This is a genomic window from Brevundimonas sp. GW821-FHT09G01, from assembly GCF_059416065.1.
The window spans coordinates 54,679-109,334 of record NZ_JBWKOL010000007.1; the positions used below are offsets into that span (position 1 = coordinate 54,679).

At 68.8% G+C, this 54,656-nt stretch carries 51 protein-coding genes and 1 riboswitch (2 of these 52 only partly in view); of the genes, 27 read left to right on the plus strand and 24 right to left on the minus strand.

Annotated features, from left to right (window positions below):
* Window positions 1-221 carry the 3' portion of a CsbD family protein gene (locus tag AC07NB_RS13620; protein ID WP_291840743.1) on the plus strand. It extends 88 nt beyond the left edge of the window, so only the last 221 of its 309 coding nucleotides appear in the window; its start codon lies off the left edge, out of view; it ends in the stop codon at window positions 219-221.
* A gap of 15 nt (window positions 222-236) precedes the next feature.
* Here the strand turns inward: AC07NB_RS13620 and AC07NB_RS13625 are convergent, their stop codons facing one another.
* The 5 genes from AC07NB_RS13625 to AC07NB_RS13645 all read right to left on the minus strand — a co-directional run bounded on the left by AC07NB_RS13625 (window position 237) and on the right by AC07NB_RS13645 (window position 5,028).
* Window positions 237-815, minus strand: coding sequence for a DUF4287 domain-containing protein (locus tag AC07NB_RS13625; protein ID WP_494571941.1), 579 nt, complete (start codon window positions 813-815; stop codon window positions 237-239).
* 1 nt (window position 816) lies between these two features.
* Entirely contained in the window at window positions 817-1,662 is an 846-nt protein-coding gene (locus AC07NB_RS13630; RefSeq protein ID WP_494571942.1) for a hypothetical protein, read from the minus strand.
* A gap of 118 nt (window positions 1,663-1,780) precedes the next feature.
* Entirely contained in the window at window positions 1,781-4,093 is a 2,313-nt protein-coding gene (gene clpA, locus AC07NB_RS13635; RefSeq protein ID WP_494571943.1) for an ATP-dependent Clp protease ATP-binding subunit ClpA, read from the minus strand.
* Between the two features lie 11 nt (window positions 4,094-4,104).
* Window positions 4,105-4,437, minus strand: a complete 333-nt coding sequence (gene clpS, locus AC07NB_RS13640; RefSeq protein WP_291840144.1) for an ATP-dependent Clp protease adapter ClpS — start codon at window positions 4,435-4,437, stop codon at window positions 4,105-4,107.
* A gap of 312 nt (window positions 4,438-4,749) precedes the next feature.
* Entirely contained in the window at window positions 4,750-5,028 is a 279-nt protein-coding gene (locus AC07NB_RS13645; protein WP_494572586.1) for a hypothetical protein, read from the minus strand.
* A gap of 166 nt (window positions 5,029-5,194) precedes the next feature.
* On the opposite strand from AC07NB_RS13645, the gene AC07NB_RS13650 reads away from it, so the two are divergent.
* Complete coding sequence (locus AC07NB_RS13650) at window positions 5,195-5,692, plus strand: nuclear transport factor 2 family protein (RefSeq protein WP_494571945.1); 498 nt, start codon at window positions 5,195-5,197, stop codon at window positions 5,690-5,692.
* A gap of 81 nt (window positions 5,693-5,773) precedes the next feature.
* A complete protein-coding gene (locus AC07NB_RS13655; RefSeq protein ID WP_494571946.1) occupies window positions 5,774-6,385 on the plus strand; it encodes a GyrI-like domain-containing protein in 612 nt (203 codons plus the stop codon).
* Window positions 6,386-6,466: 81 nt separating this feature from the next.
* Here AC07NB_RS13655 and AC07NB_RS13660 read toward each other — a convergent pair whose 3' ends face one another.
* The gene (locus tag AC07NB_RS13660; RefSeq protein WP_291840132.1) at window positions 6,467-6,958 is read right to left on the minus strand and encodes a phasin family protein; all 492 of its coding nucleotides are present in this window, start codon (window positions 6,956-6,958) and stop codon (window positions 6,467-6,469) included.
* A gap of 316 nt (window positions 6,959-7,274) precedes the next feature.
* On the opposite strand from AC07NB_RS13660, the gene AC07NB_RS13665 reads away from it, so the two are divergent.
* From AC07NB_RS13665 to rplI, 5 genes are all read left to right on the plus strand, one after another.
* On the plus strand, window positions 7,275-8,663 hold the full coding sequence (locus AC07NB_RS13665; protein ID WP_494571947.1) for a serine hydrolase: 1,389 nt from the start codon (window positions 7,275-7,277) through the stop codon (window positions 8,661-8,663).
* Between the two features lie 83 nt (window positions 8,664-8,746).
* Window positions 8,747-9,727, plus strand: a complete 981-nt coding sequence (locus AC07NB_RS13670; RefSeq protein ID WP_492312843.1) for a sensor domain-containing diguanylate cyclase — start codon at window positions 8,747-8,749, stop codon at window positions 9,725-9,727.
* 179 nt (window positions 9,728-9,906) lie between these two features.
* Entirely contained in the window at window positions 9,907-10,299 is a 393-nt protein-coding gene (gene rpsF / locus AC07NB_RS13675) for a 30S ribosomal protein S6 (protein WP_492312842.1), read from the plus strand.
* Window positions 10,300-10,311: 12 nt separating this feature from the next.
* Complete coding sequence (gene rpsR / locus AC07NB_RS13680; protein ID WP_492312841.1) at window positions 10,312-10,587, plus strand: 30S ribosomal protein S18; 276 nt, start codon at window positions 10,312-10,314, stop codon at window positions 10,585-10,587.
* Window position 10,588: 1 nt separating this feature from the next.
* Window positions 10,589-11,173 carry a 50S ribosomal protein L9 gene (gene rplI, locus AC07NB_RS13685; RefSeq protein ID WP_492312840.1) on the plus strand — a complete coding sequence of 195 codons (585 nt, stop codon included), beginning with the start codon at window positions 10,589-10,591 and terminating at the stop codon, window positions 11,171-11,173.
* A 138-nt stretch (window positions 11,174-11,311) separates the two neighbouring features.
* Here the strand turns inward: rplI and AC07NB_RS13690 are convergent, their stop codons facing one another.
* A complete protein-coding gene (locus tag AC07NB_RS13690) occupies window positions 11,312-12,745 on the minus strand; it encodes a hypothetical protein (protein ID WP_494571948.1) in 1,434 nt (477 codons plus the stop codon).
* A gap of 25 nt (window positions 12,746-12,770) precedes the next feature.
* A riboswitch (SAM riboswitch) is annotated at window positions 12,771-12,881 on the plus strand.
* 293 nt (window positions 12,882-13,174) lie between these two features.
* On the opposite strand from AC07NB_RS13690, the gene AC07NB_RS13695 reads away from it, so the two are divergent.
* From AC07NB_RS13695 to AC07NB_RS13715, 5 genes are all read left to right on the plus strand, one after another.
* The gene (locus tag AC07NB_RS13695) at window positions 13,175-15,652 is read left to right on the plus strand and encodes a TonB-dependent receptor plug domain-containing protein (protein ID WP_494571949.1); all 2,478 of its coding nucleotides are present in this window, start codon (window positions 13,175-13,177) and stop codon (window positions 15,650-15,652) included.
* Window positions 15,653-15,745: 93 nt separating this feature from the next.
* Window positions 15,746-16,120 carry a hypothetical protein gene (locus AC07NB_RS13700; protein ID WP_494571950.1) on the plus strand — a complete coding sequence of 125 codons (375 nt, stop codon included), beginning with the start codon at window positions 15,746-15,748 and terminating at the stop codon, window positions 16,118-16,120.
* A 243-nt stretch (window positions 16,121-16,363) separates the two neighbouring features.
* Entirely contained in the window at window positions 16,364-17,848 is a 1,485-nt protein-coding gene (locus tag AC07NB_RS13705; RefSeq protein ID WP_494571951.1) for a replicative DNA helicase, read from the plus strand.
* Window positions 17,849-17,978: 130 nt separating this feature from the next.
* Window positions 17,979-19,109: a hypothetical protein gene (locus AC07NB_RS13710; RefSeq protein WP_494571952.1), complete on the plus strand. Its 1,131-nt coding sequence runs from the start codon at window positions 17,979-17,981 to the stop codon at window positions 19,107-19,109.
* A complete protein-coding gene (locus AC07NB_RS13715; RefSeq protein ID WP_494571953.1) occupies window positions 19,106-19,498 on the plus strand; it encodes a hypothetical protein in 393 nt (130 codons plus the stop codon). The genes AC07NB_RS13710 and AC07NB_RS13715 overlap by 4 nt, the downstream gene beginning before the upstream one ends.
* Here the strand turns inward: AC07NB_RS13715 and AC07NB_RS13720 are convergent, their stop codons facing one another.
* The 8 genes from AC07NB_RS13720 to AC07NB_RS13755 all read right to left on the minus strand — a co-directional run bounded on the left by AC07NB_RS13720 (window position 19,499) and on the right by AC07NB_RS13755 (window position 33,572).
* Entirely contained in the window at window positions 19,499-22,711 is a 3,213-nt protein-coding gene (locus AC07NB_RS13720; protein WP_494571954.1) for a discoidin domain-containing protein, read from the minus strand.
* Window positions 22,712-22,866: 155 nt separating this feature from the next.
* Entirely contained in the window at window positions 22,867-23,682 is an 816-nt protein-coding gene (locus AC07NB_RS13725) for a carbohydrate ABC transporter permease (RefSeq protein ID WP_494571955.1), read from the minus strand.
* Window positions 23,679-24,605, minus strand: coding sequence for a carbohydrate ABC transporter permease (locus AC07NB_RS13730; protein ID WP_492312831.1), 927 nt, complete (start codon window positions 24,603-24,605; stop codon window positions 23,679-23,681). The genes AC07NB_RS13725 and AC07NB_RS13730 overlap by 4 nt, the downstream gene beginning before the upstream one ends.
* Entirely contained in the window at window positions 24,602-25,876 is a 1,275-nt protein-coding gene (locus tag AC07NB_RS13735) for a sugar ABC transporter substrate-binding protein (protein WP_494571956.1), read from the minus strand. Before AC07NB_RS13735 ends, AC07NB_RS13730 begins: the two co-directional genes overlap by 4 nt.
* Window positions 25,873-27,309: a glucoamylase family protein gene (locus AC07NB_RS13740; RefSeq protein WP_494571957.1), complete on the minus strand. Its 1,437-nt coding sequence runs from the start codon at window positions 27,307-27,309 to the stop codon at window positions 25,873-25,875. The genes AC07NB_RS13735 and AC07NB_RS13740 overlap by 4 nt, the downstream gene beginning before the upstream one ends.
* Window positions 27,310-27,400: 91 nt before the next feature.
* A complete protein-coding gene (locus AC07NB_RS13745; RefSeq protein WP_494571958.1) occupies window positions 27,401-30,451 on the minus strand; it encodes a TonB-dependent receptor in 3,051 nt (1,016 codons plus the stop codon).
* The gene (locus tag AC07NB_RS13750; RefSeq protein ID WP_291836216.1) at window positions 30,451-31,512 is read right to left on the minus strand and encodes a LacI family DNA-binding transcriptional regulator; all 1,062 of its coding nucleotides are present in this window, start codon (window positions 31,510-31,512) and stop codon (window positions 30,451-30,453) included. The genes AC07NB_RS13745 and AC07NB_RS13750 overlap by 1 nt, the downstream gene beginning before the upstream one ends.
* A 566-nt stretch (window positions 31,513-32,078) precedes the next feature.
* The gene (locus tag AC07NB_RS13755) at window positions 32,079-33,572 is read right to left on the minus strand and encodes a carboxylesterase/lipase family protein (RefSeq protein WP_494571959.1); all 1,494 of its coding nucleotides are present in this window, start codon (window positions 33,570-33,572) and stop codon (window positions 32,079-32,081) included.
* 159 nt (window positions 33,573-33,731) lie between these two features.
* On the opposite strand from AC07NB_RS13755, the gene AC07NB_RS13760 reads away from it, so the two are divergent.
* Both AC07NB_RS13760 and AC07NB_RS13765 read left to right on the plus strand, forming a co-directional pair.
* On the plus strand, window positions 33,732-35,237 hold the full coding sequence (locus AC07NB_RS13760; protein ID WP_494571960.1) for a sensor histidine kinase: 1,506 nt from the start codon (window positions 33,732-33,734) through the stop codon (window positions 35,235-35,237).
* Window positions 35,234-35,611: a response regulator gene (locus AC07NB_RS13765; protein WP_494571961.1), complete on the plus strand. Its 378-nt coding sequence runs from the start codon at window positions 35,234-35,236 to the stop codon at window positions 35,609-35,611. Before AC07NB_RS13760 ends, AC07NB_RS13765 begins: the two co-directional genes overlap by 4 nt.
* Window positions 35,612-35,688: 77 nt before the next feature.
* Here the strand turns inward: AC07NB_RS13765 and AC07NB_RS13770 are convergent, their stop codons facing one another.
* From AC07NB_RS13770 to AC07NB_RS13780, 3 genes are read right to left on the minus strand one after another with little or no spacing between them, the layout of a single operon-like run.
* A complete protein-coding gene (locus tag AC07NB_RS13770) occupies window positions 35,689-37,296 on the minus strand; it encodes a phytoene desaturase family protein (protein ID WP_494572025.1) in 1,608 nt (535 codons plus the stop codon).
* A 24-nt stretch (window positions 37,297-37,320) separates the two neighbouring features.
* On the minus strand, window positions 37,321-38,037 hold the full coding sequence (locus AC07NB_RS13775) for a class I SAM-dependent methyltransferase (RefSeq protein ID WP_494571962.1): 717 nt from the start codon (window positions 38,035-38,037) through the stop codon (window positions 37,321-37,323).
* A complete protein-coding gene (locus AC07NB_RS13780) occupies window positions 38,034-38,930 on the minus strand; it encodes an AraC family transcriptional regulator (RefSeq protein WP_494571963.1) in 897 nt (298 codons plus the stop codon). The genes AC07NB_RS13775 and AC07NB_RS13780 overlap by 4 nt, the downstream gene beginning before the upstream one ends.
* A gap of 142 nt (window positions 38,931-39,072) precedes the next feature.
* Between AC07NB_RS13780 and AC07NB_RS13785 the strand changes: the two genes are divergently transcribed.
* On the plus strand, window positions 39,073-39,969 hold the full coding sequence (locus AC07NB_RS13785; RefSeq protein WP_494571964.1) for an oxidoreductase: 897 nt from the start codon (window positions 39,073-39,075) through the stop codon (window positions 39,967-39,969).
* Between the two features lie 72 nt (window positions 39,970-40,041).
* Here AC07NB_RS13785 and AC07NB_RS13790 read toward each other — a convergent pair whose 3' ends face one another.
* From AC07NB_RS13790 to AC07NB_RS13800, 3 genes are all read right to left on the minus strand, one after another.
* Window positions 40,042-40,914: a DUF817 domain-containing protein gene (locus AC07NB_RS13790; protein WP_492312816.1), complete on the minus strand. Its 873-nt coding sequence runs from the start codon at window positions 40,912-40,914 to the stop codon at window positions 40,042-40,044.
* A 218-nt stretch (window positions 40,915-41,132) separates the two neighbouring features.
* Window positions 41,133-41,594, minus strand: coding sequence for a preQ(1) synthase (gene queF / locus AC07NB_RS13795; protein ID WP_291840491.1), 462 nt, complete (start codon window positions 41,592-41,594; stop codon window positions 41,133-41,135).
* A 31-nt stretch (window positions 41,595-41,625) separates the two neighbouring features.
* The gene (locus AC07NB_RS13800) at window positions 41,626-42,777 is read right to left on the minus strand and encodes a M24 family metallopeptidase (protein WP_494571965.1); all 1,152 of its coding nucleotides are present in this window, start codon (window positions 42,775-42,777) and stop codon (window positions 41,626-41,628) included.
* Between the two features lie 316 nt (window positions 42,778-43,093).
* Here AC07NB_RS13800 and AC07NB_RS13805 point away from each other — a divergent pair, with 316 nt between their 5' ends.
* From AC07NB_RS13805 to AC07NB_RS13840, 8 genes are all read left to right on the plus strand, one after another.
* Window positions 43,094-43,387 (plus strand): TonB family protein, encoded by a 294-nt coding sequence (locus AC07NB_RS13805; protein WP_494571966.1) that lies wholly within the window; start codon window positions 43,094-43,096, stop codon window positions 43,385-43,387.
* Between the two features lie 153 nt (window positions 43,388-43,540).
* Window positions 43,541-44,473 carry an NAD(P)H-dependent flavin oxidoreductase gene (locus AC07NB_RS13810; RefSeq protein WP_492312813.1) on the plus strand — a complete coding sequence of 311 codons (933 nt, stop codon included), beginning with the start codon at window positions 43,541-43,543 and terminating at the stop codon, window positions 44,471-44,473.
* Between the two features lie 34 nt (window positions 44,474-44,507).
* Window positions 44,508-45,230 carry a TorF family putative porin gene (locus tag AC07NB_RS13815; RefSeq protein WP_494571967.1) on the plus strand — a complete coding sequence of 241 codons (723 nt, stop codon included), beginning with the start codon at window positions 44,508-44,510 and terminating at the stop codon, window positions 45,228-45,230.
* A gap of 31 nt (window positions 45,231-45,261) precedes the next feature.
* On the plus strand, window positions 45,262-45,474 hold the full coding sequence (locus AC07NB_RS13820; RefSeq protein WP_291839575.1) for a hypothetical protein: 213 nt from the start codon (window positions 45,262-45,264) through the stop codon (window positions 45,472-45,474).
* 163 nt (window positions 45,475-45,637) lie between these two features.
* Entirely contained in the window at window positions 45,638-45,850 is a 213-nt protein-coding gene (locus tag AC07NB_RS13825; protein WP_291839573.1) for a cold-shock protein, read from the plus strand.
* Window positions 45,851-46,141: 291 nt separating this feature from the next.
* Window positions 46,142-46,354, plus strand: a complete 213-nt coding sequence (locus tag AC07NB_RS13830) for a cold-shock protein (protein WP_492312812.1) — start codon at window positions 46,142-46,144, stop codon at window positions 46,352-46,354.
* A 75-nt stretch (window positions 46,355-46,429) separates the two neighbouring features.
* A complete protein-coding gene (locus AC07NB_RS13835) occupies window positions 46,430-46,690 on the plus strand; it encodes a hypothetical protein (RefSeq protein ID WP_291839567.1) in 261 nt (86 codons plus the stop codon).
* A gap of 79 nt (window positions 46,691-46,769) precedes the next feature.
* The gene (locus AC07NB_RS13840; RefSeq protein WP_494571968.1) at window positions 46,770-47,294 is read left to right on the plus strand and encodes a hypothetical protein; all 525 of its coding nucleotides are present in this window, start codon (window positions 46,770-46,772) and stop codon (window positions 47,292-47,294) included.
* 4 nt (window positions 47,295-47,298) lie between these two features.
* Here AC07NB_RS13840 and AC07NB_RS13845 read toward each other — a convergent pair whose 3' ends face one another.
* The 3 genes from AC07NB_RS13845 to AC07NB_RS13855 form a co-directional block, all read right to left on the minus strand.
* A complete protein-coding gene (locus AC07NB_RS13845; RefSeq protein WP_494571969.1) occupies window positions 47,299-48,462 on the minus strand; it encodes a cystathionine gamma-synthase in 1,164 nt (387 codons plus the stop codon).
* Window positions 48,459-49,247, minus strand: coding sequence for an alpha/beta hydrolase family protein (locus AC07NB_RS13850; RefSeq protein WP_492340533.1), 789 nt, complete (start codon window positions 49,245-49,247; stop codon window positions 48,459-48,461). Before AC07NB_RS13850 ends, AC07NB_RS13845 begins: the two co-directional genes overlap by 4 nt.
* A 108-nt stretch (window positions 49,248-49,355) precedes the next feature.
* Window positions 49,356-50,759: a pyridoxal-phosphate dependent enzyme gene (locus AC07NB_RS13855; protein WP_494571970.1), complete on the minus strand. Its 1,404-nt coding sequence runs from the start codon at window positions 50,757-50,759 to the stop codon at window positions 49,356-49,358.
* A gap of 112 nt (window positions 50,760-50,871) precedes the next feature.
* On the opposite strand from AC07NB_RS13855, the gene rnr reads away from it, so the two are divergent.
* From rnr to AC07NB_RS13870, 3 genes are all read left to right on the plus strand, one after another.
* Window positions 50,872-53,187, plus strand: coding sequence for a ribonuclease R (gene rnr / locus AC07NB_RS13860; RefSeq protein WP_494571971.1), 2,316 nt, complete (start codon window positions 50,872-50,874; stop codon window positions 53,185-53,187).
* A gap of 72 nt (window positions 53,188-53,259) precedes the next feature.
* Window positions 53,260-54,249: a DUF4424 family protein gene (locus AC07NB_RS13865; protein WP_494571972.1), complete on the plus strand. Its 990-nt coding sequence runs from the start codon at window positions 53,260-53,262 to the stop codon at window positions 54,247-54,249.
* On the plus strand, window positions 54,233-54,656 hold the 5' portion of the coding sequence (locus tag AC07NB_RS13870; protein WP_494571973.1) for an NUDIX hydrolase. 293 nt of this gene lie beyond the right edge of the window; the window shows 424 of its 717 coding nt (coding positions 1-424); its start codon is at window positions 54,233-54,235; the stop codon falls past the right edge of the window. The genes AC07NB_RS13865 and AC07NB_RS13870 overlap by 17 nt, the downstream gene beginning before the upstream one ends.

Sequence of the window (54,656 nt, forward strand, 5' to 3'; positions counted from 1 at the left end):
TGCAGATCGACGGCGCCCTGAACGAGGCGAAGGGCAAGGCCCTGGACGCCTACGGCCGCGTCATCGACGGCCTGGACGGCCTCGTCGAAAAGGCCCCGACCCAGTACCAGGACAAGGCGCGCCAGGGCCTCGACTTCGCCCGCCGGAAACCCCTGCTGACCACCGGCATCGTCGCCGGCGTGCTGGTCCTGCTGGGCAGCCTGGGCGGCCGCCGCCGCTAAAGGTCTTTCCTCCCCCTAACCGTTGTCGGCCGCCTGTGCGAACAGGCGGCCGATGTCGTCATTGACCGCGCCGGGCCCGTCCAGCTCGACGACGGCGCTCAGGCGTTCGGACCAGCTCTCCCGGCGCACGGCCTCGCCCAGGCGCGGCGACAGAGCGGGATCGAGCTTGAGGCCCAGCAGGGCCTTGCCGCCCTTGATCGGACGGATGGCGGCGAACTGCACCGCGCGCGAGAAGCTGGTGTAGCCCTTGCGCTGGCCGGAGATGACGCCCTCGACCCCGGCGACCTTCCGCTCCAGCGCCTCGAGGATGGCCAGCGAGCGTGGCTCGGCCCACAGGGCGGCGCGCAGGGCTTCAGCGTCGTCCCAGCCCATCTGATCCGACGGACGGGCCGCACTGAGGATGTGGGCCGCGTGGTTGGCGCCGATCCCGTGGGTCGCCTTCAGCCAAGCCGCCTGGGCCTTGGGCCGGGTCTCGGGACAGCCCTTCAGGATGTCGACCCAGACCGCCACCGGACGGCCGGTCTGCGTCTCGAAATTGGCCTCGACCGTGGCGAACCACTTCTTCTGACGCTCGGTCAGCACCGCATCGCCCATCTCAGCCTCCTGACAGCCAGCCGGCGAGGTTCGTCATGTACTGGCGGGTCTGACGCGAGGCGTCGGGATCGCGGATCATGGCGTCGCCGGGCGCCTCGCTGACGAAGCTGGGACAGCCCAGGCGCGGGTCCCAGTTGTAGTCGGCGAAGTGGTGGAAGGTGCTCTGGGCCAGCCCCCTGCCCTTGCCGTTCCCGCCCTCGAACGCCACGGCGATGTTGAAGGGGCGGCCCGTGACCTTGCTGGCGCCCGTGGCGATCACCCGCGCCTCGGCCACGCCGTCGGGCGCGCCGACCCCGCCCTCGTGCGGGTGGGCCGGCAGCCGGTCCAGCACCCCGCCGCCAACGTCGCGCAGCAGCGGATGGACCTCGCCGACCGGGCGGATCGCCTGCCAGTCGCCGTTGGCGCCCGAGTGGTAGTTGGGGAAGTCGATATAGCCGGTCTCGACATCGTCGCGGGCGTTCCGCGCCGGATCGGGATCCAGACTGCTGGAGTGGAAATAGTGGGCGTCGCCGACCCCGCCCAGGGTGCAGACGCTGGAGCCCAGGTCCATGTGGTCGCGGGTGATCATCAGCCCGCCGCCCCGCGCCCGGAAGGCGGCGATGGCGGCGCACTCCTCGGCGTTCAGCCCATCGCCGACATCCACCGCGAACAGCCACAGCTGGTCATAGTCGCTGTCGGCCAGCCCGCCGATGACGGGGTCGGTCTGGCCGCCCGGCGCGGCGCGATCCCGGGCCGTCACCTCCACGCCCTCCAGCGAGGCGAGATGATCCGCCAACCGTGAGAACCGGCCGACGTGCCAGTCGTCCTCGACATTCTGGATCGTGGTCTGGAGCAGGATTCTGGGCATGGCGTTGTCTCCCCTTCTTCCAGTGAACCGCCGGACGGCGGTCTACGCAATCGCCTGACGGACGAAGGGCCGCCGGTCCTGCGACCGACGGCCCTCCCTATTCAGTCCGCGACGGACCTCAGTCCGCCGCTTCGTCTTCCTTCACCTTGGCCGCGGCGCCGGTGGCGGGCGTCACGTCGAAGACGATCTTGCCGTCCTTCAGCTCGACCTTCACATGCCCGCCGCGGGTCAGGCGGCCGAACAGGATGTCGTCGGCCAGCGGCTTCTTGATGTGCTCCTGGATCGTCCGGGCCAGGGGCCGGGCGCCGTAGAGTTCGTCGAAGCCGTTCTTGGCCAGCCAGTCGGCGGCTTCGTCGGTCAGCTCGATGGTGATGTTCCGATCGCCCAGCTGGTGTTCCAGCTGCATGATGAATTTGGACACCACCGACTTGATCGTCTCGGAGTCCAGCGCCTTGAACGCCACGATGGCGTCCAGACGGTTGCGGAACTCCGGCGCGAACAGGCGCTGGATGGCCTTTTCGTCCTCGCCCTCGACCTTGCCCCGGCCGAAGCCGATGGAGGCGCGGGCGTTGTCGGCGGCCCCGGCGTTGGTGGTCATGATCAGGATGGTGTTCCTGAAGTCGACCTTCTTGCCGACCGCGTCGGTCAGCATGCCGTTGTCCATCACCTGCAGCAGGATGTTGTAGACGTCCGGGTGGGCCTTCTCGATCTCGTCCAGCAGGACCACCGAGTGCGGATGCTGATCGACGGCGTCGGTCAGCAGGCCGCCCTGGTCATGGCCGACATAGCCCGGAGGGGCGCCGATCAGCCGCGAGACGGTGTGCCGCTCCATGTATTCGGACATGTCGAAGCGCTGCATCTCGATACCCAGGGTGGAGGCGAGCTGCTTGGCGACCTCGGTCTTGCCGACGCCGGTGGGGCCGGAGAACAGGAAGGCGCCGATGGGCTTTTGCGGATCGCGCAGACCCGCGCGGGCCAGCTTCATGGCCGCCGAGACCTGTTCGATCGCCGCTTCCTGGCCGAAGACCACGCGGTTCAGGTCGGTCTGAAGCTCACGCAGGCTCTCGGTGTCGGACTTGGACACCGACTTGGCCGGGATGCGCGCCATCTTGGCGATGACGGCCTCGACCTCCTTCTGGCCGATGACCTTCTTCCGCTTCGACTCGGGCAGCAGCATCTGCGACGCCCCCGCCTCGTCGATCACGTCGATGGCTTTGTCCGGCAGCTTGCGGTCGGTCATGTAGCGGGCCGACAGCTCCACCGCCGTCCGGATGGCGGCGTCGGTGTAGCGCAGCTTGTGGTGGCCTTCGTAGGAGGTCTTCAGCCCCTTCAGGATCTTGATCGTGTCGTCGATGGTGGGTTCGTTGACGTCGATCTTCTGGAAGCGGCGGGCCAGCGCCCGGTCCTTCTCGAAATGCTGGCGGTACTCCTTGTAGGTGGTCGAGCCCATGCAGCGCAGGCTGCCCGAGGCGAGCGCCGGCTTCAGCAGGTTGGACGCATCCATCGCCCCGCCGCTGGTCGCGCCGGCGCCGATGACGGTGTGGATCTCGTCAATGAAGAGCACGGCGTTGTCGTGCGTCTCCAGCTCCTTGACCACCTGCTTCAGGCGTTCCTCGAAGTCGCCGCGGTAGCGGGTGCCGGCAAGCAGCGCGCCCATGTCGAGCGAGTAGATGGTGGCGCCCTCCAGGACGTCGGGGACCTCATGGTTGACGATCTTGCGGGCCAGACCTTCGGCGATGGCGGTCTTGCCGACGCCGGGATCGCCGACCAGCAGCGGGTTGTTCTTGGTCCGTCGGCACAGGATCTGGATCGCGCGATCAACCTCGGCGTGGCGGCCGATCAGGGGATCGATCTTGCCCTTGCGGGCCTTCTCGTTGAGATCGACGCAATAGGCCTCCAGCGCCTCTCCGCCGGTCTTGGCGGCGGCGGCGTCCTCGGCGTCCTCGGGGCTGGCGCCGCCGGTCTTGGCCGGACGGGTTTCACCCGCGCCCGCCTTCTTGGCGATGCCGTGGGCGATGAAGTTGACCGCGTCGTACCGCGTCATGTCCTGCTCCTGCAGGAAGTAGGCGGCGTGGCTTTCGCGCTCGCTGAAGATGGCCACCAGCACGTTCGCGCCGGTGACTTCCTCGCGGCCCGAGGACTGGACATGGATCACCGCGCGCTGGATCACGCGCTGGAAGCCGGCGGTCGGCTTGGCGTCGTCGCCGTCCGAGGTCGCCAGGGCGGCCAGGTCGGTGTCGACGTACAGGGTCAGGGCGGTCTTCAGCGCCGTCAGATCGACGTTGCAGGCCGTCATCACATTGGCCGCGTCGGGATCATCCACGAGGGCCAGCAGGAGATGCTCGAGCGTGGCGTATTCATGCCGGCGCTCGTTGGCGTAGTGCACCGCGCGGTGCAGGGTCTCTTCGAGAGGACGGGAAAACGAAGGCATGGAGGTTCCTCTCAGTCCTTTTCCATCGTGCATTGAAGCGGGTGCTGGTGGCGGCGGGCGGTCTCGATCACCTGGGCGACCTTGGTTTCGGCCACCTCATAGGTGAAGACACCGCAGACCCCGACGCCATGCTGGTGCACATGCAGCATGATGCGGGTCGCGTCCTCGCGGCTCTTCTGGAAGAACCGCTCCAGCACGTAGATAACGAACTCCATCGGCGTGTAGTCGTCGTTCAGGATCAGCACCCGATAGAGCGAGGGCTTCTGAAGTTTCGGCCTTGTTTCGGTGATCGTCGCGGAGCCGGAGCCCTCGCCCTGATCGCCGATCTTGCGTGACGGCGGCATTCGTTGTCCGGTTTTGGGGGAGTCGGAAGGACAGATAGGAAGTGTCCGCCGCTTTTGTAGATGCGGCAAGTCACAGCTTACGTGAGAGAGGCGCCGAACCGCTCACCTCTCCATTCGCGAAGGCGGATGGGGAGGACGGGTCGGCGCGTCAGCGGCGACTTGGTGGGGGCGACTCAGTCGGGGCGACGGCGGCCACTCCCCTACCCCCCTGCGCCGCCCCCTCCTGATCGCCGGCGCGATCTGTCCTGCCCATCGCCTTGAAGGGGCGATGGGCAGGTGAGCGGTGCGCCAATTTCAGCCTTCGGAGCCGCTTCATCGTCGCCTTCGCCCCTCGCGGAAGGTCCGGCGGCGGTCGGGATCGGGCGCGGCGGTCGGGACGACCGGCTCCGAAACTTTTTCCGGCGGTCCAGAAAAAATCGAGTGCGAAGAGTGCGGATCGTCGCGCAACCGTCCGGCCTTCAGGCGGGCGGCAAAACGCAGGGCGCGCAGGGCTTTGGTGACGACGCGGCCCCAGTCGCGGGCGGCGCGGGGGCGGCCCTGACGACGGGCTGCCGCCGCCTGGACCACGGCGAAGCGATGGATCGCCGGCATGTCCGCAGAGCCGTCATCGAGGAGAAACGCGCCGATCATGCCCGACAGGATGACACGGCCATGCGTCAGGATCGGACGTAGGGGCGAATGACCGAAGATTCACGGGACCTTGCGGCCCGTGCGCGCGATGCTCCCCCTCGGCCGGATGCGCCGTCGCGGAGGTTCCATGTCCCCACTCATCGCCCTGGCCATCGCGGCCCTGCTGCAGACGCCGCCGCCGGTGGAGATCCCGCAGGGCCCAGCCCTGACCGAGGCCGTGACGGCCAGCGACGCGGCCTTCTTCGAACTGTTCTTCGAGGGCTGCGATCCGGACCGGCTGGCGGCCATGGTGACCGACGATTTCGAGTTCTTCGACGACCGCGGCGGGCTGATGGTCACGACCGGCGCGGCCTTCGTGGACCAGTACCGCACCCGATGCGAGGCCCGGCGCGCGCCCGGCGGCTGGAGGACCCGCCGCGAGGTCGTACCGGGCACGCTGCATATCTACCGGATGAACGCCTACGGCGCCGTCGAGACGGGCGAGCACCTGTTCTACGAGGCCCAGGGCGACAACCCCGAGGTGCTCGCCGGACGCGCCAAATTCAGCCAGATCTGGAAGCTGGAGGACGGCCGCTGGAAACTGGCCCGGGTGTTCAGCTACGACCACGGCCCAGCGTCGGAATAGGCGCGCGCCGCCTGCCCTGCTGACGTGAACGGGGCCGCGCCCGTGGGATAGTTTCGGCGAACCCGAACGCAGGAGCGGCGAATGGACAAACTCGACCTGAAGAAGGCCCGGAAGGACCTGTTCAGCGCCCCGCTCAATCGTTTCACGCTCATCGAGGCGCCTCCGGTCGCCTATCTCATGGTGGACGGCCACGGCGATCCGAATGCGGCGCCGGAGTACAGGCGCGCGGTCGAGAGCCTGTACGCGACGGCCTATGCGGCCAAGTTCATGTGCAAGGCCGAGGGGCGCGACTTCGTCGTGCCGCCGCTCGAGGGTCTCTGGTCCGCGCCGAGCCCCGAAAGCTTCACGGCGCGGCGCAAGCATGAGTGGAACTGGACGATGATGATCATGGTCCCCGACGACCTCGATCAGTCGATGTTTCAGCAGGCCGCCGCCCGCAGCAGGCACAAGGGGATCGAGCTTGCCGCCACGCTGCGGCTCGAGACGCTGTGCGAGGGCCTCTGCCTCCAGGCCCTGCATGTCGGGAGCTACGATGATGAAGGCGCGCTGCTGGCCAGGCTGCACGACGAGATCATGCCCCAAGGCGGCTACGAGTTCGCCGGACGGCATCACGAGGTCTATCTCAGCGACCCGCGAAAGACCCCGGCGGCGAAGCTCAGGACGCTGCTGCGTCAGCCGGTGCGAAAGGCTTGAGGGTCGGCTCGAACGGACGCGAAAAAGGCCCCGGCGTTTCCACCGGGGCCTTCCGTACGCTTACTTAAAAAGCAGAGCGCCTTAGCGGGCGGCCTGGAACTTTTCGACCGAGGCGGTGACGCGCTCGTTGATCGGCTTGAAGCTGTCCTTGACCGAGGCGGTCAGCACGTCCGTCGCCTTGGTGACTTCAGCCAGGTAGGCTTCGGTCGCCGTCTTGGCCCAGGCGGTCTGCAGCTCGAGCAGTTCCTGGATCGAACGGGCGGCGGTCAGCGACTGGGCGGCGGCGACGCCGTCTTCCCAGGACTTCTTGCCGTAGGCCAGCGAGGCGGCCGACAGGGTCTCGGCGCCCTTCTGGGCGGCGGTGGCCGAGGCGACGATGGCTTCGAGGTTCTTCTTGCCTTCGGCGTTCAGCTCGGCGAGGCCCGCGGCCGACTTGTCGGCGGCTTCGCGGAAGGCCTTGGCGCCGGCGGCCTGGATCTTCTCGGCTTGAGCCGTCGCGGTCTGGGCCGAAGCCTTGACGTTGGCGGTGGCGGTTTCAACGGTCTTCTTCACGGTTTCGGCGCTGTCGGCCATGGAAGTCTCTCCTGAACCTTGGGCGGCGGGGGCCGCTGATTATTTTTCTCGCGTCGGGGGAGCCGTCGCGACGAGGCTCATATGGTGCAAGTGCGAAGAAGGGTCAAGGGAGATTGTGCACTGCACAAAACTTTCATGAACCGGCGTTCCCGCTACGGTTCACAAAGTTGTTGACGGCCTGTTTACCCTCATGAAACCCCCCGCGCCCATGTTAGCCTCATGTCAGCGTCACGCCGGGGGGCCGTCGTCGCGCTACACTAGTGAGGCTTGCCGCTTGCCGTTGACTGCATTGCTCCGCCGGGGATGGCTCTCGCTGATGCTGGTCGTCGCGATCGCGATGACGCCCGCCGCCACGCCCCTCGTCGCCCAATCCGCCGACAATGCGCGCTACGCCGCCATCGTGGTGGACGCCCAGTCGGGCGAGGTGCTGTTCGCGCGCCATGCCGACAGCCGCCGCTACCCGGCCTCCATCACCAAGGTGATGACCCTGTATCTGACGTTCGAGGCGCTGGCCGAGGGCCGGGTCAAGCCGGACGACGTCCTGACCGTTTCGCCCCACGCCGCCAGCCAGCCGCCGTCCAAGCTGGGCCTCGCCGCCGGCCAGACCATCACCCTGGACGACGCCATGAAGGCCACGGCGGTGCGCAGCGCCAACGACATGGCCGTGGCCATCGCCGAGCATATCGGCGGCTCGGAAGCCCGCTTCACCGCCCAGATGACCCTGAAGGCGCAGGAGCTGGGCATGACCCAGACGCGCTATGTCAACGCCAACGGCCTGCCGGACGCGCGCCAGCTGACCTCGGCCCGCGACCTGGCCATCCTGGCCCGCGCCATCATGCGCGACTATCCGCAGTACTATCGGTATTTCGGCCTGCACGACTGGGCCTATAACGGGCGCGACTACCGCAACACCAACGGCCTGCTCCATTCCGGCAACGGCTATGACGGCATGAAGACCGGCTACACCAACGCCTCGGGCTACAACCTGGCGGCCTCGTCGGTGCGCGACGGCCGCCGGCTGATCACCGTCGTCCTGGGCGGCCGCTCGACGGCCAGCCGCAACGCCCACGTCGCGGCCCTGATGGACACCGGCTTCGAGGTCGAGCGCGCCCGCTCGAACGGCCAGGTCATCCAGGTGGCCCAGACCTTCTTCGAACAGCGCGGCTTCGGCGTCGGGCCCGAGGCCACGGGCCCGGTCCAGTACGCCTCGGTCGGCGCCTCGGAGGACGGCGAGGACAGCGGGGTCGCCTACACCGCCCTGGCCGCCGCGCCGCCGCAGCCGACCCGCGTCACCCCCGCCCCGTCCGAGCGCACGCCGGAACGCGCGCCCGCGCCCATTCAGCGCGCCGAGGCCCGTCCGGCCGATGTGACCACCATCCTGAACGGCGGCGTGCCCGTCGCCTCCCCGCCCGCGCGCACCCCGCCCCGCGCCCCGGCCCGCCCGGCGCGCGAACCGGCCCGCGAGCCCGCCGGCCGCTGGGCCGTGCAGGTCGGCGCCTTCCGTGACGAGGCCGTGGCCCGCGACTGGCTGACCGAGGTCAACCGCCGCTTCCGCGCCCAGTTCACCAGCGCCGAACGCACGGTGCAGAACGCCTCGGGCTGGTACCGGTCGCGCTTCACCGGCATGACCGAAACGGGCGCCCAGGCCGCCTGCGCCGCCCTGGCCGAACGCCGGGTCACCTGCATGGTCGTCCGCCCGGACTAAAGGGCCCCGGCGTTTACCATCCGTGTAAGGCGCGGATTAAGCCGCCGGCGCGATCCTTCTCCCGAGGGGGAGTTGGAGGCGTGATGTTTCCGTCCTGGGTTCCCCATGGACTGTTCCGGTTGTTCCGCCGGTCCGACGCGGCCCACAACGACCTGCGCAGCCTCGTCGAGAACAGCCGCGACGTCCTGTGCCGACTCGGCCCCGACCTGCGCATCCGCTACTGCTCTCCGTCCTGCGAAACCGTGCTGGGCTGGACCCCCAAGGCGCTGATCGGCCAGCTGCCCTCGACCTTCGTGATGACGGAGGACCGCGCCGTCATCGCCGACGCCGTCGTCAGGGTGGAGCGCGGCGAGGAGCCGGAGCCGACCACGGTCCGCGTGCTGCGCCCCGACGGCGACATGGTCTGGGTCGAGACCACCACCCGCACCCTGCGCGGCGCCGACGGCCGGCCCACCGAATTCATCCTGGTCATGCGCGACGTCACCGAGCGCCAGGCCCTTCGCCTGCGGCTGGAGCAGGAGGCGGTGACCGATCCGCTCACCGGACTGGCCAACCGCCGGGCCTTCGACAGCGCGGTCGAGCGCGAATGGGCGCGGGCGGTCCGCGACGAGTCCGAGATGTCGCTGATCCTGCTGGACGTCGACTGCTTCAAGGCCTTCAACGACCGCTACGGCCATGCCGCGGGCGACGACGCCCTGCGCCGGGTCGCCGCCGCCATGCAGGGCGTGGTCCGCCGCCCGGGCGACCTAGCCGTGCGCTACGGCGGCGAGGAGATGGCGGTCATCCTGCCCCGCACCCCGGCCGCGGGCGCGGCCCGCGTCGCCCGCACCCTGCGCGAGGCCATCGAGGCGCTGGGCGTGCCGCATGCGGACAGCGCGTTCGGCGTCCTGACCGCCAGCGTCGGGGCGGCCACGGCCGAGGCGGCGGTGGGGCGGACCATCTCCATGCCCGAGGGCCTGCTGATCGGCGCCGACGGCGCGCTGTACAGGGCCAAGGCCAACGGGCGGAACCGGGTCGAGACGGTGGTCCTGCTGGCCCCCAAGGGCGATCGCCGGGCCGCGTGAGCCGCACCGCCTTGCCGCACCGCCGCTTTTCCCCTATACGCCCCGCCTTTCCAGGACCTCGGTCCCGGTGCGGAATTCCAAAGGGTTCGGGAAGTCATCCCGGCCGCCGCCTCGGGAACCATCGTGGAACGGACTTACCCGGTCCGCTCGCGCCGATGTCCACAAGGGAGACTAACCGCATGGCTCTTTACGAGCACACGGTCATGACGCGCCAGGATATCTCGGCGCAGCAGGCCGAAGCGCTGAACGACACCATCAAGGCTCTGATCGAGGAAAACGGCGGTTCCGTCGCCAAGATCGAGTACTGGGGTCTGCGCAACCTGACCTACCGCGTGAAGAAGAACCGCAAGGCTCACTACTCGCTGCTCGCCGTCGACGCCCCTCCGGCCGCCATGGCCGAAGTCGAGCGTCAGCTGTCGATCAACGAAGACGTGCTGCGCTGGCTGACCGTCCGCGTCGAGGAACTCGACCTGGAACTGTCGCCGCTGCTGGCCCGTCGTGAACGTGAGCGTGAACGCGAACGTGAGCGTGGTCCCCGCGACGACGCCCCCGCCGCCGAAGCGACCTTCTAAGGAGTTCGGAACATGACCGACACCACCGCCCCCTCCCCGGGCGCGCCGGCCGGCTCCGGCCCGGCCCGTCGCCCGTTCTTCCGCCGCCGCAAGGTGTGCCCGTTCTCCGGCCCGAACGCGCCGAAGATCGACTACAAGGACGTCAAGCTGCTGCAACGCTACATCAGCGAACGCGGCAAGATCGTCCCGTCGCGCATTACGGCCGTTTCCCAGAAGAAGCAACGCGAGCTGGCCAAGGCCATCAAGCGCGCGCGCTACCTGGCCCTCCTGCCCTACGTGGTGAAGTAAGATGAAGGTCGTTCTGCTGGAACGCGTCGATAACCTCGGCGCCATCGGCGACGTCGTCACTGTCAAGGACGGCTTCGCCCGCAACTTCCTTCTGCCGCGCGACAAGGCCCGCCGGGCCACCGCCGCGAACCTGAAGGCGTTCGAACTCGACCGCGCCGCCATCGAGGCCCGCAACGAGAAGAACAAGACCGACGCACAGAAGGTCGCCGACAAGATCGACGGCCAGACCTACGTCATGATCCGTCAGGCCGGCGAAACCGGTCAGTTGTACGGATCGGTCGCCGGTCGCGACGTCGTCGAAGCCGTTCAGGCTGAAGGCGGCAAGATCGAGCGCTCGCAAGTCGTGCTGAACGTTCCGATCAAGACGCTGGGCGTCCACGAAGTGCTGGTTCGCCTGCACGCCGAGGTCCAGGCCACCGTCAAGATCAACATCGCCCGTTCGGCCGACGAAGCCGAGCGTCAAGCCAAGGGCGAGGACGTGATCAAGTCGGCCTACGACGAAGACCGTGAAGCCGCAGCCGAACAGGCCGCGGACATGGTCGCCGGCGGCGCCGGCCAACAGGACGGTCTCGGCTCCGAAGCCTGAGTTCAGTCCTGATACTGAAAAGACACGGCGGCGCAGGAGCGATCCTGCGCCGCCGAACTTTTTTCGGGCGGGAGACGACGCGGGCGCAGTTGCAGGCCAGGGCGCGCTTCCCCCGTTCCGGACGATCCCTCTGCGGGGTCAGCGCGACCGGGGCTCTTCCCGCATCATCGCCGTGTAGAGCTTCAATGCGGCCCTGTCGCCGCGCTTCGCCCCCTGGAAGAGGATCTTGTAGGCCGCCGTCATGGCCGCGGTCAGGCCGCCCGTCGCGATGGCGGTCAAGGGCGCCGGATCCACCAGGGCTGACGAGGCGCCGCTCAGAACGAACGCCAGCGAGGGGTCTGTGAGGTTGGACAGGAAGGAAGACTTCCGGACCCTTTCCCGAAGCCCCGCGGCGCTCGCGCGCAACTCCTCCCGCACGATCGTCTGGGCCGCCGCGTCCGAGAGAACCTGGTCGCGACCCGCCAGCCGGACCGCACGAAGCGCGCGCGAAAGATCATCGCGCCAGATCGCGAAGGCCTCTTCTTCAGCGTGTATGCGCGCCAGGTCCTGATCGTCGATGCGCGAGACATCCATCAGGTAGTCGTTGAACAGGGTTCCAACCCACTGATGGGTCACGTCGAGCGTCTTCGCGCTTTGCCGGAACTTCAGAGCCAGATAGTCGACCATGGCGGGGTGGGTGCAGACCAGCTCCGTCCCGGCTTCCCCGGCGATGCAGAGGTCGATGTTCACGTTGTTGATCGGGAAATAGTACCGGAAGTCCTCGACGGCGTTCTCGTTCATATCGAGAAGCCCGATACCGAGGGGTCTCTTGGCGAATGGATCATACCTTTGGACGGTGTCTATGAGGTCCTGATCGTACCAATCTTTCCCTGTCTGAGTGTCTTCGAATCCATCCTGATGCGGATAGTAGGCGAAGGCGAAGGCATCGCCGTCAAACGCGTAACCGGCGGATAATTCCAGAGCCTTCGAATAGGGAATTACATTGATCAGATCAGCGTCGAACAAGGGTTGCATGCCCAAAAGCTGGCGCAGCTCCCAGTCCAGGCCGGAATAGTTGTGCTCATCTTCCCGATGTTGGTTCGGATCGTAGGTCCGGATCGTGACGTCCACTGTCTTGTGGTACAGCAGCAGCCTTCTGATGAAGGTCGGATCCAGCTTGTCGTAGTCCGCGTAGGACTGATATTCGCCGGAGAAGGTGCGCGACGCTTCGAGAAAGCCGGCGCCCGGTTCGCCGCCACGGGGCGCCCAGGCGCGATCGACCTCCAGCAGTTCATAACCCAGCTCGCGACGCTGCTCTTTCGGCAAGGCCTCGAGCGCCGCGATCATCGCCTCGGGACGATCCTCGCGAAGGAAGTTCCGGTAGGCGATGAGGCGATCCATGGCGATGAGCCCCGGGCGGGTGAGAGCGCCGAGGGTCGCCAAGTCTCCGGACAAACGCAACTCTCGGTGGTCGCGGCCGGCGTCAGAAAAACCCGGAAACAGAGGAAGCGCGGCCTCGAGTGCCAAAAAGACACGGCGGCGTAGGGGAAACTCTGTGTCGCCGAACTTTTTTCCGGCCGCCGCTTGACGCATTTATGACGCATCGCAATATCGCAACTGCTCATCGAGACCGGCTGAGGGATAGGCCCTTTGACGTCGGGGCAACCTGCGGACCTCCGTAAGGTGCCAACTCCTTCGGGACCCCTCCCCGGGTCACGGCAGATGAGAGCCCGGCCACAGCCGGACTCCCTCCATCTGTCACCGCAGGCGTTCCCGACAGAGCAGGAGACGATCATGCGCGCCTTCCAGGCTCACCTCCCGACCGTCCACGCCCCCGGCCTCGTTGCGCCGCGCGACCTCATGCGCTGCGCGGGTCCGATGCGATGTCGCCGTTCGCTGTAATCGGCTGACCACCCGGTTTCACACCGGATCTGAACACCCAGAACGCAAGCCCGGCCCCCCGGCGATCGCTGCGCGCGACGCCGACCGGAGACCTGCGCCTCATCGAGAAGAGAGCCTCCCATGACCCCCTCCCCCCGTTTCCGCCTGACCCTGTTCGCCGCCGCCTCGGCCACCGCCCTGCTGGCGGGCGCCGCCCAAGCCCAGACTGCTTCCCAGACCGCTCCCCAGAGTTCACCGCCGCAGACCGAAGCCACCCAGATCGACGATGTCGTCGTCACCGGCACCCGGGTGGTCGGCCGCTCGCGCCTGGACACCGTCGCGCCGGTGGACGTCGTCACCGCCGAGACCCTGCAGCAGCGCGGCTCGACCGAGCTGGCGACCCAGCTGTCGGCCAGCGTCCCGGCGCTGAACTTCCCCCGCCCGTCCGCCACGGACGGCACCGACTCCATCCGGCCCGCCACCCTGCGGGGCCAGGGGCCGGACCAGACCCTGGTGCTGGTCAACGGCGTCCGGCGGCACGCCACCGCCCTGGTCAACACCAACGGCTCGGTGGGCCGGGGTTCGGCCGCCGTCGACCTGAACGCCATCCCCAGTTCCGCCATCGAGCGGATCGAGGTGCTGCGCGACGGCGCCGCGGCCCAGTATGGATCCGACGCCATCGCCGGGGTCCTGAACCTGCGTCTGCGGGAAGCCTCCAGCGGCGGCGGCGCGACCGTCACCTACGGAAGCTATCTGACCGACTACAGCGGCTACTACGGCCGGAACGACGACATCTCGGACGGCGAGAGCCTGACCGTTTCGGGCTGGCAAGGGTTCGGGCTGGGCTCGGACGGCTTCATCACCGCCTCGATCGAGTATCGCGACCGCGAACGCACCAACCGCAGCGACATCGACCCGCGCTACGCCCCGGCCCGCGTTCGCGGCGGCCAGGGCGATCCGGAGTCCGAGGACCTGGCCATCTATCTGAACGCCGGCAAGCCGCTGGCGGCGGGCTGGGAGGCCTACGGCTGGGCGGGCTACCAGACGCGCGACGCCTCGGCCGCCGCCTTCTACCGCACGCCCGACGACAACGCCCAGAACCCCGCCTATCCGGGGCCGGGCCGGATCTATCCGGACGGCTACCTGCCCTACATCCTGACCGACAGCACCGACTGGACCGCCGCCGCCGGCGTGCGCGGCCAGGCCGGCGGCTTCGACGTGGACATCAACGTGGGCTACGGCCGCAACGAGATCGAGTTCGGGGTCGAGAACACCCTGAACCCGTCGCTGGGGCCGACCTCGCCCACGAGCTTCGACGCGGGCTCCCTGACCTATGACCAGCTGGTGCTCGGCATCGACGCCGCGCGCCAGTACGAGGTGGGGCTATACGGCCCGCTGAACGTCGCCTTCGGCCTGGAGGCGCGTCAGGAAAGCTATCAGATCGGCGCGGGCGAGCCGGGCTCCTACCAGCGTGGGACCTTCCTCAACGTCGGCGGCACGGACCTGAGCTGGGGCTCGCGCGGCTTCACCGGCTTCACCCCCGCCAATGAGGTGGACGAGGACCGGCACAACGTCGGCGTCTACATCGACCTGGAAGGCGAGGTGTTCGAGAACTTCACCGTCTCGGCGGCCGCCCGTTACGAGGACTATTCCGACTTCGGCGACAACGTCTCGGGCAAGCTGGCGGCGCGCTACGACTTCACGCCCAGCTTCGCCGTCCGCGGCGCGGTCTCGACCGGCTTCCGGGCGCCCAGCCTGCAGCAGCAGTACTTCACCCAGACGGCCATCCTCTACATCTCCAACGTCCCGTACGAGACCGGCACCTTCCCATCGGTGAGCCCGGTGGGACTGGCGCTGGGCGGCACGCCGCTGGAGGCCGAGACCTCGACCAACTATTCGCTGGGCGTCGTCTACCGGAAGGGCGCGTTCGAACTGACGGCCGACGCCTACCGCATCGACGTGGATGACCGCATCGTCCTGTCGGAGACCCTGACCGGCAGCGCCACGGCGGCGGTCGGCACCAACGCCCGGGCCATCTTCGACCTGCTGCAGCCCTACGGCGCCTCCGCCGCCCGCTTCTTCATCAACGGGGTGAACACCGAGACGACCGGCCTGGACGTGGTCGCGCGCTACCGGATCGACGAGGGCTTCGGCCGGCTGGACTTCACGCTGGCGGCCAACGTCAACGACTTCAAGGTGACCAAGACCCCGACCACGGCCTCGGGCATCCTGCCCACGCCCGTCTCCCTGTTCGCGCGCCAGGCCACCCTGCGGTTCGAGGAAGGCACGCCGCCGTGGAAGGTCGTGGCCCAGACCGACTGGAGCAAGGACAAGTTCGGCGGGACGATCCGCGTCACCGGCTTCGGCGACGTGCTGGCCCCCGGCGCGACGGCGGCGACCGACCTGCAGCTGGGCGAATCCCTCGTCGTCGATCTGGAGGCCCGTTACAGCCTGACCGACCGGGTCACCCTGGCCGTCGGCGCCGACAACGCCTTCGATGAGTACGCCGAACAAATCCTGCCGGCGAACAACACCTCGGGGGCCTTCCCCTTCTCCAACTTCTCGCCGTTCGGCTTCAACGGGCGCTTCGTCTACGCCCGCGTCGCCCTGAACTGGTGACGGCGGCGGCGCGGACGGTTCGCCGTCCGCGCCATCGACCGTTGTTTGGCCGCAAATTCCACGGCAAGCTAGACCGTTCGGAGGGAGCGGTTCATGCGGGCATTCGTCGTCGCGGCCTTGGCCGCCTGTCTGGTCGTCGGTTCGGCCTCGGCCCAGGCCGCCATGACGCTGGACTCCTTCGTCACCCGCGCCAATCGCATCCCGCTGAATGCAACGGCCGCGCTGCACCCCGACGCCTACCGGCTGAGGAGCGAGGGCGAGCGGGCGCTTCGCGCGGTGTTGAACGAGATCGTGTCCGCCCGGGCCGACAGCCGCACGCCGCCCGCCTGTCCGCCCTCGCGGATCAACGTCGACGTCAGTGAGGTGCTCGCCTATCTGAACGGCATCCCCCAGGCTCGCCGTCAGCGCATGAGCGTCACGGACGGCGTCCGGTCCTGGATGGGGTCGCGCTATCCCTGCCCGGGCTAGAGCGAAATCGGTTGAGTTGGACGCCGTCCAACTCGGCTCAGATTTCGCTCCAGCATAATTCTGGAGCCGGATTCACGGCGTCGGTGAAATCGCGAAGCGATTCCACCTCAACCGATCAGGCTCCAAGCCGTTAACTGATCCGGTTACGGAATTCCGGACTGCCCACAGCGCCCCGGAATTTGTCCCCCGCCAAGGGTACGTCCAAGCATGACGCATCGCCCTGGTAAGGGCATGAGCATGACGATGAACGCCTTCGCTCCCGCCGCCTTTCCGTCCATGGATCACGGCTCCATCACCGCCCTGCCGCACAACCTTGAGGCGGAGCAGGCGCTGCTCGGCTCCCTGATGTTCGACAACGGGGTGTTCGAGCGGCTGAGCGACCGGCTGCGCGGCAGCCATTTCTACGAGCCCTTCCACCAGCGGCTCTACGAGGCGATCGAGGACCACATCCGTCAGGGCATGCTGGCCGAGCCCACCATCCTGATGGAGCGGTTCAAGCAGGACCCGGCCTTCCAGGAGTTCGGCGGCCTGCGCTACCTGGCCGATCTGGTCGACCGCGCCCCGCCCGGCGCCAACGCCCCCGACTACGCCCGCGTGGTCTACGACCTGGCCCTGCGCCGCGACCTGATCCGCATCGGCGGCGAGATCATCAAGGAGGCGCCCAACCCCGAGACGCCCGCCGACGAGCAGATCGAACAGGCCGAACAGACCCTCTATTCGCTGGCCGAGACGGGCAAGCCGTCCTCCGGCTTCGTCAGCTTCTCCCACGCCCTGTCCGGCGCCGTGCAGATGGCCGCCGAGGCCTATCAGCGCGACGGCAAGCTGGCCGGTCTGGCGACCCACCTGGACGACCTGGACTCCAAGCTGGGCGGGCTGCACCCGTCCGATCTGCTGATCCTCGCGGGCCGTCCGTCGATGGGCAAGACGGCGCTGGCCACCAACATCGCCTTCAACGTGGCGCGCTCGTATCGCTGGGAGCCGACGCCCGAGGGCCGCAAGACGGTCAACGGCGGGGTGGTCGCCTTCTACTCGCTGGAAATGAGCGCCGAGCAGCTGGCCATGCGTATCCTCGCCGACGCCTCGGGCGTGTCGTCCGACAAGCTGCGCAAGGGCGAGATCGACGCCTCGGACTTCGGCAAGATCCGCGACGCGGCGGTCGAGATCGGCGAGAGCCCGCTCTACATCGACGCCACCGGCGGCCTGTCCATCTCCAAGCTGGCCGCCCGCGCGCGGCGGCTGAAGCGGATGGAGCACGGGCTGGACCTGATCATCGTCGACTACCTGCAGCTCATCACCACCGGCGAGAACAGCCAGAAGAACCGGGTGCAGGAAGTGTCCGAGATCACCGGCGGTCTGAAGGCCCTGGCCAAGGAATTGTCGGTGCCGATCATCGCCCTGTCGCAGCTGTCGCGTCAGGTCGAGCAGCGCGAGGACAAGCGGCCCCAGCTGTCCGACCTGCGGGAATCGGGCTCGATCGAGCAGGACGCCGACTGCGTGATGTTCGTATACCGCGAAAGCTACTACTTGGGCCGGGCCGAGCCCAAGGAGGGCACCGAGGAACACCTGCAGTGGCAGCAGGACATGGACCGGCTGGAGCACCAGGCCGAGGTCGTCATCGGCAAGCAGCGCCACGGCCCCATCGGCATCGTCAAGCTGAGCTTCGACGCCGACACCACCAAGTTCGGCAACCTGGCCCACGGCCAGGGCTACAGCAGCAACTACGAGTGATCGGGCGGACGCGGTTGCCATAGGGATCGTGGGGAGCGCGTCCGCACGCCGCACGCGCCGCGGTTGACTCACTCCCGCCCGAAGATAGGCTAACCCGCGTGTCGTCTGGGGAGACGACTTGGGGGGTATCATGCGAAATCTTGTCGTCAGCGCGCTTGTCGCGTCGTCTCTGGCCGCCTGCGCGACAGCGCCGGTGCCGAACATGCGTCCGCTGAACGCGGAGCAGGCCGCGGCGATGGGGCCGACCCCCATCGTGGTGGTCGAGGACAACCACGGCGTCGCCAAGACCTGGTTCGCCCAGGACAGCTCCGCCGCCGGCGCAGGCTACGGCCTGATCGGCGCCCTGGTCACCGCGACCATGGATGCGATCATGAACTCCTTCCCGGCCCGGCGCGCCGGCAAGGTCTCCGACGAGATCGCCGAGGTCATGCCGGTTGATGAGATCAACGCCTCGCTGGCCGAGCAATTCCGCCGGCAGATGGCCGCGGCGTCGGGCGGGACCGGCGTCGTCTTCTCGGAGGTGAGCACCGTCCAGAAGCTCACCGCGCCCGAGCCGCTCAACGACACGGTCGAGATCGACGCCGACTACCGCCTGTCCGAGGACGCCAGCACGCTGCAGGTGATCGTGACGATCAGCTATCTGAATCCGGCGATCCCGTATGTGACCCCCTATACCTTCGAAGGGTCGCCGCCGAAGTCCGAACTGTCGGGCCCGACCTATCGGAACACCTTCACCTACAACTCGCGCCAGCTGCCGATCCCGGTCCTGACGCCGGACCTGCGCGAGCGTCTGATCGCCTCCATCCACGAGAGCGCCCGCGACGAGAACGGCGCCATGCCGGTGGAAGGCACCGACGCCTTCAAGGCCATGAACAAGGAGCTGGAGCAGGCCCGCGACGACGAGCTGACCAAGGGGGAGATCGGCATCTTCCTGGCCCGCGAATGGATCAAGGACAACGGCGCCCTGCTGCGCGCCGAGATCGAGAACGCGCACGTCTTCATCGCCCGCTATACGCTGCTGGACCTGAACCGGACGGCGGTGCCCAGCCTGATCGGCCAGGATGAACTGGTCGAGACCCTGCCCGACGGCCGCACCGTGCGCCGCATCGGCGCCGGGACCATCACCGGCTCCTATGTCTCGTCGCCGGCGGAGGTCGTGGGCTTCACCACCTACGGCAACACCATGAGCATCGCGCGCGTGCACCAGGACCGCATGACCGCGATCCGCGAGGCCGCCCGCCCGTCGCGCCGCTCGCGATGAGCCGCGTCGCCCGGACGGCGGCCCTCATCACCCTGGCGGGCCTGGGCGCCGGCGGGTGCATGACCGATCATGGCTACGTCATGATCGGCGGCCCCGAGAAGGCCTATTACGGCTATCTGGACACCCCGACGGCGGACGGCGGCCATACCGTCCGCGTCATCCGGCCCGATCCCGACACCGCCATGGCCTACTGGGAACGGCGGGCGCAGGAGCTGTGCGGCGGCAAGGTGAAGCGCAAGATCATCCACACCGCGGTGCGCCCGACGGTGCTGTACGAGCACTACGGCGGCCGGCCCGGCGACTTCAACGTCGAGGGGATGGTCTACTGCGAGGGCGAGGCCGCTCCGGCTGCCGAGCCCGTCGTCGAGGCCCCGCCCGCCGCCTCCTGATCAGCGCAGCTCCACCCGGCGCGCGCCGGCGGGGATCTTCAGCTCCCCGTCGGCGAAGGCCGCCGCGCGGCCGTCGATCCGCACGGCGGCTGGCGGCGTCTGGCCCTTCGGCCACGGGATGACGAACCCGCCCGGCGGCGTCACGCCCGGCTCCAGCGTCAGCACAAAGCCGCGTCCGTCCCGGCGCAGACGATAGGTCAGCGCCCCGTAGGGGGTGCGGACCGCGCGAACCCCGACGCCCTCGCCCTCCAGCCAGGCGGTCGGCACGCCGGCGGCCAGCACCAGGGCGTGGTCGCTGTCGCGCTCATAGACCAGCAGGTCCAGGGCCGAGCGGATGTAGTCCGAGCTGATCCAGGCGTGCGGCATGTCGCCGATGAAGCGCGGCTCGCGTTCGTCGCGGCCCACCACCTCGGCCCAGCCGTTCCAGGCCCGGGGACGCATGTCGGCGAAGTAGAAGTCCAGCGCCCGCAGCGCCTCATCCCGTCGTCCCAGACGCACCATGGCCCCGACATTGCGCAGTTCGTAGGGCGTGTAGTCCTTCCACCCCTGGCGGTTCTCCTGCCGGGCGGTGAAGTTCTCCCACCACTTGTCGAAGGTGCCGGTCAGCAGGTCCTGCGGCAGGTCGTCGACCAACCCGCCCGGCGACAGGGCGATGGTGGTGGAGGTGGCGTCGAAATCGCCCCGGTCGGCGGCGCCGGCGATCCAGTCGATGCCGTGCGCCCGCGCCGTCGCGGTGATCGAGGCCATGATGTCGGCCTTGAACTGGGCCTCCGAGGCCCGGAAGCGGGCGGCGGCCTCCGCGTCCCCCAGGGTCTCGGCGATGAAGACCGCGTCGCCGTAGCCGCGCAGCCCCCAGAAGTCGTCCCAATAGCTGTAGGCCGGACGGTCCGAATAGCCCTCGTGGCTGATGGTCGGGGGCAGCAGGCCGTAGAGGTGGCGCTTGTCCGCCGCCTCGAACTCGGCGGTGCGGGTCGAGGCGCGCAGCTCGTCCATGTAGCGGATGGCGCCCTGCACCTGCGGCCAGACCGAGCGCAGCAGCGCCGCGTCGCCGGTGTAGCGATAGGCCTCGGCGGCCAGGAAGACGAACTCGCCATGGCTGTCGTTCTCGGGCACCGGATCGGCGCCCCGGCTGTCGGCGCAGCACGGCACCTTGCCGTTGTCGAACACCAGCGGCGCGAACCAGCGCAGATAGTCGGCCGACAGGTCCGCGTGGCCCAGCCGGTTCAGCCCCTCGGCCATCATGGCCCCGTCGCGGATCCAGCTGCGGTTATAGCTGCGCGTCCCCGGCTGCAGGATCGGCCCCTGCCGCGACATCAGCATATGGGCCAGCGAGGCCTTCATCACCGCCTCCACCGGCCCGGCGGCCGGCGGCAGGGTGATGTCGAACCGGTCCAGCTTTTCGCGCCATTGGGCGGCGGTCTCGGCCTGCCGCGCCGAGAAGAAGGCGGCGGGGTCGTCCGCGCCTTGGGTGTCGTAGGCATACAGATGGCTTCTGGTCAGCGGCGACATGAAGCCGAAGGTTCGCGTCTCGCCCGGCGCCAGCGTCACCTCATAGACGAATGCGCCGGAGGCCAGGCCGGTAGGGTCCACCACGGTCCGGCCACTGGTGCGGCCCGAGGCCAGAAGACTCTGCGGGTCCGATCCCGCGTCGAAGGTCGAGGCGACATAGCGATCCGGCGCGACGATGGGCCGGACGGCGGCGCCGCCGACCAGCGGCAAGACGCCGTGCGTCTGCCAGGTCATGCCTTCGATAGGGGCCACGCCGCCGGGCGTGGTCAGGAACTGGCTCGGCCCGTTGACCTGGAACGGGCGCGCGGCCAGCGCCAGCGTCAGGGTGCGCGGGCGATCCGAGATGTTGGTCAGGTCATAGCGGCCATAGATCGACGGCGGACGCCGCCCGCCCTCCGCGAAGGCTGTGGTCTTGAGGGTCCAGCCGTCGCCTTCCCACGTCACGGAGGGGATCGGCAGGTCGCCGCCCGCGAGGCTCTGGGTGATGTTCACATCGGCCCAGGTCACCAGCCGACCGTTGTCGAGCACGAACGGCTCGACGGTCTGCCCACCCCTGCGCAGCTCAATCGCGCCGTCCTCGCCCATCAGGCCGCTCTCGCCGCCGCCGTCGACGCCGACCAGGGTCCAGTAGGGCTGCTCGCCCGCGAAGCCGCGCGGATAGAGGCCGCGGCGGCTCTCCCCGGCCACGGCCAGCATGAAGGTCGTCGGGGTCTCGCCGAACGACAGCGGCTCGATCTCGAGGCTGTTCAGCGCATAGGCGTCGGCCGCCGCCTGGCCCAGGCGCTGCCCCGCGCCCGCCTGACCGACGACGCCGCTCTCGTCGCGGGGCGCCTCCAGGTCGAGGCGCAGCCAGCGGGCCGAGGCCTCGGGCGTGCGCAGCCAGTCGACGCCGCCGTCACCGCCGTTCACCGCCGCCAGCTCGCGCCAGTCGCGCCCGTCCGACGACGCCATCAGCCGATAGCGCGACGCCGCCATCCGCTCGGCCCAGCGCAGGGTCAGTCCCCCGAACTCCCGTTCATAGCCGAGGTCCAGGGTCAGGCTCTGCGCCCCCGCCCCCGTGGTGCGCCAGAAGGTCAGCGGATCGTCATCGACCGCGCGGGCGGCCAGGTTGACGCCGTCCTCGCTGGACGCGCTCACCACCGGACGCGGGGCGACCGACGGCTCGGGCGGCAGGTCGCGCAGCTCCAGCTGGTCGATCTCCAGCCAGCCTTTTCCGCCCTGCCCCGCCGTGACCACGAACTCGATCCGCGCGGCGCCGCGGAAGGTGCGGTCGGGGTTCGGCCCCCAGGCCCAGATGATCTGGCGCTTCTTGATCGTGTAGCGGGTCCAGCCGTTCGCGGCCTGGAAGGCCCGCACCTGGCGCCAGTGGACGTTCTCGCCCGAGGCGTCGGTGAATTTGATCTCGAGCGTATTGGGCAGCATCTCGCCGCGCGCCCAGAAGCTGATCTCGTAGTTGTCGGGGATCGCCAGATCGAGCGTCCGCGCCGCGAAGGCGTAGCCGGACCGGCCGTTGAAGTCGTAGTCCAGCCGCATCGCCCGGCCGTCGTGGCCGTCGACGGCCGAGATCGCCGAGGACACGTCGGTGGAGGCGTCAGCCTTCCACGGGGTCAGGGTCTCGAACGTGTCGAGCGCGCGGGGGGTCTGGGCGTGAGCCGGGAGCGCGAGGGCCAGGGCGAAGGCGGCGGCGATGAGAAACGGGCGCATACAAACTCTCCGCTCATCCCGGCGAAAGCCGGGACCCAGTCCTGTCCAGCGTGACGCCGGCGTTCAGGGGATCAGCGACGGTGTGATCCCGGTTCCGCTCCTTCGCCCAAAAATACTGGGTCCCGGCTCTCACCGGGATGAGCGGACGATTTGGTTCAGCCTTTCACGCTGCCCGCGAGCATGCCGCGGATGTAGTAGCGTTGCAGGGCGAGGAAGAGGATCAGCACCGGGGCGACGGTGATGACGGCGCTGGCCATCATCAGCTCGACGTCCTGCACATGCTCGCGCGACAGCGCCGCCAGCGCCACCGGCAGGGTGTAGTTGGACTGGTCCGTCAGGATGATCAGCGGCCACAGGAAGTCGTTCCAGCTGCCCAGGAAGACGAACAGCGCCAGGGTCACCACGATCGGCTGCAGCGTAGGCAGCACCACCCGGCGGAAGATCTGCCCCTCGCTGGCCCCGTCGATGCGGGCGGCCTCCAGCATCTCGTCGGGAATGCTGAGCGCGTACTGGCGCACCAGGAACAGGCCGAAGATCGAGGCGAGCCACGGCACCAGCGCCCCGGCGTAGGTGTTCACCAGCCCCATCGACTTCAGCATCAGGAACAGCGGCAGGGTGCCGATCTGGGCCGGCACCACCAGCGCCCCGACCAGGATCTGGAAGATCCGCTCCCGTCCCCGGAACCGCAGCTTGGCGAAGGCGTAGCCGGCCGGCACTGTGAACAGGAGGGCCAGCACGGTGCCCAGCGTCGCCAGGGCGAAGCTGTTCCACAGATAGCGGCCCATGCCCTGGCTCACGAACAGGTCGCGATAGTGCTCCAGCGTCCAGACCTTGGGCAGCAGCGGCGGCGGGAAGGCCGAGGCTTCGCCGGTCGACATGAAGCTGACCGACAGCATCCAGGCCAGCGGGAACAGCACCAGCAGGGCGATCGCGGCGACGGCGACATTGAGCAGGATCGGGCGCAGCTTCATTCGTACGCCCCCACCCGCCTGGCCACCGCCAGCTGCACCAGGGTCACCGCCAGGATGCAGAGGAACAGGACGAAGGCCACGGCGCTGGCGGAGCCCAGGTTCCACCATTTGAAGCCCTCTTCGTACATGAAGTAGAGCACCGTCACGGTCGATTGGGCGGGCCCGCCCTGGGTCATCACATAGGGTTCGGCGAACAGCTGGAAGAAGCCCGCCACCGAGATGATCGAGACCAGCAGCAGGGTCGGGGCGATGGCCGGCAGGGTCACATGCCGGAACTGCTTCCACGGCCCGGCCCCGTCGATGCGCGCGGCCTCATACAGGTCGTCGGGTACGGTCTGGAGAACCGCCAGGAAGATCAGCATGTTGTAGCCGAAAATCTTCCACACCACGAACATCAGGATGGCCGGGATGGAGGTCGATGGATCGCCCAGCCAGTCCACCGGCTGAAGGCCCACGCTGGAGATGGCCCAGTTGATGACGCCGTAACGGGTGTGCAGCAGGTAGTTCCACAGCACCGCCGTGGCGACCAGGGTGGTCACATAGGGGGCGAAGAACATCACCCGCCACAGCGGCCGCCACTTCACCACCCGCGCGTTCAGGATCACGGCGGCGCCCAGCGAGGTGGCGATGGACAGCGGCACGCCCAGCACGGCGAACAGGCCAGTGTTCTTCATCGCGCCCCAGAACAGCGGATTGGTGAACAGCCGCTCGTAGTTCTGCAGGCCGACAAAGCGCATGTTGCCGATGTCGGCCAGCGCATAGATGTCGAAATCGGTCAGGCTGAGCAGCAGGGCCGCGAACACCGGAATGGCGAAGAAGACGCCGATGGCGATCAGCGCCGGGGCGACGAAGCCCCAGGCCGCGCGCTCGCGCTTGCGGGTCATGGGCGCGCCGCCCGCGTGCGGTACGGGCTGGGCGGTCATTCGGCCCTCCCCTGTTCGATCATCCAGCGGCGTTTCTCCAGCAGCCGGTCGGCGCGGCGGTCGATCTCGGCCGCGGCGGTCGCGGGCGTGTATTCGCCGCGCACCATGCGTTCGGCCACGATCTGCATCTCGGTCACGATCCGCTCCCACTCCGGCACCTTGGGCACCGCCTTCGCCCGCGACAGCTGGCCCTTGAAGGCGGCGATGTAGGGATCATTCGCCACCGTCGGCGCGGCCCAGGCGCTTTCGCGGGCCGGCAGGTTGCCGGTGATGCCGTTGAAGATCGCCTGCACGCGCGGCTCGGACAGGTAGCGGACCAGCTTCCACGCCGCCTCCTGATGCGGCGACGAGCGGTAGACGACCAGCGACGACCCGCCGGGCGCCGAGGCCCCCGGCCCAGTCGGCCCCGGCACGCCCGAAGTCATCCAGCGGGTGCCCGGCGCCAGCCGCGTCTTGAAGTCGCCGATGGTCCACGGGCCGGAGAAGTAGAAGCTGAACCAGCCGCGCTCGAACTCGGTCCAGACGTTGGAGATCTGCGCCGCCGAGGCCAGCGGGGCCAGCTTCTCGTCGAACAGGCTCTTGTAGAAGGCCAGGGCCGCGATGAAGGACGGGTTGGCGAAATTGCCGCGCGTGTCCCGGTCGCGCAGCAGGGCCTCGTCGCCCTGCAGGCCGAAGGTGAGCAGCTGCTCGAACTCGTTGACCGGCAGCAGCACGGCGTACTTGTCCGGCCCGACCACGCGCTTGACCGCGTGCATCGACTGTTTCCACTCGGCCCAGGTCTGGGGCACGGCGTCATAGCCGGCGCGCTCGAGAATGTCGGAGCGGTAGAAGATCAGCCGCGTGTCCACATACCAGGGCGTCGCCATCGGGCGGCCGTTGATGCGGTTGGTGTCCAGCACCGCCGGGAACTGGTCGGTCAGCAGGTCGGCGGCGAAGTCCGGCGTCGGGCTGATCGCGCCGATGGCGGTCATCTCGGACACCCAGGTGTTGCCCACCTGGCTGACGTCCGGCAGCGAGGCGCCGGCATAGGCGGTCAGCAGCTTGGAGTGGGCCGCCGTCCACGGCAGGGCCTGGACCTCGACCCGGATGCCGGGGTTCAGCCGCTCGAACTCCGGCAGGATCTGGCCGACGTTGGTCGCCTCATTGCCCATGGCCCAGAAGCGCAGGTGGATCCGGCCGTCATTGCGAGGGCCGCAGGCCGTCAGGCCGGACGCGGCCGCCCCGGCCAGAAGGCCGAGCGCCGTCCGCCGATCCGGCCGGGTCAGGCTCATGCGTCCAGCCAGCCGCCGGTGAAGCCGGCCTTCTGCAGGCCGCGCGTCAGGTTGGGCTCGCCGCGCATATGCTTCCACACCAGGTCCGAACGATGGTTCTCGATCTGGATGACGATGGGGCCCTGGTCGATGCCCAGGTAGTCGTCGGCGACCCAGCCGATGCCCGGCAGGATCTTGCCGTGGCGCAGTTCGGATCCGCTCTCGGTCAGGGTCGGGTTGAACGAGTCCAGGAAGCCGTAGCGGGTGTAGATTCCCGCGCCGTAGCGGGCCTTCATCGCCTTCAGGCAGGCGGTGACGTGGTCGGGCGCGAAGGGGATGGAGGCCATGGCCGCCGTCGGCGCGATCGTGCCGTCGTCACGCTCGCCCGGGCCGCGCGCCGAATAGCTGAAGAACTCGCGCTCCCGCCCGTCGATCACCTGGCGGAAGTCGCCCGGCCCGTCGCAGGCGGTCAGGCCCCAGACGTTCTCCGAATAGCCGGCCCAGCCCTGCGGGTTGTCGATGGCGTATTTGCGCTGGGCCTCGACCGCGCGGACGCTGTTCTGGAAATAGTCGAAGCCCGGCATCTCGGCCTGCTGCTGACGCAGCCACGGATCCTGGATGCCGCGGAAGTCGACGTACATGTGGCTGAACTCGTGCCCGAACAGGGGCGCGAAATGCAGGTGCTTGGGGCCCCAGCGGTCGGTCCAGCTGTGGTCGTAGACACTGCACCACTCATCCCAGACGGTGGTCGGCACGGGATGGGTCGAACTGCCGATGGCCAGCAGCAGGACCAGCATGCCCTCGTTGTAGACGTTCCAGTCGGCCGGGATGTAGCCGCTCTCCGGGTGCCAACCCATGGTGATGCGGTTCGGACGGACCACGGCCCAGTCCCACTCGACCCGGTCGTAGACGGCCTGGGCCAGACGCCGGATCTCGGCCTCGGCGGGGTGCTCCCCGTCGAACCAGCGGGCGGCGAACAGCATGCCCGCGACCAGGAAGGTGGTGTCGACCGTCGACAGCTCGGTGCGGCCGAAGCGGTGGCCGGTCTTCATGTCGAGGAAGTGGTAGAAGAAGCCCTTGTACCCGCCCACGCCGGCGGCCTCCGGCCCCTGCGGCAGGTCGTGGAAGAAGCGGATGGTGGTCAGGGTGCGCTCGCGCGCCTCCTCGCGGCTCATCCAGCCGCGTTCGACGCCGACGGGCCAGCAGGTCAGGGCGAAGCCCACGGCGGCGACGGAGCTGAAGGACGGCGTCGGCCAGCGGTCGGGCGTCAGGCCGGTCGAGCGGTCGGTGACGTGGACGAACCAGTCGAAGGTCCGGCGTTGCAGGTCATGGACGGCGGGATCGACGCGGGTCCGGATCGGCGAGACGGCAGGCTGAGCCATGGTCGTGCACCCCGCCGCCGCGAGGGCCGCGCCGGCGACGGCGGAGCCCATCAGAAACCGTCTGCGATCCATGGGGTCCATCCTTACTCGAAAATACACTCAGTCAAAAAATCGGCCGCCCCCGGGGTTGGCCCCAGGGGCGGCCGTCAGGCTCAGGAGACGATTACCAGCGGTAGCGCAGGCCGACCTGGAAGCTGCGCGTCGGCAGGAACTGGGCGGTCGGATTGCCGAACGTCGGGTTCAGAGCGGAATCCGGCGTGTTGTTGTTGATCCGGTAGGTCTGGTTGAAGCTGCTGAAGTTCTTGAAATCCAGAACGTTGATCGCGTCGAAGGTCAGTTCGACGAAGTCGCCGTTCGGGAGTTCGATCTCCTTGGCGATCCGCAGATCGACCTGACGGTAGGCCCAGGCGTTCGGGATGATGAAGTCCTTCTTGTCCGGATAGGCCTCGAACCAGCCGGGCTTGGCCCCGCTGCCCGGGTTGAACTTCGTGAACGGCAGGCCCGAGCCCAGGGTGATCAGGGTCGACAGGCGGAAGTCGTACGGCAGCTGCACCGTGCCTGACATGACCAGGCGGTGACGCTCGGCGCCCGGCGAGTTGAACTCGGGGGTGTACGAGGTCCACGGATAGTCGAAGTCGAAGTTGCCGGTGCCCTGGTCGCGGCTGCCGTTCTGGGTGGCTTCCGTGAAGGTGTAGGCCAGGTTGAAGCCCCAGCCGCTGTCCCGGGTGAACGGCTTGTCGGCGGTGATGAAGATCGCCTGATAGTCGCGCTCACGGTCGTGGTTCGAGACGAAGACGCCGTCATTGAAGTTGAACGGCAGGCCGGTCACCGGATCGATCAGCGCCGACGGACGGACGGCCGCCGGAACCTGATTGTTCGTCGGGTCGATGTTGGCGCGGTACCAGCCGAACTCGTTCTTCGTCTTGGCCCAGGAGAAGGTCACGGCCGTCTGCCAGTCGCCGAACTTCTGGCGGACGCCGATGTTGAACTGGTCCGTCAGCGGCGGCGGGGCGTCGTCCTTGATCAGGAAGATTTCGCCGCGGCCGACCGTGCCCTGCAGCAGGGTGTCGAGACCCGCCGGGGTGGCGTAGATCGGGTTCCACGCCACGGTGTCCGTGCGGCCGCCATACGACCCGCCGGCCGGCGAGAAGTAGATGGTCTTGTTCAACTGGTAGGGCTTGAAACGCTCGTCGAAGGCGAAGTTGAACGCGATCCGGTCATAGTACCGGCCGGCGCCGCCGAAGATCACCGTACGCTCGTCGCCGAACACGTCGTAGCTGAAGCCGATGCGCGGCTGCCAGGCGTCCTTGAAGGCGTCGCGTTTGCCGTCCGAAATGTAGTCGTTGATGTCGAGGTAGGACGGGAAATCGAAGCCGGCGACGCCGTCGATGGCCGTCAGCAGGCGGCGGACCACGTCCGGCGTACGCCAGTCGTTGTTGACCGCGTTGTCCTCATAGTCCCAGCGCAGGCCGAGATTGACCTCGAGCTTGTCGGTGATCTGCCAGTCGTCCTGGATGTAGGCGCCGAAGACGTTGTTCTCGGCGTCGACCGGATCCACCGGCAGGTTCAGCGACACCTGGGTCGGGATAGTCCGCGTGCCGTTGACCTCAGGACGCGCATCGACGTCGTAGGTGAAGAACGGGTTCCGGTTGAACTGCTTGTAAACATACAGGGTCTGCATCGAGTACTTCACGCCCATCTTCAGGGTGTGAGTGCCCATCCAGTCGATGTCGCTGAACGTCAGGTCGTCACGGAAGGTCAGGACCTCCTGCGTCAGGTCCTGGTTGTTCGTTCCGCCGCCGTTGGTGAAGATCGTCGAGGCGATGGTGCCGTAGCCGAACTGGAAGCCCGGAAGGCCGCCGACGCCGGTGCTGGCGTCGCCGTACTCCACGAAGCGGGCGCCGCTCTGGTTGAAGTTCAGGGCCTGCGGATTGTACTGCGACTCCAGATAGTCGACCGAGACTTCGTTCAGGAAGCCGTCGCCCTGGAACTGGTGGCGCAGGTTCAGCGAGCGGTACTCGACGTTGATCGCCTGGGCGCGGGCGTAGGCGGTGGCGCCGTTGCCGAAGTCGCGGATGTCCTGCTCGGTCCGGTAGGTCGCGCTCAGGTCCAGGCGCTGGCGGTCGTCGATCGACCACGACAGCTTGCCGAAGAACAGATCCTGTTCGAACGGCGCCTCGAAGGTGCCCAGCTCGCTCGCGAACAGCGGGTTGTATTCCGTGCGGTTCAGGAAGACCGAACGCTCGCGCGTCTCGTCCTTGCGCTCGTAGGTGAAGAAGAAGTGCAGCTTGTCTTCGATGATCGGACCGCCGATCGAACCACCGTACTGCATGCGATCCAGGCGCGGGCGAGCGCTGCTGCTCGGCAGGAACACGTTCCGCCCGACCCAGTTCGACGGCTGGTAGGTGACGAAGAAGTCACCGGCGAACTCGTTGGTGCCCGAACGGGTCACCGAGGTGATGATCGCCGACGAGGCCTGCTCATACTCGGCCTTGAAGTTCTGGGTCAGGACCCGGAACTCCTGCACGGCGGCCTGCGGGAACGGGTTGCCGCGGCTGTCGTCCTGGCCGGCGATGCCGCCGTCGTTGATCAGCGACTTCTGGTTCTGGCCGTCGATGAAGACGTTGACCGCCATCGACGGCTGGCCGCCGGCCGAGATGGTGCGCTCGGTGTCGCCTTCCTGCACGCGCACGCCCGGAGCCAGGGCGGCGAAGTTCAGGAAGTTGCGGCTGATCTGCGGCAGGTCGTTGATCTGCTGCTGGCTGACGTTGGTGGCCACTTCCGAGGTGCGGACCTCGAAGATGCGGCGGCCGGTCACGACGACGTCGCCCAGCTCGGTCGCGCCGGCGTCCGTGGAACCGGTTACAACAGGGGCCACATCGAGGTCCAGGGTGGCGACCTGACCCAGAACGATCGTGACTGTGTCCTCGGCCGTTTGGCCGTCGGCGGTGGTCACGAGGACGCGGTAGGTGCCCGGACGCAGGCCCGGCAGGACGTAGCCGCCGTCAGCGGCGATCCGGCCGCGGCTGACGTAGCCGGTGGCGACTTCGGTCGCGACGACCGTGCCGCCCGTCTCGGCGCTGGGCCCCTCATAGACGGTGCCGCGCAGCGTCGCGGTCGACACCTGCGCCGCGGCGCCCCCGGCCGCGGCCATCGAGATCGCCAGAGCGAGGACGGAGGCCGCCCCCAGATACTTTCCGGTCTTGCTCGTCATCAAAGTTTCTCCCCTTCAAGTGACATTGTCTGAACGTCGGTATGCGCCGCACCGGACAGCCCGGGCGGCGGCGTCAACGGATTACTGGAAGCCCTCACCACCAGCTCCGGGCGCACAACCTCGCAGGCGGTGTCGGCGGCGGATCCGATGAGTCTCACGAGCCGTTCGAGCGCATTGCGGCCCGTCTCGGCGATGTTGATCTTCAGCGTGGTCAGGGCGGGGCGGACCAGCCCGGCCAGCGGAATGTCGTCGAACCCGACCATGGCCACGTCCTCGGGCACGCGCAGCCCGGCGTCCTGGAAGGCCAGCAGCGCCCCGACCGCCATGTTGTCGTTGGCGGCGAAGACGGCGTCGGGGCGATCCGCCCGCGCGGCCAGCTTCTCGCCCGCTTCCTGGCCCGAGGCCTTGGTGAAGGCCCCGTCCACGACCATCGTCGGCAGGCCCGCGGCGGCCATGGCTTCGAGATAGCCCGCCATCCGGGCCTCGGCCTCGAGGTTGCCGGCGGGACCGGCGATATGGGCGATCCGGCGACGCCCCAGGGCCACCAGATGCTCGACCGCGGCGACGGCGCCGCCGTGATTGTCGATGATGATCGAAGGACGGCCTGTGTCCACGCCCCCGCCGTTCATCAGCAGCACCGGCATGCGCCCCGCCAGGCCCGAGGCCAGGTTGGCGGCGCCCAGATGGGGCGACAGGACGATCAGGCCGTCGACCCGGCCGCGCATCGAGCGGATGGCCGAGGACGCCTCGTCGGCGTCATCGTGCGAGGACGAAACGATGAGGTGGTAGCCCAGGGCCCGGGCCGCGACGTCCATGCCGCGGATCAGCTCCGAGAAGAATTCGCCGTACAGGTCGGGAAGGATCACGCCGACGGTGTTGGTCCGGCTGGTCGACAGGCTGCGGGCGCCCGAGTGCGGCACGTACTCCAGGGCCTCGACCGCTGCCAGCACCCGCTGGCGGGTCGCCTCGGTCACCGGGCCGGCGCCGTTCAGGACGCGCGAAACCGATGCGACGGACACGTCCGCGCGTTCGGCGACGTCGCGAATGGTGGCCGGCTTCAAGCCCGACCGCCCGCGCCGTCAGGCTGCGTCATCGAATGGAACAAGGTGGATCTCCCAGACCGGTCGCAGGTTCCAGCCCGCTTCCCGCGGGTCCGTCCGTTTACCGTGTAACCGATTACATGACACAGGAGTCATGCGGCCCGCAAGGCCCCGATTTGGCCACATCCGGGTTGTGGCCAGGGGGTCACAGACGAACCTGACGGGCCCGTCCGGCGCCTATTCCTCCGAACCCGGCCGTTTGAAGTCGCGCATCAAAGACCTCAGATTTTGAAGCCGAACCATTGATTTTAGTCGTCTTTTTATAGGGCTTGGCGACAGCGACCTATCAGGTCGTGACCTCTTCGATGGCCGGCGACGCGGAGGGAATCCACCGGGACAGATTCAGCCACACTCCGGGCATGAAGACGGCATGCGACCCCGGCGACAGGGCCCGCGACCACCACCTTCAGTGGCGCGAGGACCTCGACCTCATGACTCAGTTGAACCCGCCAAGCGCAGACCGCCAATGATTCGCAGCTGCGCCACGCGGCGTCCCTCCCCGCTTCGGAGGAGGGAAATCACATCAGTCAGCGCAGCCGCGCATAATAGGCCTCGATCAGGTTCAGCCGCTCGGCGAACGGGATCGGCTTGGCTGCAGGTCCGTCGTTGGTGAACTCCAGCAGTTGCTCGGGCTGCGCCCCGAACTCGGGCCAGTGCGGGCGCTCGCCGCCGTTCGGATCGCCGACCGTGGCGAACCGGGTCCAGTAGTCGGCCATGGCGGTGGCGGCGCGGGCGTCCCGCTCGCCCAACGGCCGCCCGACGGTGTGCAGGTTGTCGAAGACATAGGGGCGCTCGGACGCATGGGTCGCCCCGCCGCTGGGTTCAGGATTGGAGTCCGGCACCACGTCGAAGCGGTACAGGTACATCGGATGCCCTGCCCGCGCGTGCAGCCGCGCCAGCTGCCGGGCGGGCTCGTTGAAGATCAGATCGCTGACCACGTGGGCGTCATAGCCCGCGGCGCCGCCATAGGCTTTCAGCAGCGCGTCGTGCTGGGCGTCCGTCAGGGCGTCGTCGATCCGTCCATAGGCGCCGGCGTCGGTCGGCCGGATCCACCAGAACTCGGCGCTGTTGGTTCCCAGCACCATCGGCACGGGCGCCTGCCGCCCGGCTTCGAAGGCCTCGACCACGTCCTCGGTCAGGACCTGGCCGTCGACGATCAGGTTGTCGCTGTAGAAGGCCGGCATGGGGCTGAGCAGCAGTTCGGGCGGCGCCGCCCGCAGGTCCGCTGCGGAGACGTCGATCGGCATTCCCGCGCCGCGCGCCCAGCGCACCCCGAGCGACTGCGCCGACGGGCGGCCGGGCCGGTCCAGCGCCAGCTCGGCGGACCGCTGGCGGCCCAGGCCGGACTGCACGACCGCCTTGTGGAACAGGCCGCGCGCGGCGGGCGCGATCATCAGCTGGGTCACCGCCACGGCGCCCGCCGACTCGCCGAAGACGGTCACATTGCCCGCATCGCCCCCGAAGGCGCCGATGTTGTCGCGCACCCACTCCAGGGCGGCGATCTGATCCATGACGCCGTAGTTGCCGGCGCGCTCGCCCGGCAGGCGGTCGGCGGCCAGCGCGGGGTGGTCGAAGAAGCCCAGCCGCCCGAGGCGGTAGTTGATCGTGACCACCACCGCGCCGCGCTCGGCCAGACGGGTCCCGTCATACAGGTCGGCGGTGCCCGAGCCGTTGTTGTACCCGCCGCCGTGGATCCAGACCATCACCGGCAGGGGACCGGTCCGCGCCCGGGGCGTCCAGACGTTCAGGGTCAGGCAGTCCTCGCTCATCGGCAGGGGGCCGACGCCCGGGTCGCCGTTGGGCGGCGGCTGGATGCAGATCGCCCCCACCTGCCCCGCATCCAGCGCATCGGTCCACGTCGGGGCCGGCTGGGGCGGACGCCAGCGCAGGGCCTCCACCGGCGGCGCGGCGTAGGGAATGGCCCTGAAGCTGTCGACGCCGTCGGTCTCCCGGCCGATCAGATTCCCCTGGGCGATCGCCACCGTCGGACGGGCCTGCGAAGCATCGGTGGGAGTCGCCATCAGGGCCGCCGCCGCGAAAAGTGAAGCTAACATCCGCCCACACTAGCGTCCGCCTGCCCGAAGGCTCAAATGACGTTTGTATTTCTTGCTAAGGTTTGAGGAACCGGTGCGAGGTCAAGGTGTTACAGTAACCGGAGTGTGGGGATCGGCTTGAGGGAATTGTCGAAAACAGGCGGCCTGCCGGTCGATCTGGCGAGTGCGTTCGACGCCTCGCCCAATCCCTATGTGCTGGTCACCCCGGACCTGCGCATCGCGGGTCTCAACCAGGCTTATCTCGACGTCACCAGCAGCACGCGGGAAACGACCATCGGCCGTCCGCTGTTCGCCGCCTTCGACTCCGGTCCCGGCGCGGAGGCGCCCGAGAACGTCCGCCAGGTCCGGGCCTCGCTGGAGAAGGCCCGCGACACGCGCCAGCCCGACCATCTGGCCGTGGTCAAATTCGCCATCTCCCGCCCCGGTCCCAACGGCGACGCCCTGTTCGAGGATCGGTTCTGGAGCGCCACCCACACCCCCATCCTCGACGAGGCGGGCGAGGTGGTCTTCCTGCTGCAGCACACCACCGACATCACCGAGCTTCAGCGCCTGCGCGCGATGACCGCCGGCATGGAAGGCGCCAATGCGGTGGACCTCCTGGGCGGCGCGGTGCTGGGCCGGGCGCAGGCGGTGCAGGAGGATAACCAGCGCCTCCAGACCGAGCGCAACCAGCTGGTCGAGATGTTCATGCAGGCCCCGGGATTCGTCACGATCCTGAGCGGGCCGCAGCACGTGTTCCAGATGCACAACCCGGCCTACGCCCAGCTGATCGGCCACCGCGTCATCGCCGGCAAGCCGATCCGCGAGGCCCTGCCCGAGCTGACCGGCCAGGGCTTCTACGAGCTTCTGGACACCGTCTACGAGACCGGCGAACCCCACGAGGGCCGGGCCAGCCGGGTGCAGCTGCAGCGCTCGCCCAAGGGGCCGCTGGAGACCGTCTATCTGAACTTCATCTACCAGCCGATCCGGAACGCCTCGGGCAAGGTCGCCGGCATCTTCGTGCAGGGCCACGACGTCACGGACACCATCGTCGCCGCCGAGCGGCAGAAGCTGATGATCGACGAGCTGAACCACCGGGTGAAGAACACCCTGGCCACGGTCCAGTCGATCGCCATGCAGACGGCGCGGTCCCACGCCGACCCGAAGACCTTCGCCGAGGGGTTCCAGGCCCGGCTGCTGGCCCTGTCGCACACCCACGACCTGCTGACCCGCAGCCACTGGGAGGGCGCCGACCTGCGCGCCATCCTGCAGCACGAGACCGAGGCCCACGGGCCGCAGCGGATCAGCCTGAACGGCCAGCCCGTCGCCCTGGGCGCCGCGGCGGCCCTGTCGCTGGGCATGATCCTGCACGAACTGGCCACCAACGCCGCCAAATACGGCGCCCTGTCGGGGCCCGAAGGCCGGGTGCTGATCGATTGGGCGGTCGCGGACCAGACGAATCCCGTCATGCACCTGACCTGGCGCGAGATCGACGGCCCGCCCGTCGTCGAACCGACGCGCCGGGGCTTCGGCAGCCGACTGATCGAACGCAACGTCCGCCACGACCTGGCGGGCGAGGTGAAGCTTGAATACGCAACCTCCGGCTTCACCGCGGAGTTTATGGTCCCGCTGGACCGGGAGAAGAGTGAATGACCGCACCGCTTTCGGGCCGACGCGTCTTGATCGTCGAGGACGAATCCCTCGTCGCCATGCTGCTGGAGACCATTCTGGAGGACATGGGCTGCACGCCCGTGGGGCCGGCCGCCAACATCGACGACGGCCTGAGGCTGGCCGTGGAGGAGACGCCGCTCGACGCCGCCCTGCTGGACGTCAATGTGGCGGGCCGCCAGGTCTTCCCGGTCGCCGAGGCGCTGAAGGCGCGCGGCGTGCCCTTCATCTTCTCGACCGGCTACGGCGAAAGCGGCCTGCCCGATGTCTGGCGGGGCCAGCCTACCATCCAGAAGCCGTTCACCGAGGCGGCCGTGCGCGATGCTCTGATGGCGGCGATGGGGGTTTCGAGGGGCTAGGGATTAGGGGCTAGGGGCTAGGGTTCAGGTCGTCCGCCGACCTGCCTTCTTCCACTTAACCCCTAGCCCCTAGTCCCTCACTTCAGATCCTTCAGCACCGCCCGCGCCGCATTGTGCCCCGGCGCGCCCGTGACGCCGCCGCCGGGATGGGCGCCGGAGCCGCAGAGGTAGAGCCCCGGCACGGGCATCCGGTGATCGGCGTGGCCCAGCACCGGGCGGGCGCTGAACAGCTGGTCCAGCGTCAGCCGCCCGTGGAAGATGTCGCCACCCACGAGGCCGAAACGGCGCTCCAGATCGCGCGGCCCCAGCGCCAGCCGGCCGACCACCGAGGCCTTGAAGCCCGGCGCGTGCCGGTCGACGGTCTCGATCATCAGGTCCGCCACCGTGTCGCGGTGCGCGTCCGCCAGATCGGGCGCGACGTGCTGGCAGAACAGGCTGGCCACATGCTGTCCCGGCGGGGCCAGGCCGTCGTCCAGCGTCGAGGGGATCAGCATTTCCACGATCGGCTCGCTCGACCAGCCGTTCAGCCGCGCGCTCGCATGGGCCCGGTCCATGTAGTCCAGCGTCGGCGCGATGATGATGCCCGCCGTCAGGTGATCGCCCTGCCCCGGCAGGACCGTGAAGTTCGGCAGTTCCGACAGGGCCACGTTCATGCGGAAGGTGCCCGAGCCCGACTGGTAGCTCCCGATCCGCTCGCGGAAGTCCGCCGGCACGACCGCATCGTCCACCAGCCGTTCGAACAGCAGCCGGGGGTGCAGGTTGGACACGACGGCCCGCGCCCGCACCTTATCGCCGCCCTCGGTCACCGCGCCGACGGCCCGCCCCTTCTCGGTCAGCACCTCGGCCACGGCGGTGTCCAGCCGCACCTCGACGCCCAGCTCCGCGCAGGCCTTCGCCATCGCCTGGGTGATCGCCCCCATGCCGCCCAGGGCGTGGCCCCAGACGCCCTTGCGACCGTTCACCTCGCCGAACACGTGGTGCAGCAGCACATAGGCCGAGCCCGGCGTGTAGGGGCTGGCGTAGTTGCCGACCACGCTGTCGAAGCCGAACAGGGCCTTGATCGGATCGCTCTCGAACCAGCCGTCCAGCCAGTCGCCCGCCGACTTGGCGAACAGGTCCAGCAGGTCGCGCCGCCCCTGCACGTCCAGCCCCGCCGCCTGCTTGCCCAGCGACGCCCCCTTCAGCAGTTCCGGCAGTATGGCGGTCCAGCCGCCTTCCACCACATTGGGCGGGCTCTTCAGGATCCAGTCGCGCAGGATGGCGGCCACGACCTCCAGCCGCCGCTCGTACTCGGGCAGGCGCGCCGCGTCCCTGGCCGAGAATTTGGCCACCTCGCCCTGGGTGCGCCCCTCCCCCGCCAGCAGGTAGCGGCCGTCGTCGAAGGGCAGGAAGTTGGAGACCTTGCGCTCAACCACGGTCAGCCCGTGCCGGGCCAGGTCCATGTCGGCGATGACCTTCGGGTTCAGCAGGCTGACGGTGTAGCTGGCGGTCGAGTTGTGGAAACCGGGATGGAATTCCTCGGTCACCGCCGCCCCGCCGACCACATGGCGCCGCTCCAGCACCGTCACCTTCAGCCCGGCCTTCGCCAGATAGAAGGCGCAGACGAGGCCGTTGTGCCCTCCGCCCAGGATGACGACGTCGGTCGTGGTGGTGGTCATGGTCCCTCCCTCATGCCGCTCTAGCATGTCCGGCGAACCGGTCACCCCGCCTCAGGCCGGCCGGGTCCATTCCATCAGCATGAACCAGGGCGCCCGGACATAGCGGGCTCCGCGCAGCGGATCGCCTCCCACCGGCGCGGGCTCCTCGAACCGGGTGAGCGTCAGCCCCTGCTCCAGCAGCAGGGTCATGTAGGTACTCAGCGGGCGGTGCCAGTTCACGATCCGGATGCCCCGCCATTCAGCCCAAGCGGCCCGCTCCTCCAGATAGCCGTCCATCGCGAAGCCCGGTCGTCCATCGGCCAGCTTGGTCCAGCCCATGTCATGGGCCGCCCCGGCGGTGTTGAACCCGGTCAGGTTGGCGATCAGCAGCGTTCCGCCGGGCTTCAGCACCCGCGCCATCTCCGCGATCGCGGCGGCGATATCGGGAATGTCGATCAGCGACAGATAGCTGACCACCAGGTCGAACCGGTCGTCCTCGAACTCCAGCGCCTCGGCGCGGCCCAGGCGGTATTCACCCTTGTCGTCCAGCTCCCGGGCCCGCGCGATCAGCTCGGGCGTCGGATCGATCCCGACCGTCCGGACGCCCTCGTGCTGGAGCATCCGGCAGAACCGCCCCTCGCCGCAGCCGACGTCCAGCGCCTCGGCGAAGGCGCCCGCGCGCACCCTGGCCAGCATCGGCGCATCCATGACGAACCGGCGGCCATAGTCGCCGTCCTCGCCCATGTCGGCGATCCAAGCCTGGGCGGATTCGCTCCATCCATCGCTCACACCGCCACCGCCAGCGATGGATCGGCCCTCAGCCGTTCCAGGTCGCGGCCCGGCGGGCGGCCGAACAGGCGGGCGTATTCGCGGCTGAACTGGGACGGGCTGTCGTAGCCGACGGTGAAGCCGATGCCGGCCACGTCCCGGCCCCGGCTGAGCAGCAGGTTGCGCGCCTCCTGCAGCCGGATCTGCTTCTGGTACTGCAGCGGGCTCATCGCGGTGACGGCCTTGAAGTGGCGGTGCAGCGAGGTCTCGCTCATGCCCGCCACCTCGGCCAGCCGCTCGATCCGCATCGGCTCGGCGTAGTGGACGCGCAGCCAGCGGATGGCGCGGCGCACCTGCGACAGCCGCCCGCCCTCGGCCCCGATCTGGCGCATCATGTCGGCGCGCTCGCCGGCCAGCAGCCGCCACATCAGCTCGCGCCGGATCAGCGGCGCCAGCACCGGCGCCTCCTGCGGGCGATCCAGCAGGCGGACCAGCCGGATCACCGCATCGGTCAGGTCGTCGTCCATGTCGCTGACCGCCAGCGCCCGCACCGGCGGCGCCTCCGGCAGGGCGTCGCCCGCCTCCATCATCAGGTCCGCGATCACCGCCGGGTCCAGCGGTATGCCCACCGCCAGATAGGGCGCCGCGATCACCTGCCCGCTGACCGGCAGGTCCGCCGACACCACCAGATACTGTCCCGCGCGGTAGGGGTGGGTCTCGGCCCCCAGGGTGGTGTTCTTGGCCCCGTCGAGGATCAGGCACAGCATCGGCTCATAGACCAGCTGCTGCGCCTCGGTGACGCCGCTGCTGGCGATGATCTGCAACCCCGGCAGGGTCACGGGACCCACGCCCTCGGGCGAGGTCTCCCCCAGATGGCGGCGCACCAGGTCGGCGAGTTCGTGCAATCGGCTCATGGCGCCATCCAAGCCCTGACAGACACGCAAGACAAGCGCGCGAGGCGCGGGTTGGCGGGATTGTGCAAGAGAGTGGCGTGATCCGTCTACGACCCGACCGGTCCCGGGGCCCATACCGGGGCTCCCAACAAGGAGACTTCCCATGACCTCCCCCATTCCCCAGATCGGGCCCCGCACCTGGTTCGTCACCGGCGCCTCGCGCGGCCTCGGCGCCGCCATCGTCCGCACGGTTCTGGACGCCGGCGACCGCGTCGTCGCCACGGCCCGCAACCGCGCGGCCCTGGTCGAGACCCTCGGCCCCGACAGCGACCGCCTGCTGTCGGTCTCGCTGGACGTGACCGACCCCGCCGCCGCCCGGGCCGCCGTCGACGCGGCGCTGGCCGCCTTCGGCCGCATCGACGTGCTGGTCAACAACGCCGGCTACGGTCACCTGTCGCTGTTCGAGGAGTCGACGGCCGACGACGCCCAGGCCCAGTACGACACCAATGTCTTCGGCCTGATGCACGTCACCCGCGCCGTCCTGCCGACCATGCGGGCCCAGCGCTCGGGCCGCATCTTCAACATCTCCTCGGTCGGCGGCATCGTCGGCGGCGCCAGCGGCAGCCTGTACTGCGCCTCGAAATTCGCGGTGGAGGGCTTCACCGAATCCCTCGCCGGCGAGGTGCGCGACTTCGGCATCCACGCCACCGTGGTCGAGCCGGGCTTCTTCCGCACCGACTTCCTGGAGCCGACCTCGGTTCGCCACGGCTCGCAGCCGATCGCCGACTACGCCGCCGTCTCGGAGGCGCTGAAGACCTTCTACGACAGCCGCAGCCGCAATCAGGCCGGCGACCCGGCCAAGCTGGGCCTGGCCCTGATCACCCTGGCCGACGCAGACCAGCCGCCGGTCCGCTGGGCCGCGGGCACGGACGCCGTCAGCATGATCGAGGCCAAGATCGCCGGCCTGCAGGCCGAGCTCGACGCCTGGCGCGCCCTGTCGCTGAGCACCGACGGCGATTTCGACTTCCGGGAAGAAGCGGGCGTGAGCGCCTGGGGCTGAGGTGAAGGGAGGCGGTAGGCGGATAGGCAATAGGCAGGAGGGCGACCCGCTCCCCCTCCTCTTCCCTACTGCCTACTGCCTACTGCCTACTGCCTGCCCTTCTTCCTCCGGCCGATGCACGATCGACACCAGCACCACCGAGATGATCATCAGCAGGAACCAGCTGCCCAGCTTCTCCAGCCCGACCATCTCCCAGCCGTCCTCCTGACCCGGATAGGCCCAGGCGCGGCCGAACGTGCCCAGGTTCTCGGCGAACCAGATGAACAGCGAGACGAGGAAGAAGCCCAGCAGCAGCGGCATCCGCCGCCGCCGCCGGTCCGTGGTGAACCAGAACCAGCCGCGCCCGAAGATCAGCACCGTCGCCGCGAACAGGACCAACCGCACGTCCGGCAGCCAGTGATGGGCGAAGAAGTTGACGTAGATCGCCGCCGCCAGCCCCCAGGTCGTCCACAGCGGCGGATAGCCCCGCACCGTGATGTGGAAGATGCGCTGCACCCGCGCGATGTAGCTGCCCACCGCCGCATACATGAAGCCCGAGAACAGCGGCACCGCCCCGATCCGCAGCAGCGAGTCCTCGGGATAGATCCACGAGCCGTGCGCGGTCTTGAACAGCTCCATCACCGTCCCGGCGATATGGAACAGCAGGATGACCCGCGCCTCCTCCCAGGTCTCCAGCTTCAGCGCCAGCATGCCCGCCTGGATGGCCACCGCCCCGACCACCAGGAAGTCGTAGCGCGACACCGGCGCGGCCTCGGGCCACAACAGGAAGGTGCCGAGGATCAGCGCCAGCATCAGCCCGCCGAACAGGCAGGCCCATCCCTGCTTCAGCCCGAACCACAGGAACTCATAGGCGCCCCGCCGCAGCGGCGACCGGTCGGCCCACGCCTCGGCCCGCGTCAGCCACAGGCGGCCACGGGTTTCGAGCGGAAGACGGGTCGAGGTCATGCGCCGGACGCTAGCCGCCTCCGGCCCCGCTGGCGCGTGGAGTTTTGATGCAGCCGCGCGACGATTGTGACGGACTGTGCAGATTGTGTGGAGATAAGGCGGAACCGGCCTTCCCGAGGCGCATGGCGGACGCGTCGATTACCGGCCCAACGGAGCCGGCTCCACCTTCGAGATCCGGTTGCCCATCGCCGCCGCGGCGGACTGACGGGCCGGGGGCCTCAGCCCCGCCCGCGATAGGTCGGCACGCCCTGGTCGGGCAGCCACAGGCCGTCCGGGGCCGGGCCGGTCTGCCAGAAGACGTCGATCGGAATGCCGCCGCGCGGATACCAGTAGCCGCCGATGCGCAGCCATTTCGGGTCCAGCAGCTCGGCCAGCTTCTTGCCGATGGCGACGGTGCAGTCCTCGTGGAAGGCCCCGTGGTTGCGGAAGCTGGTCAGGTAGAGCTTCAGCGACTTGGACTCCACCAGCCAAGGGCCGGGGGCGTAGTCGATGACGATGTGGGCGAAGTCCGGCTGGCCGGTGACCGGGCACAGGCTGGTGAACTCCGGCGCCGTGAAGCGGGCCAGATACAGGGTGTCCGCGTGCGGGTTCGGCACCCGCTCCAGCACGGCGGTCTCCGGGCTGGTCGGCGCGGCGGTCATTTGGCCCAGCTGGTGCAGGCCCGAGGTGTCAGTGGTCATGGCCTCGCTCTACCGATTTCGGTCCCTCTCGTCACGCCGCCAGCGGCGCGACGCCCCGGAACGGCTCGTCCAGGCTCGGCTGCGGCGGGGTGAACCAGTTCGCCCCCGCCTCGGTCATGTGGAAATGATCCTCCAGCCGGATGCCGAATTGACCGGGAACCACGATCATCGGCTCGTTGGAGAAGCACATGCCCACGTCCAGCAGGGTCTGGTCGCCGCGCACCAGATTGGGCGCCTCGTGGATGTCCAGGCCGATGCCGTGCCCGGTGCGGTGCGGCGTGCCCGGAACTTGATAGTCCGGTCCCAGGCCCTCGGCCTTCAGGAAGGCGCGCACGGCCGCGTCCACCGCCTCGCACGGCGCGCCCAGCCGCGCCGCCGCGAAGGCCGCCGCCTGCGCCGCATGCTCCAGATCCCAGATGCGCCGCACCTCCGGCGTCGGCTCGCCGAACACATAGGTCCGGGTGATGTCGGCGTTGTAGCCGTCCAGAGCGCAGCCGGTGTCGATCAGGACGACGTCGCCCTCGCGCAGTTCCGGATCGCCCTCCCCGCCGTGCGGCAGCGAGGTGTCGGCTCCGAACGAGACGATGCAGAAAGTGTTGCCGCCGTCGGCGCCCAGCGCCCGGTGCTGGCGGTCGATGAAGGCCGCGACCTCCGAGCCCCGCATCCCGGCCCGCAGGCTCCCGTGCGCCCGCCGCTGCGCCTCTAGCGTCAGCGCCTTGGCGCGCGTCATCAGGGCGATCTCGGCCTCCGACTTGCGCGCCCGCAGCGGCGTGATCAGCCGGTCGGCGCCGCGCAGCCGGTCCACGCCGAACACCTCGGCCAGCCCCAGCCAGGCGAACACCGGCGCCTGCTCGTCGACCGCCAGGATCCCGGTCGGGACCGCGTCGGCTACCAGCGCATAGGGGCTCTCATGCTCTTCCCAGGTCAGGAACTCGCCCGGCACGCCGATCGAGCCGCCGACCTTGTCCAGCTCAAAGGCCGGGCAGATGTAGGTCAGCGGCTTTCCGGGCCGCACCAGCGCGGCGATCATCCGCTCGGACCGCCGCCACACCAGGCCGGTGAAATAGCGCAGGCTGGTCGTCGCATCGATCAGCACCGCCGCCAGCCCTTGCGCCTCCATCGCGGCCTCCAGCCGGGCCAGCCGCTGACGGCGCTCCTGCAGGGTGATCGGCGGCGGATTCATGGGCGGTCTCGCGAAGGACGGAACGGCTTGCCTGTCCCCGGCGCGCCGGGGCATGAAGCAGGGAGGATCTGTCGGGGGAGATAGAGACATGGGCGGACGTTTTCAAAGGCGGTGGGGCCGATACGTCCTTTCCGTCGCGGCCCTGTCGCTGATCATCACCGGTCCCGCACCGGCGCAACAAACCGGACCGAAGCCCAAGCCTGGGGCGACGCAGACGGCCCCGCCCGTCATCGTTCCGGATCCGCCGCGGCCCGGACCACCGCCTGCGCGAGCGAACCCCTCGCTCATCACCAATCCATCCTGGGCGCGGCAGCCCGTGCCCGACTACCCGGCGACGGCCCTCGCCAACGGGATCATCGCCGGCCGCGTCACCCTGCGGTGCCTGGCGCTTCCCGACGGATCGCTCTCCGGCTGCGAGATCATCGAGGAGACGCCGGCGGGCCAGGGGTTCGCGGCATCCGTCATCGCGGCGGCCGCGCGGGCGCGTCTGTCGCCCCGCACCGTGGACGGCGCCGCCACGGGCGCCAGGGTGCAATTCACCACCCGCTTCGCCGCGCCGGTGGTGGTTGAGCCCGCGCCGTCTCCTCAGCCGCGCAGGGGGCGGCCATAACCCTCGCCCCCACGTCCGCTTCTGGCGTATCGCCCCGCTAGGATACGCGTTCGTCCCTCCGGACGCTTCGCACGGTTCGCACCCTGTTTTTCCGGTTTGCCTTACCCGGGGACAGCCCGCTATCCGTAGCGAAAGACAACTCGGGGAAACGCCATGGCCATTCCGGCTTCGCTGCAAAAGGGTCTCAAGCTGCCGGTGATCGCGGCGCCCATGTTCCTGGTCTCCGGACCGGATCTGGTGGTCGAGACCTGCAACGCCGGGGCGATCGGCACCTTCCCGTCGCTGAACCAGCGCACCACCGAGGGCTATCGGGAGTGGCTGCATGAGATCAAGGGCCGGTTGAATCCCGACGCGGCGGCCTTCGGCGTCAATCACATCGTCCACCCGACCAACCCCCGCCTGATGGCCGACATGATGGTCTCGGTGGAGGAGAAGGTGCCGCTGATCATCACCTCGCTGGGCGCCGTCCGCGACGTCGTCGACGCGGTGCACGGCTACGGCGGCCTGGTGTTCCACGACATCGCCAACGTCCGCCACGCCCGCAAGGCGGCGGAGGCGGGCGTCGACGGCCTGATCCTGGTCGCCAACGGCGCCGGCGGCCACGCGGGCATCGTCAACCCCTTCGCCCTGGTCGAGGAGGTCCGCGGCTTCTTCGACGGAACCATCATCCTGTCGGGCTGCCTCTCCACCGGGTCGGACGTCGCCGCCGCCCTGATGATGGGTGCCGACTTCGCCTACATGGGCACCCGCTTCATCAACACGACCGAAAGCTCGGCCCAGCAGCACTACAAGGACATGATCATCGACAGCGGCTCGGCGGACATCGTCCACACCCCGGCGGTGTCGGGCATCCCGGCCAATTTCATGATCAAGTCGCTGGTCGAGAACGGCATCGACCCCAAGACCCTGCCCGAGCACAAGCTGGACATGGCCGACGAGGCCAAGGCCTGGAAGACCGTCTGGTCGGCCGGTCAGGGCGCCGGCGCCATCCACGACATCCTGCCCGCCGGGGAACTGGTCGGGCGCCTGCGACAAGAATTCACTCAGGCCACTGAACGGTTCGCCAAGAAGACCGCATTCGTCTAGGAACCTCCCGCGCCTTCGCGCGTCAGGGAGTTCCATGATCCGTACAGCGACGTTCGCCGCCCTCGCCTTCCTCGTTCTCGCCGGGACGGCCCAAGCCCAGGCAACGCCCCAGAGCGCCCCCGAGAGCGCGTCTCAGGGCGCCGGAAGCTGGTCCTTCTCCTTCGGGGCGGCGACCGACAACCGGTCCAAGGACGCCTCCAAGTCGCGGGGCGACGCCTACGCCTGGGGCGCGGCCGAGTGGGAAAGCGCGTCCGGCCTGTTCTACGCGGGGCCCGGCTTCGAGACGGTCAAGAGCTCGACGGGTTCGGAGCTGGAGTTCGAGGCCGGCGCCGGCATGCGGCCCGAAATCGCGGGCTTCGACCTGGATCTCAACGCGACCTACAAATACCAGATCGACGCCGATCCGGGTGCGGACAATACCGCCTGGGAGCTGACCGCCGACATCAAGCGCTCCATCGGCCCGGCCAGCGCCCGCGTGCGCCTGCAGCACTCACCGGACGGCATGGGCTCGACCGAGGCCTGGACCTGGGTCGCGCTGCGCGGCGGCTGGGACTTCTCCGACAAGCTGACCGGCACCGCCGAGATCGGCCGCCGCGAGCAGGACGCCAGCATCGACTACACCGGCTGGAACGCGGGCTTCACCTACGCCCTGACGCGCAACATCGAGGCCGAGGTCCGGTACTATGACACCGACGCCGACCCGGCCAATCCGCAGTACGCCGACGCCCTCGTGGCCGGTCTGAGCTTCTCCTTCTAGGAATTCCGGCCCGCAGGCCCCATATCGGGTCATGAGCTCCCACCGACCGACGACCCTGGAACGCGCCTATGAACTGGCGCGGGAGGGGCGGTGCCGCACCGTCAGCGACATCAAGCAAGCCCTTTCCGCCGAAGGTTTCGACCGCATCCAGGACTCCCTGTACGGCCCCACCCTCAGCGCAGACCTGCGCAAGCTGTGCCAGGCGAACTACGTCGCGCCACCCGACGAGACCGCCGAAGGCTGACGCCCCCGCCTTGCTTTCGCCCTCCGTCCGGTTCAAAAGGGTGGACGTCGATCTCTCTGCGAAACGCCACCCTCTGCTTTCGCCCGAGGTCTAGCCGCTCCTTTCAGACCCGACAGGCCTCCAGGCGCTCTTGCCTGAGGCCAACGCCAAAAGGAGGTCTCAAATGGCTACCGGCACCGTTAAGTGGTTCAACCCGACCAAGGGCTACGGCTTCATCCAGCCGGACGACGGCGGCAAGGACGTCTTCGTCCACATCTCGGCCGTGGAAGCGGCCGGCCTGCGCGGCCTGGATGAAAACCAGAAGGTTTCCTACGAACTCGAGCGCGACCGTCGCTCGGGCAAGGAATCGGCTGGTCAGCTGAAGACCGAAGGCTGAGTTCCCGCGTCGGTTTCCGACGCGTGATTTCGAAGGCGGCGGCGGTCTTGGACCCCGCCGCCTTTTTCGTTTCCGACCCCGCTCACGGGCAAAAATCTTTCTCCGACCGTACCGCTGAGGAATAAATCCTTGCTCTTTCTCCTCAAAGCGCCCATCTAAGGCGGGTCGATCTCTCTGCGAAACGCTGCTGCCCTTTGCATCGCGCACCGAGGTCCCAAGCCGATCCAATCAGACCCGACAGGCCGATCCGGAAACTCTTCCGGCGGCGAACTGCTAGCGGAGGTCCTGAAAATGGCTACCGGCACTGTAAAATGGTACAACTCCACCAAGGGTTATGGTTTCATCGCTCCCGATGACGGCGGCAAGGACGTGTTCGTTCACGCCTCGGCGGTCGAGGTCTCGGACCTGGGCATCCTCAGCGAAAACCAGAAGATCTCCTACGAGATCGAGCGCGACCAGCGCTCGGGCAAGGAATCCGCCGGTCGCCTGAAGGCTGCCGAATAGGCTTTCAGACCTATCGGGGGGCCGGCTGCTGAAAGGCGCCGGCCCTTTTGCCTTTCAGAGCATCAGGAGAGTCCCATGACCCCGCTCGCCGACATGATCCCCGCCATGAGCGATCCCGACCTCAAGGCCCTGCGCGCCAACGCCGAACGCCTGTCCGCCAGCGGTTCGCCGGTCCAGGCCGCGACCGCCGCCGACATCCTGCCGCTGATCGACGCCGAGACGGCCCGCCGCGCCGCCCTGCCCTCCACCGCGGTCAAGAAGCCCCGCGCGCCGGCCAAGAAGAAGGCCCCGCCCGCCACCGGCCACCAGACCGCCCTTCCGTCCAAAGCCGCCTGAGCCTTTTTCCGGTCTCCAGCGTTGTGCGATGATGTCCCGCCGGAACCGGTCCGGCGGGTGACGTCCCAAGGATGAGATCATGCTGCTTATGGCCCTGCTGGCGCTGGCCGGCGCCCCCCAGGACGCAGGACCGCTGGAGCCCGGCCGTTCCGGCAAGCTGCAATGCTACGGCCCCAATGTCGCGGCCAAGACCTGCACCGCCATCGGCGCCTACCGCTTCGACCCCGACGGCACGATCTGGAACGACGCCCGCAACCAGATCAACGCCTCGCCCGCCGTGGTCCTGTTCGCCACCGGCAAGGTCTATGTGAAGGACGGCGCCGAGTGCGCCCGTCCTGAGAACCGCGCCGAGGAAATCACCGGCATCGAGGTCGACGGGACCCGTCTGGAAGGCGCCCAGTTCGAGGGCGCGCGCCAGCAGATCGCCGCCAACATCTCGGCCGTGCTGGGCGACGGCGAGTTCTGCAGCACCTATATCCCGAACGCCGACGGCACGCTGAAGGCGGCGGTCACCGTCAACGGCGTCGCCCGCCCCGAGTTCGAAAGCACCGTCCTGTGGATCGAGCCGAACGACGGCTGGACCCTGGCCCTGCCGGCGAACTGAGGGCTCACCCCAGCGCCTGATCCAGGTCGCCGATCAGGTCGTCCAGGTCCTCGACCCCGACCGACAGCCGGATCAGGTTGTCGGTCACCCCGCCCGCCTCGCGCACCTCTTTCGGCACGCTGGCGTGGGTCATGATGGCCGGGTGGTTCACCAGGCTTTCGACCCCGCCCAGCGACTCCGCCAGCGTGAACACCTGCACCCGCTCCAGCACCTGCTTGGTGCGCGACAGGTCGCCGTCGATGATCGCCGTGACCATGCCGCCGTAGCGGCCGTTCATCTGGCGTGACGCCAGGTCGTGCTGCGGATGGCTGATCAGGCCCGGGTAGATCACCTTGGCGATGCCTTTTCGGGCCTCCAGCCAGCGGGCGACGGCCAGGGCGTTCTCGTTGTGCGCCTTCATGCGCAGGCCCAGGGTCTTGAGCCCCCGGTTGGCCAGGAAGGCGTCGAACGGCCCCATGACTCCGCCCACGGAGTTCTGCAGGAACTTGATCTCCTTCGCGAGATCGGGATCGGCCGTCACCAGCGCCCCGCCGATGATGTCGGAGTGGCCGTTCAGGTATTTGGTCGCCGAGTGCATGACCACGTCGGCGCCCAGCTTCAGCGGCTGCTGGCTCCACGGCGTGGCGAAGGTGTTGTCGACCACCAGCAGCAGGCCGTGCGCCTTGGCGATCCTCGACAGGCCCGCGATGTCCGTCAGCTTCATCAGCGGATTGGTGGGCGTCTCGGCCCAGATCATCTTCGTCTTGGGCGTGATGGCCGCCTCGACCGCGTTCAGGTCGCTGAAGTCGACATAGCTGAAGTCCAGCCCCATCGACCGGCGCCGCACCCGCTCGAACAGCCGCCACGAGCCGCCGTACAGGTCGTCGCCGGTGACGATGTGCGATCCGGCGTCCAGCAGCTCCAGCGCGGTCGAGGTCGCGGCCATGCCCGAGGCGAAGCCGAAGCCCTGGATCCCGCCCTCCAGGTCCGCCAGGCAGGCCTCGAACGCCTCGCGCGTCGGGTTCTTGCCCCGGGCGTACTCATAGCCCTTGTTCACGCCCGGGCTTTCCTGGGCGTAGGTCGAGGTGGCGTAGATCGGCGTCATCACCGCCCCGGTCGTCGGGTCGGGGCGCTGCCCGGCGTGGATGGCGCGGGTCGAGAAACCCTGGCTGTTCTTAAGCGAACTCATGAAGCGTCCTGGTCGGTGCGGCCGATGTTGCCGCCGTAAAACGCCGCAGAACGCTCGAAGATCTCGAGCCACTGCGGGGGCGTGAACAGATGGTCCGCGCCCGGCAGTACTTCCTCGCGGACGCTGATGCCCTTGTCACGCAGGAAGGTGATCCACGACGCGGTGTTCTGGGGCAAGACATGGGTGTCGTTCTCGGCGCGGAGCATCATCACCGGGATCCGCCGCCGGGGCGTGCGCGGCGTGTAGACGTCCACGCCGCCCGCCAGCCCGATCGCCGCCGCGGCCCGGCTGTTCCCCAGCGCCCCGTCCACCGCGACGTAGGAGCCCAGCGAATAGCCGAACATCGCCGTGCGCCGGCGGTCGATCCCGCGGGCGATGAACCAGTCGATGGCGTCCTCGCCCACATGCCGCCAGGCGTTCATCATCCGCTCGGGCCGGATGCCGTCATCGGCGAAGGCGTCGGTGAACAGCGGGGTCAGGACCTGGTAGCCGTCGCCGGCGAACCTCATGGCCAGATGGTGCCACGGTCCCCGGTTGGTGATCCGCGCGCCCGACCCGTGCATCATCACGATCGCCGCCCGACGCCCCTCGCCCACCGGGCTGTAGTGGATGGCCCGGATCGGCTTGCCGTGGCTGTCGAAGGTCATGCCCTCATAGGCGGGCGTCGGCGCGGCGGGCTCGGGTGTGGGCGCGGGCGCCGCCTCCTGGGCCCGGACGGAGCCCGCGACGCCCAGGCCGGCGATCCCGGCCAGGAAACCGCGCCGCTTCATGTCCGCACTGTTCATCGTCGTTCCCGTAATGGCGTTTGACGAGATCAACTACCGGATCGCCCGATCTGTAAATCCGGGGCGTCGGGTCCTGAACGAATTTCCCTCCCCTGCGCGGCCGGCGCCCTACCGGTTCAGGCTCAGGTGGTTGATCAGGTCGGTGCGGGTGATCAGGCCGACGAAGGCTTCGCCGTCCAGCACGATGGCCACCCGGTCCCGGTCGAACAAGGGGATCAGGGCGTCCAGCGGCTCGGAGACCTGCACCGTGTCCAGGTCCCGCGTCATGGCCGACGACACCGGCTTGGCGAAGCGCTCCTTGCGGGTGATCTCGTCGGTGTTCATCACATGCACCAGGTCGCTCTCGTCCAGGATGCCGACCAGGCGGCCGTCCTGGATGATCGGCAGTTGCGAGACGTCGGCGCCCTTCATCCGCTTGAAGGCGGTGTCCAGGGTGTCGTCCGGCCCGGCCACGACCACGTCGCCGTTGGCGTATTTGCGCGAGATCAGGTCCGACAGGTCGCCGTGCAGCTCGCGCTCGCCCAGGCCCTGATCGGCCAGCCAGGCGTCGTTGTAGACCTTGGACAGGTATTTGGCGCCCGTGTCGCAGACGAAGGTCACCACCCGCTTCGGCTCGGTCTGCTCGCGGCACCAGCGCAGGGCGGCGGCGATCAGGGTGCCCGACGACGACCCGGCCAGCACGCCTTCCTTCAGCAGCAGCTCGCGCACGGTGGCGATCGCCTCGGCGTCGGGGATCGAATAGGCCTTGTCGATCAGGTCGATGTCGGCGGTGTCCGGCACGAAATTCTGGCCGATGCCCTCGACGGTGTAGCTGCCCTCCGGCCCCGGCACGCCCTCGTTGACGATCCCGGCCAGGGTCGAGCCGACCGGATCGGCCAGGATGATTTCGGCGTTCGAGCCGACGCTCTTCAGGAAGCGGGCCGTGCCGGTGATCGTGCCGCCCGAGCCGATGCCGGCCACGAAGGCGTCGATCTGGCCGTCCAGCTGCGCCCAGATCTCCGGACCCGTGGTCTTGAAGTGGGCCTCGGAGTTGGCGTCGTTGGCGAACTGGTTGACGTAGAATCCGCCCGGAATCTGCTGCGCCAGCCGCTCGGCCATGTCGGTGTAATATTCCGGATGCCCGTGCGGCACGTCCGATCGCGTCAGGCGAACATCCGCGCCCATCGCCCTCAGATGCTGGATTTTTTCCTTGGACATCTTGTCCGGGATGACCAGAAGCACCTTATATCCCTTGGCCTGCCCCACCAGGGTCAGCGCCAGACCCGTGTTGCCGGCCGTCGCTTCGACGATGACGCCGCCGGGTTTCAGGAACCCCTCCCGCTCGGCCGCGTCGATCATCGACAGGGCGATGCGGTCCTTGATCGATCCCCCAGGGTTCTGCGCCTCCAGCTTCAGGAACAGACGGCATTTGCCGGTATCGATCTTCGTCACCTCCACCATCGGCGTCTTGCCGATCAGGTCCAGCAACGAGCCGGTAGGACCGGACAGGACCGGGGTGGGGGCGAGAGACATCAGAAACTCCAGGGGACGTTCGCGCCAAGAACTAGGCGCGCCCCTCACTCATCACAAGCCGCGCAAGATTTCGCCTCTCGAAGAGCGCCGAAGCGCGGTATCAAAGGATTCAATGACAAACACTCCCAAGAGGCCGCCCGCCGGCCTCCCCGACAAACAGACCCTGCTCGCCTTCCTGCGTGACGCCGGATCGGCCGAGAAGACCGACATCGCCCGCCACTTCGGGCTGAAGGGCGGCGACCGCCGCGCCCTGCGCGAGATGATCCGCGAACTCGAAGCCGATGGCGCCTTGGGCAAGCGCGGCAGGAAGGGCTTCAGCCCCTCCGGCGCCCTGCCCCCCGTCGGCGTCGCCGACGTGGTCGAGCGCGACCTGGACGGCGAACTCTACGTCCGTCTGGTCGAGGCCTCCGACGACGCGCCCCGCGCCCTGCTGATGCCCGACAACTCGGGCCGCACCGGCCCCGCCCCCGGCATGGGCGACCGCCTGCTGGTCAAGTTCGCGCGCGGCGCGGAAGGCTGGGAAGCCCGCCTGGTCAAGAAGCTGGACAGCGAGCGCACCCGCGTCCTCGGCGTCATCCGCAAGTCCAACCGCGAGGTCCGGGTCGAGCCCGTCGACCGCCGCTCCAAGGACGTGCTGTTGGTCCCCCACGCCCAGGCCGAGGGCCTGAAGGACGGCGACCTGGTCCTGGCCGCCATCGAGAAGGGCGACCAGCGCTATGGGCCCAAGCGCGGCAAGATCCTGGAGACCATCGGCCGCGAGGACGACGCCCGCGCCGCCTCCCTGATCGCCATCCACAGCCACGGCGTCCCGACCGGCTTCTCCGAGGCCGTCGAGCAGGAGGCCGAGCATCAGGAACTGCCGTCGCTGAAGGGCCGCGAGGACCTGCGCGACCTGCCCCTGATCACCATCGACCCCGCCGACGCCCGCGACCATGACGACGCCGTCTACGCCATGCGCGACGACGATCCGAAGAACGCGGACGGCTGGATCGTCTGGGTCGCCATCGCCGACGTCGCCGCCTACGTCCGACCCGGGACCAACCTGGACCGCGAGGCCCGCGACAAGGGCAACTCGACCTACTTCCCCGACCGCGTCGAGCCGATGCTGCCCGAACGCCTGTCAAACGGCCTGTGCAGCCTGACCCAGGGCGACAACCGCGCCTGCATGGCCGTGCGCATGGTCTTCGACAAGGACGGCCGCAAGACCGGCCACAAGTTCGTCCGCGGCCTGATGCGCAGCCACGCCAAGCTCTCCTACGAGCAGGCCCAGGCCGCCATCGACGGCGCGCCCGACGACACCACCGGCCCGATCATGGAGGCCATCCTCTATCCCCTGTGGAACGCCTATCGCGCCATGCTGAAGGGACGGCTGAAGCGCGCGCCCCTGCAGATCGAGAGCGCCGAGCGCCGCATCCGCATGGACCCTGAGGGAAAGATTAGATCCATCGAGGCCCGCGTCTCCCTCGAAGCCCACCGGCTGATCGAGGAGATGATGATCCAGGCCAACGTCTGCGCCGCCGAGACGCTGGAGCAGAAGAAGACGCCCCTGCTGTACCGCGTCCACGACGCGCCCAGTCAGGAGAAGCTGTTCAACCTCGGCGACTTCCTGGGCACCATCGGCAAGCCGTGGACCAAGGGCGAACCGGCCACGACCAAACGCTTCAACAAGCTGCTGGACGAAACCCGCGAGACCGAGCACGCCGAGGTCGTCAACGAGGTGGTCCTGCGCACCCAGATGCAGGCCATCTATTCGGCCGAAAACGTCGGCCACTTCGGCCTGAACCTGGACCGCTACGCCCACTTCACCTCGCCGATCCGGCGCTACTCCGACCTGATCGTCCACCGCGGCCTGATCCGCGCCCTGGGCCTCGGCAAGGACGGGCTGACCGATCGCGAGATCGCCGAACTGCCGTCCATCGCCGAACACGTCGTGATGACCGAGCGCCGCTCCATGGCCGCCGAGCGCGACGCCATGGACCGCTACATCGCCGCCTATCTGGAGGACCGCGTCGGCGCCAGCTTCACCGGCCGCATCACCGGCGTCACCCGCTTCGGCCTGTTCATCCGGCTGGACGAGACCGGCGCCGACGGCCTGGTCCCCGTCTCGACGCTCGGCAACGAGTATTTCACCCACGACGACCGCAGCCACGCCCTGGTCGGCGAGCGCTCCGGCCTGCGCTGGGTCCTGGGTCGCAAGGTCGAGGTCAAGCTGAAGGAGGCGACCCCGGTCACCGGCGGCCTGCTGTTCGAAATGCTCAGCGAGCCCGGCCCGCGCGATCCCAACGCCCCCTCGGCGCGGCTGGGCATGCGCGCCCGGGGGGCCAAGGACGGCGGCTATCCCAAGCGCTCCGGCCCCGGCGGCAAGCCCCGCGACGGCAAGAAGCCCTCGGGCGGCCTGAAGGGCGTCCGCAAGGGCAAGCGGCGGTAGGCTGGTCTCTCGACCACGCCCTGTCATGGTTCCGCCATTCCTCAGCGGCTAAGGTCTCTTGGGGGAGTGACGATGATGATGCGCAAAACGGTCTTGGCGGCGCTGGCCGCCCTGTGTCTCGCCGCGCCGGCGACGGCCAATGACAGCGTCGCGTCCATGGGCGCGGGCGGCCTGATCCTGCAGCGCACCGACGGCATCGTCATGCGCTCCGAGGACCTGTTCGTCTCGGCGCGCGAAATCCGGGTGAAGTACCGGTTCTTCAACCGGACCGACCGCGACATCTCCACCATCGTCGCCTTCCCCCTGCCCGACATCGTCGGCGGCAATGAGGGCGACGTCGCCCTGTCCGACCCCGGCGCCCTGACCTTCGTCACCGCCGTCCAGGGACGGCGCGTGGCCACCAATGTCGAGCAGAAGGCCATGCTGGACGGCGTCGATCGCACCGGCCTGCTGCGCGGGCTGGAGCTGCCGCTGTCGCCCTACGATCCGGCCGTCCGCGCCGCCGTCGCCGCCCTGCCCCGTCCGCAGATCGACATGCTGATCGAGATGGGCCTGATCGAGGATCGCGGCTACGCCGACGGCGCCCGCCGGGTGGCCGACTTCGCGCCGCTGTGGACGCTGAAGACCACCCACTACTGGACCCAGGTCTTCCCCGCCGGGAAGGAGTTGGCCGTGGATCACCGCTATGCGCCCGCCGTCGGCGGATCGGCGGGCAGCGTCTTCGGCGATCCGGACGCGGCGAGCAGCGACTACGCCGCCGAACACGCGGCGCGATACTGCGCCGATGCCGCCTTCCAGGCCGGCGCCGCGCGGCTGCGCCGCCGGGGCCAGTATCTGACCGAGACCTGGGTCGACTACATCCTGACCACCGGCGCCAACTGGGCCGAACCGATCGGCGAGTTCCGGCTGGTCGTCGACAAGGGCTCGTCGCGCAATCTGGTCAGCTTCTGCGGCGAGGACGTGCGCCGGATCAGCTCGACCCGCTTCGAGATGCGGCGCACCAATTTCACCCCCACGCGCGACCTGTCGGTGGTAATCGTCTCGGGTGTCCGACCCGAGTGAACCCTTCGACGCCCGCCAGGATCTGGCCGACGCCCCGCGCACCGCGGCGACCGGCCGGCCCAGGGATGCGGCGACCCTGATCCTGACCCGTCCGGGCGTTTCCGGCGCCGAGGTGCTGATGGGCCGCCGCGCGCCCGGGCACGTCTTCATGGCCTCCAAATGGGTCTTCCCGGGCGGCAAGGTCGAGCGGTCGGACGCCGCCGCCGCCTTCGCCACCGACCTGAAGCCCGCCGACGCCGCGCGCCTGGCCCGCGAGGTCCCGGTTCGCCGCGCCCGCGCCCTGGCCCTGGCCGCCGTGCGCGAGACCTATGAGGAGACCGGCCTGCTGCTGGCGGAGCCCGCCCCGCCCGCCTCCGTCGCCGGCGGCTGGCGCGAGTTCCGCGCCGTCGGCGCCCTGCCCGACCTGG

Excerpts from the sequence above, each read along its gene's own strand:
- AC07NB_RS13790 (WP_492312816.1), bottom strand. The coding sequence starts at position 40,914 with ATGACCTCGACCCGTCTTCCGCTCGAAACCCGTGGCCGCCTGTGGCTG.
- AC07NB_RS13660 (WP_291840132.1), bottom strand. The coding sequence starts at position 6,958 with ATGGCCGACAGCGCCGAAACCGTGAAGAAGACCGTTGAAACCGCCACC.
- AC07NB_RS13740 (WP_494571957.1), bottom strand. The coding sequence starts at position 27,309 with ATGGATCGCAGACGGTTTCTGATGGGCTCCGCCGTCGCCGGCGCGGCC.
- rnr (WP_494571971.1), top strand. The coding sequence starts at position 50,872 with ATGACAAACACTCCCAAGAGGCCGCCCGCCGGCCTCCCCGACAAACAG.
- AC07NB_RS13840 (WP_494571968.1), top strand. The coding sequence starts at position 46,770 with ATGCTGCTTATGGCCCTGCTGGCGCTGGCCGGCGCCCCCCAGGACGCA.
- AC07NB_RS13820 (WP_291839575.1), top strand. The coding sequence starts at position 45,262 with ATGAGCTCCCACCGACCGACGACCCTGGAACGCGCCTATGAACTGGCG.
- AC07NB_RS13695 (WP_494571949.1), top strand. The coding sequence starts at position 13,175 with ATGACCCCCTCCCCCCGTTTCCGCCTGACCCTGTTCGCCGCCGCCTCG.
- clpS (WP_291840144.1), bottom strand. The coding sequence starts at position 4,437 with ATGCCGCCGTCACGCAAGATCGGCGATCAGGGCGAGGGCTCCGGCTCC.
- AC07NB_RS13670 (WP_492312843.1), top strand. The coding sequence starts at position 8,747 with ATGTTTCCGTCCTGGGTTCCCCATGGACTGTTCCGGTTGTTCCGCCGG.
- AC07NB_RS13745 (WP_494571958.1), bottom strand. The coding sequence starts at position 30,451 with ATGACGAGCAAGACCGGAAAGTATCTGGGGGCGGCCTCCGTCCTCGCT.
- AC07NB_RS13730 (WP_492312831.1), bottom strand. The coding sequence starts at position 24,605 with ATGACCGCCCAGCCCGTACCGCACGCGGGCGGCGCGCCCATGACCCGC.
- AC07NB_RS13770 (WP_494572025.1), bottom strand. The coding sequence starts at position 37,296 with ATGCTAGAGCGGCATGAGGGAGGGACCATGACCACCACCACGACCGAC.
- AC07NB_RS13655 (WP_494571946.1), top strand. The coding sequence starts at position 5,774 with ATGGACAAACTCGACCTGAAGAAGGCCCGGAAGGACCTGTTCAGCGCC.
- AC07NB_RS13665 (WP_494571947.1), top strand. The coding sequence starts at position 7,275 with ATGCTGGTCGTCGCGATCGCGATGACGCCCGCCGCCACGCCCCTCGTC.
- AC07NB_RS13630 (WP_494571942.1), bottom strand. The coding sequence starts at position 1,662 with ATGCCCAGAATCCTGCTCCAGACCACGATCCAGAATGTCGAGGACGAC.
- AC07NB_RS13810 (WP_492312813.1), top strand. The coding sequence starts at position 43,541 with ATGGCCATTCCGGCTTCGCTGCAAAAGGGTCTCAAGCTGCCGGTGATC.
- AC07NB_RS13835 (WP_291839567.1), top strand. The coding sequence starts at position 46,430 with ATGACCCCGCTCGCCGACATGATCCCCGCCATGAGCGATCCCGACCTC.
- AC07NB_RS13705 (WP_494571951.1), top strand. The coding sequence starts at position 16,364 with ATGAACGCCTTCGCTCCCGCCGCCTTTCCGTCCATGGATCACGGCTCC.
- AC07NB_RS13800 (WP_494571965.1), bottom strand. The coding sequence starts at position 42,777 with ATGAATCCGCCGCCGATCACCCTGCAGGAGCGCCGTCAGCGGCTGGCC.
- AC07NB_RS13645 (WP_494572586.1), bottom strand. The coding sequence starts at position 5,028 with ATGCCGGCGATCCATCGCTTCGCCGTGGTCCAGGCGGCGGCAGCCCGT.
- AC07NB_RS13700 (WP_494571950.1), top strand. The coding sequence starts at position 15,746 with ATGCGGGCATTCGTCGTCGCGGCCTTGGCCGCCTGTCTGGTCGTCGGT.
- queF (WP_291840491.1), bottom strand. The coding sequence starts at position 41,594 with ATGACCACTGACACCTCGGGCCTGCACCAGCTGGGCCAAATGACCGCC.
- AC07NB_RS13765 (WP_494571961.1), top strand. The coding sequence starts at position 35,234 with ATGACCGCACCGCTTTCGGGCCGACGCGTCTTGATCGTCGAGGACGAA.
- AC07NB_RS13735 (WP_494571956.1), bottom strand. The coding sequence starts at position 25,876 with ATGAGCCTGACCCGGCCGGATCGGCGGACGGCGCTCGGCCTTCTGGCC.
- AC07NB_RS13855 (WP_494571970.1), bottom strand. The coding sequence starts at position 50,759 with ATGTCTCTCGCCCCCACCCCGGTCCTGTCCGGTCCTACCGGCTCGTTG.
- AC07NB_RS13715 (WP_494571953.1), top strand. The coding sequence starts at position 19,106 with ATGAGCCGCGTCGCCCGGACGGCGGCCCTCATCACCCTGGCGGGCCTG.
- clpA (WP_494571943.1), bottom strand. The coding sequence starts at position 4,093 with ATGCCTTCGTTTTCCCGTCCTCTCGAAGAGACCCTGCACCGCGCGGTG.
- rplI (WP_492312840.1), top strand. The coding sequence starts at position 10,589 with ATGAAGGTCGTTCTGCTGGAACGCGTCGATAACCTCGGCGCCATCGGC.
- AC07NB_RS13830 (WP_492312812.1), top strand. The coding sequence starts at position 46,142 with ATGGCTACCGGCACTGTAAAATGGTACAACTCCACCAAGGGTTATGGT.
- AC07NB_RS13845 (WP_494571969.1), bottom strand. The coding sequence starts at position 48,462 with ATGAGTTCGCTTAAGAACAGCCAGGGTTTCTCGACCCGCGCCATCCAC.
- AC07NB_RS13865 (WP_494571972.1), top strand. The coding sequence starts at position 53,260 with ATGATGATGCGCAAAACGGTCTTGGCGGCGCTGGCCGCCCTGTGTCTC.
- rpsF (WP_492312842.1), top strand. The coding sequence starts at position 9,907 with ATGGCTCTTTACGAGCACACGGTCATGACGCGCCAGGATATCTCGGCG.
- AC07NB_RS13650 (WP_494571945.1), top strand. The coding sequence starts at position 5,195 with ATGTCCCCACTCATCGCCCTGGCCATCGCGGCCCTGCTGCAGACGCCG.
- rpsR (WP_492312841.1), top strand. The coding sequence starts at position 10,312 with ATGACCGACACCACCGCCCCCTCCCCGGGCGCGCCGGCCGGCTCCGGC.
- AC07NB_RS13720 (WP_494571954.1), bottom strand. The coding sequence starts at position 22,711 with ATGCGCCCGTTTCTCATCGCCGCCGCCTTCGCCCTGGCCCTCGCGCTC.
- AC07NB_RS13850 (WP_492340533.1), bottom strand. The coding sequence starts at position 49,247 with ATGAACAGTGCGGACATGAAGCGGCGCGGTTTCCTGGCCGGGATCGCC.
- AC07NB_RS13825 (WP_291839573.1), top strand. The coding sequence starts at position 45,638 with ATGGCTACCGGCACCGTTAAGTGGTTCAACCCGACCAAGGGCTACGGC.
- AC07NB_RS13815 (WP_494571967.1), top strand. The coding sequence starts at position 44,508 with ATGATCCGTACAGCGACGTTCGCCGCCCTCGCCTTCCTCGTTCTCGCC.
- AC07NB_RS13785 (WP_494571964.1), top strand. The coding sequence starts at position 39,073 with ATGACCTCCCCCATTCCCCAGATCGGGCCCCGCACCTGGTTCGTCACC.
- AC07NB_RS13710 (WP_494571952.1), top strand. The coding sequence starts at position 17,979 with ATGCGAAATCTTGTCGTCAGCGCGCTTGTCGCGTCGTCTCTGGCCGCC.
- AC07NB_RS13725 (WP_494571955.1), bottom strand. The coding sequence starts at position 23,682 with ATGAAGCTGCGCCCGATCCTGCTCAATGTCGCCGTCGCCGCGATCGCC.
- AC07NB_RS13780 (WP_494571963.1), bottom strand. The coding sequence starts at position 38,930 with ATGAGCCGATTGCACGAACTCGCCGACCTGGTGCGCCGCCATCTGGGG.
- AC07NB_RS13625 (WP_494571941.1), bottom strand. The coding sequence starts at position 815 with ATGGGCGATGCGGTGCTGACCGAGCGTCAGAAGAAGTGGTTCGCCACG.
- AC07NB_RS13690 (WP_494571948.1), bottom strand. The coding sequence starts at position 12,745 with ATGCGTCAAGCGGCGGCCGGAAAAAAGTTCGGCGACACAGAGTTTCCC.
- AC07NB_RS13755 (WP_494571959.1), bottom strand. The coding sequence starts at position 33,572 with ATGGCGACTCCCACCGATGCTTCGCAGGCCCGTCCGACGGTGGCGATC.